Genomic DNA, 57,671 nt, shown 5'->3' with positions numbered 1-57,671 from the left:
CGATCCCGAAGGAGGCAAACAAAGTATCTGGATGATCGGCACTGATGGAGAAGGTGAGCCTCTAAAGATTTCCGGCGGCGCCAATCCGGTGCTTTCACCCGATGGTGAATCCCTGCTGTTCAACCGTGGATCGCTTCATCTCATTAGTCTTCCCGAAACTCCGTCTGATTCACTGGGGGAAGCAAAGCAGCTTATTGATATACGCGGCAGCAATGGTTCTGTCGCATGGTCACCGGATGGGACCAAAATCGCATTTTCCAGTAACCGGGGCGGACACAGCTTTATCGGCGTCTATTATATTGATGAAGAACGCATCCAATGGATAGCACCGGGCGTGGACAGAGACATGAACCCGGTATGGTCACCCGACGGCGAACGGCTGGCATACATTAGGGTCCCCGGTGCAAAAAAGGATGAACTCTATAATCTTACCGGCGGATGGGAGTTTTCCATTCGCGTAGCTGACGTAGAAAGCGGCAGTGCCGAAACGATCTGGAGCTCTCCCTCCGATGACGGAGGTTTTGCTCAGTACTACCCATCACATCCCCTGCGCTGGGCCGCCGACGACCGCATCCTTTTTTATTCTGAACATGAAGACTGGATGCATATATACAGTATAGAATCGGATGGGAACGGACTCGTTGATCTTACTCCGGGTGAGTCGGAAGCGGAGCATAGCGAACTCTCCAAGGACGGACAAACACTATACTTTAGCACGAACCGTAATGATATAGATCGGAGACATATTTGGAGCAACAGTGTTGACGGAAATAATCTCCGGCAGATTACTTCCGGGGAAAGCATAGAAACCTATCCCCATCCGGTCGGATCCGGCAACCATCTCTTTTTTCTTCATGCCGGTGCCCAAACACCACAAGGTGTAGCTTCTCTGGATCTCTCCGATGATAGCAATAGTGAAGTCACCAGACTAGCTCCCAATATGGAAAGTTCCTTTCCCAAAGATCAGCTGGTTACACCAGAGCAAGTAATATTTGAAGCTGCCGACGGAGTTACCGTTCACGGGCAGCTGTTCAGACCTGTCAATTTCCGCGGAGAGAATGAACATCCGGCGGTCATATTTATGCATGGCGGCCCCATACGACAGATGCTGCTTGGATGGCACTACAGCGGTTACTATGCTAACTCTTACGCCTTTAATCAATATCTTGCCAGTAAAGGCTATGTTGTACTTTCGGTCAACTTCCGCGCAGGCATCGGTTACGGCAGGGATTTTCGCCGGGCACCCAATCAGGGTCCGCGCGGTGACAGCGAATACCAAGATATTTTGGCCGGAGCTAAATTCCTGCAGCAACTGCCAGAAGTAGATCCACTGCGGCTCGGACTTTGGGGCGGCTCGTACGGAGGCTTACTTACAGCCATGGGACTTGCACGGGATTCCGACCTCTTTAAAGCCGGTGTGGATCTGCACGGTGTACACGACTGGGCCTACCGAGCTACCGACTTCACCGAAGGCGGAGGCTGGGGTATCACTGAAGAGGAACTCGATCTTGCCTACCAGTCATCTCCCGAAGCATATATCGATACCTGGAGCTCACCGGTTCTCTTTGTGCACGGCGATGATGATCGGAATGTACTGTTTTCCCAGACTACCGACCTCGTTCAAAGACTGCGCGAGCAATCCGTTCCTACAGAGGTATTGGTATTTCCCGATGAAGTACATGGCTTTTTACGACATGAAAACTGGTTGCGCACGTTCCGGGCTGCCGCTGACTTTTTTGATCGACATCTGAATGTGGAAGAGTGAGTTTCGACCAGCTTTGAAGTAAGCTGTCTGAACCGGGATTTGCAGGATTAATGGGATATTATCCATTTAACCTTTCACTAGTGTCATTCCGATGAATGACGTGGGTTTTCGGAATGAAGAGGAATCTCAAATAGCATTATCGGCCAACATGATACAGGGGCAGAATATCACGTGAGATCCTCAGCACTCTGCTGCGGAATGTAAACCTTGCCTTTCCTTCACCAGTGTGAGAAAGTTGTATTCCCGAACCAATCTTATATAGTAAGGCTAAGCTGTTACAAATCTGTTGGTACCCACCCTGTAGACCCTCCCTACGAAGGATGGAGGGTCATTTTAAAAGATCATTCTTTGCCTGCTTCTTGTTATCAAGTTTTTTTATCCGGCTTACAGATCTGTGGCCTAAAACAAAGATCTCTCACTGCGTTCGAGATGATAAAGAGAGGTGGTATCGGTATAAACTGGCTGGTTTTGTCACTCCTATTGTAAATAATCTCTGTGAGATTACAGGTTAGTTATCAGGTACAAAGGCTTTAAAAAGTTCTGTGTCATTTCGAACGATCCCAATTTATCGGGAGAAATGAGAAATCTGTGTTTTATCTCATTAATTTGAACCGGAATTTTTAGGATGGCCACGAGTTCCAGGATGTCAATAAAAGCCATTCTCAAAACCTGAACAAATAGCCTGCTTTTTCGTAACGTTTGAAGTAAATCCCAATAAACAAAAAAGTTATGAGTGGACAAGGATCAGCGGGTAATGTGATAGCAGCACTGGCAAGCTTTTTTATTCCCGGATTGGGACAACTGCTGCAGGGGAGATTCCTGAAAGCAGTTTTTCAATTTGTACTGGCCGGCGTATTGTGGATATTCTTACTGGGATGGATTATTCATCTCTGGTCGATACTTGATGCGGCCACATTTGAGGCCAATTAGTGCTCCTCTGTATTATATGCATCTAAAATCTGCCGGCGCAGATTTTCTTTGGTAGCATCATCTGTAAAAGCATGGTCAATCGCCTCTAAATTACAGTTCAGCAACTGCTCCTCCGACCAGTTAAACTGGTTTTTAAGCAAGCTGTACTCTTCGCTAAGCGTAACATCAGAGAGCGTTCTGCCATCCGTATTTACGCTGCAGGAGATTCCGGCATCATAGATATCAGTTATCGTATGATCAGCAATCGTTTCAAATACATGGGTCTGCACATTACTGGTGGGACAAATTTCCAGGTGAATCTCATTATCCCGGAGATATTGCATCAGTTCAGGATCTTCGACACTGCGAACACCGTGTCCGATACGCGTTGGTTTAAATTTTTTGAGGGTCTCCCATACACTTTCCGCCCCTCTCGCTTCGCCCGCATGAGCGGTGACATTCAAATCCCTTTTATTGGCATATTCAAATGCCGAAACATGGTTGTCGATCGGAAAACCCGCTTCGTCGGCAGCGATATCAAACCCTACGACACGTGTTCCGCTAAACTTATTTACCAGCTTTACCGTCTTCAGGCTCTGCTTTTCGGAATAGTGGCGAAGCGTGCAGAGAATAATTCCCGCTTCGATACCTGTCTCCCTGACCCGCTCCTCAACAGCTTCGTTAACTACTTCTACTACTTCATCGGCCGATAGATCCTCCTGCGTATGCTCCAGCGGAGCAAAGCGAAGTTCTGCATAAATAACGTTATCCTTTTGGAGCTGCTTAAACATATCTTCGGTAACCAGTTGCAGTCCTTTCTTCGTCTGCATCAGCGCAATTGCTTCCAGAGAATGCCTGATATACTGCGCCAGGTTTCTGCATTTGGGCGGGGCAATAAATCGCCGGCGGTAATCAGTCCGGCTGATATCCGGATTGAGCTGACTAACAACGTCATAGCTCAACGAACAATCCAGATGCAGATGCAGCTCAATTTTAGGCAGTGAAGACAAATTCATATATGAACCGTTATTTTTGATGGCTAAAAAACTATCTTTTGTCCTCCGAAGCAAGAAGATTTCTGGCAGACAGTTTCTAACTTGTCGGTCCGTTCCTTATTTTAAGAATCAATTGAATGAGGCGGTGGAATCGTTCCCCATTTCGCCCGAGATCATATCACCAGAAATCATACATGACCTATCTATCCACTGAAAACTTAACGAAAAGCTACGGCTCACGCGTACTGTTTGAGGATCTCTCTTTTGGGATATCCGAAGGAGACAAAACAGCACTGATCGCCGAAAACGGCACTGGTAAAACAACACTGCTACAAATTTTGGCCGGCAAAGAAACACCTGATTCCGGCAAGGTTATGATCCAAAATGGTGTTGATATCGGTTACCTGGAGCAAGAGCCGGAGCTGAATGATGATATGTCGATCCGATCGTTTATCGCCCAGAGCGATAACAAAATGGTGCGGCTGATACAAAACTACAAAGAAGCCGCCACCAAACAGGCCAAAGATTATAATGAGCAGACCAAAAAGGAATTTGAAAAGGCATCTTCTGCAATGGATGCCGCCGGGGCCTGGGATTATGAGCAGCGGATGGAGACTATTCTCGGCAAGCTGGATATTCACGATCTTGATCAATCTATTTCAACACTTTCCGGCGGACAGCAGAAGCGTGTGGCGCTGGCATTTGTGCTGCTGGATGATCCCGACCTGCTGATCCTCGACGAGCCAACCAACCACCTCGACCTCGATATGATCGAGTGGCTCGAAGATTACCTTAAATCCAGCACGATGACCCTGCTGATGGTCACACACGACCGCTATTTCCTGGATCGCATTTGCGACCATATCATCGAACTGGACGGCAATGATCTCTATCATCATGAAGGAAACTACCAGTACTTTTTGGAGAAGCGGGCCGAGCGACGCGAAATTGAGCGAAAAAAAGTCCACAAAGCAAAGCAGCTCTACAAGAAAGAGCTCGAATGGATGCGTCGTTCGCCCAAAGCCCGTACCACCAAGGCGAAGTCGCGCATTGACAGTTTTGAGGATGTTAAAGAGCGCGCCGATACGGGCGAAGATGATCCGGAACTGCGCCTGCAGATGGATATGCAGCGGATGGGCGGAAAAATTGTGGAGATGATCAACGTCTCAAAGAGCTATGATGATCTGACGATCCTGGACAGCTTTTATTATGATTTTGAGAAAGGAGAACGCATCGGCGTAATTGGTCCGAATGGCGTGGGTAAAAGCACGTTTTTGAAACTGCTGACAGGCGAAGAAGAACCCGACTCGGGCAAGATACGAGTCGGACAAACGATCGCTTTTGGTCACTACCGGCAAAATGGCATCGATTTTGACGAAGATCAGCGGGTGATTGACATTATCGAAGATGTAGCCAAAGTAATTGAGCTGGCCGACGGCAGCAAGATATCGGCATCACAATTTTTGAAGCATTTCATGTTTACCTCCGATATGCAGTATACGCCGGTGCGAAAGCTCAGCGGTGGCGAAAAGCGTAGGCTGGGACTAATGCTTGTACTCCTCGAAAACCCGAACTTCCTGATTCTCGACGAACCGACCAATGATCTTGACCTGCTGACGCTCAACAAGCTGGAAGAGTTTTTGCAGAATTTCGGCGGCTGTCTGGTTATCGTCTCTCACGACCGATTTTTTATGGACAAGCTGGTTGAGCATTATTTTGTTTTTGAAGGCGACGGCGAAATTCGGGATCACCACGGTACCTACGAAGAGTATCGTGAGCAGCGTAAAGAGCGGGAAGCTCGTGAAAGGGCAAAAGAGAAAGAAAAGAAAGCAACCAGTTCCGGCTCACCAGGAAGCAATGGCTCCTCTGCCCCATCCGGCGATAAATCATTGAGTTACAATGAGCGGCGGGAATACAACAAGCTGGAAGAAAAAATTGATAAGCTTGAAAAACAGAAAAAGGAGCTGGAAACTGAGCTAAGCAGCGGTGAGCTGGATCACGAAGAGCTGCGGGAAAAGTCGAGTGAATACGAAGCGCTCAAAGAGGAGATTGAAGCTCATACCGAACGCTGGTTCGAGCTGGCTGAACGGGCATAATCCGCCCCATTATTCGTCGCACGACTCCCAGCCGTCCGACGAGTGAGATAGCTAATTATTTCATATTATGGCAAATAAATTACCGATAGACGGACAATTGGACCTACATACCTTTCGTCCCGAGGATCTCGGGTCGCTGATCCCCGACTATATCGAGGCTTGTCTCGAGGAAGAGATTTATGAGATACGCATCATCCACGGCAAAGGGACCGGTAACCTGCGTCGGTCGGTGCATGCGCTCCTAGATCGAAATCCTCACGTAAAGAGCTATTCGCTGGCCGGAGATCGCAGCGGCTGGGGAGCGACTGTTGCTTCACTGAAGGAAGAGCAATGATTCTTTAAATGATGTGCTGGTAAAGTTTAACCCGGATATATCTATTTCTTGCCCATCTCCCTTTTTATGATTAGTCTTTCATTGATTGTAACACCTGCTGCTCAAACTATATGACAAAGATTCGGGAGAAGATGATGGATAATGCTACAGTTCGCATTACTCGCAACAGTGACTTTTTCGGAATTCTCCGAAAGCTAAACATCTACATCGACGACAAACACGTTGACAAAGTACGGTGGAACAGTTCTACAGATCTTTCGGTTTCACCGGGCAGGCATAAACTATATGTTAAAATGGATTGGTGCAGGAGTAAACCGTTAGAATTTAAAATCAATGACAATGAATTCATTGAATACGAAGTTATTCTAACTGCTAACCAAAGTGTTATTGGATTTATCAAAGTTTTCTCCGATTTGATATTTAACTACTCCGATTTCTATAAGCTGGAAGAAAAAGATTCAAAAAAATCACCAAGCGGTCTTCCGGTATCACAATAAACCAAGTGGAAACCTGTCAACAAGATATGTCCAACGCTGGAAAAAGACCGGAGCACCGAAATGACTGGCAAAACACTGTAATAGCAACTGCGGTTTGCGGACTCATCCTGGTTGTAGTGTTCCTTTGTCCCTGGCGTGTGGAATCAACCGGAGAGATCAAGTGGAGTCCCATTTATCAGCAGCCGATGTCGTATGTTCGATCCTATGATGCTGAACTCGGTAAGCAAGGCAGTTCCCGTATCACAACAGAAGAAGCCGATATTGCCTATGATATCCTGGCACTTGAAGTCCTTGCTCTCACAGTAGCCGGCGCGATCCTATACTTCTTCAGCTCCGATCCAGGGGAAGAGAACGTTCCGGATCTTTAAACTTGTGTTGAACCTTCTCCTCCTCTGTTCAGCAAAAAAGGATTGATAATAGTCTCACAAACTCAGTAGTGCTACAATTTTATTCTAGCAACAATTAATCACGCATGCCGAACACCAGCCGGTATAATCTGAGGCTCGGCAAGCTCTTCGTAATCTCGATAGTCCATTTTTACCAGCTCCTTGTGCGTACCAGCATTGAAGGCTATCTCTTCATCCTCGGTCAGCGGTTCGGCAACCAGGGTATCGATCTCGTACAGCTTTCCAAACGGCGGCATGGCTCCCAATTCACAATCCGGAAACAGGTTTTCAAATTCATCTTCGGATGCCAATTCTACTTCACCGGCACCTAACGCTTCTTTCACAGCATTGAAGTCAACGTCATAGTTAGAAGGCAGAACCATCATCTTCATATCTCCATCTATTTTGAGCATCACTGTTTTGCACATCTCTTTACCGGGTATATGAGCTGAAGCCGCTACCTCCTGTGCCGTATAGGCCGGGGCGTGTTTTACAACAACATATTTTTTGTCGTTATCATCCAGGTAATCAGTCAGTTTGCGTAAAGGCATAAGACCCTCCCTCTTTTGTTATTTGTCTACTTATTAAGTTAATGAATAGCCGACTGATTATCATTCTGATTATTGTAATCTTCATAGTAATTATTCAACAATTAAAAGGCCGCAATTTACTTATTGATCGGGCTGATTACAGCCTTGGCAAGATAACTTTCCAAACCTTTTTGGTGAAGCAATTTTACCCGCTTAACCTGATTTTTCAATTTAACTTACTAGAAGAAATTTGCTGACCATACCTCTTTCAATTGATGAATTCTCCTTTTAAGGTATAACCTCTCAGTTTGTCAATAAACCATAATAGATTCAAAAAGATTACCCGGTCAATATTCCTTTTTTGTTTTCTGATAACCAGATTAGTAAACTTAAATTGAATAAAAACTGGCCTGCGCCGCTGTTTTAAAGGTGCTAAAACTTACAAGATAGACAATACCTCAAGGCGTATTTTCCAACATCGTCTAATTATTTATTCTTACCCTCATTAATCGTAACACAGTTAATTTTGTACATGGGCAATTATCAAGAGCTAGCACCAGAAAAAAGACTGCAAAATATAGTTTCTTCTTACTGGATTTCTGATGCCCCTGATAAACTGACGCAATATATACAACCTGATGGATGTACGGATGTGATATAATTTGGGAAATGCTGTATCTGCTGAGGAAAAACAAGCTGGTTTGCCACGAGAAAGTATATCGGCGGTCGGTATGATGACAGAATACAAAAAAGTTAATATCGCACCCAAAACCAGACTTGTAGGTATTCGTTTTAAGACGGGAGCGATGAGTACTATCACCGACCTGCCCCTTCACGAATTTCAAGATATAAATATAGATGCCAAAGAAATATCGCCCTGCTTAAATCAAGCAACCTGGGAAAAGATAGGGAAAGTTAGATCTCTAAAGAAGTTGGCTTCAGAGTTAGACAACTTGATTTTTGAAATGAAAAGTAAGTCTGATATAGAGATTGATCCTGTTGCTATTGCATCTGTTAAATATATCAGACAGCGTACGGGGGATATTGCAATCGGGGATATAGCCAACCACTTTAACATCAGTCAGCGCCAACTTGAACGACGGTTCCGATCATCTATTGGGGTTACCATGAAGAGCTATACACGAATTGCCCGATTTCTCAATACTAAAACTTTACTAAGTCTGTACCCTGAGAAAAGTTTACTCAATATTGCTCTAGCAAACGGTTACTATGATCACGCTCACTTAACCAGAGAGTTTAAACTTATGGCAGGAATTACCCCTTCGAAAATGCGATAATGTCGTTTTTTTACAAAGCTTCACTGTTTTAAATCGATTAATTTGGTGGAAACTAATCGTAACCAATATATATTTCCTATGAAGCTAGAATCACTTACTCCTAATTTGATGGTTGAAGATGTAACCAAAAGAATAGAATTCTATACAGATGTGCTAGATTTTGAGGTAATCCAGACGGTTCCTGAAGAGGGCGATCTGGATTGGGGATTTGTCCGCAAAGATGAGGTATTCCTTATGTTTCAAAAGGAGAGCTCGATCAAAGATGAATATCCTGAACTCAAGGACCAAGAAAAAGGCGGAGCATTAACGCTATATATAAAAGTAGACGATCTTGAACATTTATTCCACAGCATCAAAGATGAGGTTAACATGATTAAAGAGAAGCACGAGACATTTTATGGAGTAAACGAATTTGCAATACAGGATCCCAATGGATTCATCATCACTTTCTCGGATATTTTAACATAATGAACACTTAATATCGTGATTTCATCCTGATAATGAATTTCAATTCAAGGATTAAGCTTTTGTTATTCGGTCAGTTTACCAGTAGTTGTACAGCCGTATATATCAAACAAAATGGGGTTATCTTTGCCCTGATATTTTTCTCTTGTCGTTACTAGACGAGCCATTAACATTAGGAGCTTCTGCAGACCACGGATTTGGCAGAAGAAAAAGATAATCTGGTGATATGTAGTGGGAAATGGCGTGTGGAAGGGGTTCCAAAATGATGGCTACTAATAATATTTTTCTTAATATGTATCTGATAGTAAACGACAATAAACTTCCGATAAAGCTGAGGATGCTTTATGAAATGTTATTTCTGGATTTTCTATTTGGCGATAAGCTTCTGCCTTACCACCATCACTTACGGGCAGGATATTCAGGTACTAACCAATCATCTCGGGTACGAAACCGACGCACCCAAACAAGCAATTATATCGGCAGACCAGTCAATAAACACTTTCTCTTTTGAACTTGTAAAGACCGAAGTTGACAGTGTTGTTTTTACGGGCAAAGCAGTTTTTGAAGGTCCGGTTGACGAGTGGAAGGACTGGAAGTTCTGGACACTCGATTTTTCTGATGTAACGGAAGAAGGAAAATATCATATACGGGCAATGGTCAAGGGAAACCCGGCTGTTTCTTATCCTTTTAAAATTCGAAAGAATCTGCTGGAACAGTTTACCCTCTCCGATGTGATCTATTACTTCAAAGCCAAACGAAGCTCGGGACAATACGACAAAGCCGACCGCGGCCTTCCTTTTGAAGGCGACCGTGAAGGGACAGTCGATGCCCATGGCGGGTGGTTTGACGCTTCCGGCGACTACGGAAAACATCTCTCTCACTTGTCGTTTTCGAACTATTTTAATCCTCAGCAAATACCACTGACAGTATGGAGCCTCTTCAAAAGCTACGACGAGCTCACTGCCAGGGACAATCCCCAGTTCAGGCAGTACAAACGTCGGTTGCTCGCAGAAGGTTTGTATGGCGCCGACTATCTCAAGCGTGTCAAAACTCCGGAGGGATCGTTTTACCGGTCTGTATCAGCTCCGGGACCGGAAAAGAAACCAGAAGATCGAAGAATCGGGTCTGAATCCAGGCGTTTTACAATCATGAGTGAGGATAAGAAAAAAGATCGGGAAGTAGACAACACGATGGAAGACAGGGCTGCCTACGAAGTGAGTTTTCGTTCCGGTGGCGGTCTGGCCATAGCTTCACTGGCTATTGCCAGCACGTACCATATCTCCGGTGATTATGAAAGTGCCGACTACTTGCAAGCAGCTGAGGAAGCTTTTGATTTTTTGGAAGAAAATAACAACAACCTGGTATTTGACGGCAAGGAAAATATTGTGGATGACTATTGCGCCCTGTTTGCCGCTGTTGAATTATACAAGGCGACCGACAAAGAACGATATAAAAAATCGGCTGTCCAGCGAGCCGAGAGCCTGATGAATCGCCTTTTATCAAACGAACAATTCGAACATTACTGGCGGGCCGACGATGGAGACCGTCCCTACTTCCATCCCTCCGATGCAGGAATGCCGGTTATCAGCCTTCTGGAGTACCTGGATATAGCAGATTCTTCAGAGGAGCAGCGCATTCTTGACACTATCGAAAAGTCGCTGCGATCTGAACTGGAAAGGACCAATGAAGTGACTAACCCGTTTGGATACAGCCGACAGCCGGTACAGGATACAACGGGAAAACGCAGAACGGCTTTTTTCTTTCCCCATAACACAGAAACCGCCCCTTGGTGGCAAGGGGAAAACGCGCGTCTGGGATCTGTGGCGGCCGCTGCTCGCAGGGCTGCACGACACTTTACACAGGATAAGACTTTTTATCATAACCTCCAGGAGTATGCCTGGAATCAACTGAACTGGATACTGGGATTGAATCCATACGATACCAGCATGCTGGAAGGCACCGGACGAAACAATCCCAGGTATCTGTTTTTTAACTCCTATGAGTATACGAATGCACCGGGAGGTATTGTAAACGGCATAACGTCGGGGCTTGATAATGAAAACGACATCGCCTTCAATATCGGCTATAACGTGACTGGTAAAGACTACGATTGGCGATGGACTGAACAGTGGCTGCCACACGCGTCGTGGTATCTTTATGCAATCTCAATTGATCGTTAACAAGTATTGCTTTCACTAAAATAGTATTTTTTACCAATTTGGAATTGTAGCTATAGAGAGCTAATGCCAGTACGCTGGCTTTTTGGTTCTCCGATTATTAAGCCCACCTTACATCCCTGATGCGGAAAGGATCCAATTATATACAAATGAAGCGTATTCATTTATTTGAATTTGAAGATTTTCCCTGGTTTCCTGACTGGTTGCGTAGATGCACGACGCGTTTGATTATGGTTATGCACGACTTACTTGGGACAGGGGAAAAAGTTGCTGATCTATTAAACAGAATTCTTGAGAAATCCCATTCATCAAGGATTGTAGATTTGTGTTCCGGAAGCGGTGGTCCTATGCCTGAGGTTCTTCAGATACTACATGAGAAGTATGGTTTTAAGACCATTGGTCTAACCTTAACCGATCTATATCCTGACCCTAAAGCAGCAGAAATTCTCAATCAAGAGGAAAATGATATCAACTATTTGACTTCCCCTGTAGATGCTACCAGACTGGATGACCAAATGAACGGGCTTAAGACAATGATTGGGAGTTTCCATCATATGAAACCGCAAGAAGCAAGGCAAATCCTGGTTTCGGTACAGGAAAACAAAGAACCGATCTGCATTTTTGAAATCAGTGATAACAGTATGCCCATCTGGCTTGGATGGATAGCCTTCCCCATAAATGTTCTCATGACTTTTTTTATTACACCGATGGTTAGACCAATGAGTTGGCAGCAACTCTTTTTCACATATATCATTCCTATAATACCAATCTGTTTTGGATGGGATGGGGCAGTTTCAAATCTCAGAACGTATACACTTAGTGATTTGGATGAATTGTTAAATGGTCTAACATCAGAAGATTATTCATGGGAGAAAGGAAAATTTAAAGGAAAGACAAAGCAATTTATTTATTAGGATATCCGAATTAAACTGTCCACTTAGTAAAATCATACTTTTTTTCTTCTATTTATCCTTCCGCTCAATATGAATCCCTCTCTCATATTCAGGCTCATAAAAATATATTGGTGTCTCCGGCAATAAGTTCAATTCCTTGTATACAATAGAACAGAACAATTATAATAATCGTAAAATGCACATCCACTTTCCCGGCATCTGAATGCATACAAAAAATCCTCCAGCACATGCTCGGAAATCGAATAAAGCACCCGCAAAGAGCGTTATACTGGTCCAACAAGTTGCGACCGATCGGAGAATATTCATCATGAAACAATACAAGAACTTGAGTGGAAATTCAGGAATAGTTGCGTATGAGGCATCAGATAAAGCAATCATCATTGAATTTCAAGATGGACGCAAATATCTGTACACCTATCAAAGTACTGGCCGGTCCAAAGTAGAACAAATGAAAACGCTTGCAGCTGACGGAAAGGGGTTGTGTACTTTTATCTCCAGACACGTGCGGGAGGCTTATGCAACCAGACTTAATTAATCACTAAAAGATTGAATATGCGATTTACATCGTTTCTTTTCATAATCATTTCACCTCTGATATTTTATTCAGTTGCTTATAGATTAGCCTTTGTCGAAAAGATATCCGTCATTTTCAGTAGCGAAAACATTATTAGCAGATAAACAGATGCTCCAACTAACCGATGAGCAGGAAAAGCTGGCTGCCCAATTACAAGCTGACGTACGTCATCTGTCTGAAAATATTGGGGAGCGGAATATGCACAACGGCAAAATGGAAGAAACCGCCGCCTGGATAGAGAAATGCTTACAGAAAGCAGGATATACTGCCTATCGACAGCCGTATCAACTACAGCATTGGACATTCCGGGGAAAGACGGCCGATAATATAATCGCTGAGTTAAGTGGCGAGGAAAACTCAGAGGAGATTATCATTATCGGAGCCCATTATGATTCTGTACTCCATTCTCCTGGTGCAAACGACAACGCCTCAGCTGTAGCAGTACTAATGGCCCTGGCCGAATGGTTTCGGGATCGATCTCACCATAAAACGATACGATTTGTTTTTTTCGCCAATGAAGAGCCTCCCTTTTTTAAGACAAAAGATATGGGCAGCTATGCCTGTGCCCAAAAAGCAGCTGAGAACAAGGAAGAGGTAAAAGCAATGATTGCTCTCGACGGACTGGGCTATTTCAGCAATGAAAAAGGAAGCCAATCATATCCTCTGCCCGGCCTGGGACTCTTTTATCCCAAGAAAGCTAATTTTATTGGTTTCGTTTCGCGGATCAGAGATAAAAGCTTAATGAATAATTGTCTGAAAACTTTTCGCAGTGCCACATCTTTAAATGCCGAGGGAGCGGCTCTTCCGGGCTTTATACCCGGAGCAAGCTGGTCGGACCACTGGTCGTTCTGGCAGTTTAATTATCCGGCCATTATGATTACGGATACCCTGCCCTTTCGGGATCCGGCCTATCACTCTGCTGGCGACACTGCCGAACGACTTGATTATCGACGAATGGCTCTTGTCGCAGAGGGATTGAAAAATGTTATTTCTCAATTGGCGGCCAAATAAGAACCGGTGAAATATCAAAATAGATCCTCAGGAAACTTTGAAAAACCACCCATGTCATGCTGAACCCTGTCCTGAACTTGATTCAGGATCTCTTCAGCATCTGTTGCTAACTTTCGTTTATCGGCTTTAAGTTTAGTTTCCCCTATAGATCCTGATCCGCCGGTTGGCGGACAGGATGACACCCATTTTTTCAAAGTCCTCTCTCACTTAAATTAACTGCCGAAGGTATAGGTATATTTGATCATAACGGTCCGGCTCTCAAGCCTCGGAAGAGCTGGTGAAACATGATGGATATCCGTATTGAGATTTTCATTATATACAATCCAGAGATCATTTCCCTCTCTAAAGTTGTAGCGGAATCTGAGGTTACTCAAAAAGTTACGGTTCAGGTTGTCGTACTGTACCAAGGCTTGAAGTGACAAATGCTGATTTAGCGAAATAAGGGAACGAAACCGGGCAACATAGGCTTCCATATCCTGATTTCGCTCCGGGAAATCCAGATAGCTCGCTTCGAGTTCTCCACCAATCTCAAAATGACGGGAGATATTCCAGGTAGGTTCTGCTGTCAATGAAATACGGCTCCCATCATAAAATGAATTATACCCTGCTGTAATATTACTTCGCAACAGACTGCTTTTTGGCATCCTGTATTGAAGCTGTCCTCCGTAAAAATGATAGCTGCCTGCCGGCACAAATACTCCATCGGTAAATTCCAACGTATTGCGGAGATCCTCATACCAGTATTGCCCACTTAAACTGATTTCCGCTCCACTGTCAAACTCAAAAGATAACGGCTGTTCAACATTTGCACTTTCGACAGAGCCATCCCCATTTCTCCAGGTAACGAAAGTTTGCAAACCGGGATTGATCCGGCGAAGTGAATGATCACCTTGCGGAAAATGGCCATAATCAAAGCGGGTGAATAAAAAACTGTAATCATCCCGCTGCTCAAAACCCATTTCGGGCTCGTAAAATTTGCCGGCCCTTTTATAAGTGACGGTATAGTTAAAACCTTCCGCTCTTTGCCGGCTCCACTGCAAGCGTACCATACCGTTATCAAAAAGATTCGTGGTATTTGAATTTAAGTTATCATCAAACGTTTGGGCGTAATTGTAGGTAAAATATTCGTCTCCTATTACCCTGATTTGTCCGTCCAATCCAACCCCAACGTTATAACTTCCGTCTCCCCCGAATCGGGATGTTACCATGCCACCAGCATACGAATATTGATTGAATACCGTGCGTCGCAGTCGAACAACGCCGAAATTTTCTGATGCCAAATTAAGATCACTTCGGCGCTCCGTTTGCATATTTAAAACTCCGACATCCCAGGATCCAATGCGCCCCGAGAGTCGTCCTCCTCCCAAAATACGGATGGGTTCATTGTCATAAAGACCAATGCGACGACTATAAAAAAGGCGATTAGGACCACCCGTATTAAACTCAAAAATATTAGCTCTTTCCTGAAAAAACTGCCGTTTTTCCGGCAAGAAGATATCATACCGCTCTAAATCGAGCTGTTGGTCATCAGCCTCAACCTGGGCAAAGTCGGTATTGAGGGTAAAATCTAATGTCAAGTTAGACGATAGCGGATAGCGAATATCCAGTCCGGGCTCATGAGTAAAATCAGTTTGTTGCTTGTATGAATTTCCATCATCCGACAACTTAGAAGTCTGATTGAAACCACCCAGAGCATATGGCGTTATGTATACAGGATTTTGATTGCCGATATCACTGAGGGTTACTTTACGTGCCTGAGAAGGTTTTGCAAATCCCCGTCTCCAATCGGGCGGTATGTCAGGAAATATCTGCCGCTCATTATCTCTGGATATAAGTCGATAAGAAATCAATCCCATTGTCACATTATCTTCATTCCGCTGAAAACCCAGTGAGGAAAAAGGGATACGCATGGCAGCCTCCCATCCTTCTCCATTCTCCTTTCCTTTGGCATCCCAAAAAGTATCCCAATCAAAATTTATGGAATTTCTGCCCTCGGCATCGTTGCTGACTTCCATATCAATACGTACGCCTGCAGGGTTTACGACAAACCACATAGCGGTTTCATTGTCATTAAAAGCATCTAAGACAACAGCAAAGAGATCATCCCCGCTTTCCCGATCTCGATATAACGAATTTACACGCACACCTTCCGGATCATCATACATCTTGCCATAGACATAAAGATAACGATCATCATGCGCCAGGCGGATATTTGTTTCCTGACTTAAAGGATCTCCATACGAAGGGGCATATTGGACCATTGGAACGGGCTCTACCCTATCCCAAACATCAGCATCGAAAATGTTTTCCCAGGAAATTGCTTCCTCTGATTTAGTAATTTCCAGGGGCTCACTGTAATCCGTTTGCGAATAAGAATCTGCGACACCAATTCCGACTAATATAAATCCTGATAATGTCAGTACAATAAAAGATCGATATACAGTAAACATCCGCAATCAAGCATTTAATCAATAATTAGTTGCATATCCCGAATACAGTAAGTTTAATAACTTTTATTGGGAAGAAGGAAATCAGCTAAAAGAATTTGCTATTTCCGGAAGGGTGAATATACTATAAACTAAGTTGATTCTTAGCGTTTCAGTCTTTAAAAGAAGTAAATATTCTTATCCTCTCTCCTGGTAATCCTCAATGATCTTCTTCCAATAATTGACCATCAGAAATTGAGAGAGTTATTACTTTTATATTCGGCGGGCAAAAACTTAACCACTTGGTGGAAAAAATATCAGTTATTTGGAGAATGTAAATTCCAATCTAAATTTACCAGCACCGGTGGACATTTTATAGTCTGCTTCAAGTTGCTGCAAAAATGTGTAGATCAGGCGCATACCCAGGGAGTTCTGCATAGCCTCTTCTAAAATAAAATCTGAAGAAAGTCCAGTGCCGTTATCTTGATATATCACCCGTGCATCACCATTTTCTGAAAAGATATTAAGTTCAATAACTCCTTCTTTTTGATTCACAAAAGCATGCTTGTAAGAATTGACAGCAAGTTCATTAATTATGAGTCCTAATGGAATTGCCTTGTTAATTGATAAAGTTACTTTATCAATTTCCACTTTGTACTTTATCGACTTCTCCTCGAATGTGAACATATCAGACAGTCGAGTTAATATTTTTCTGGCATACTGTTCAACAGAAAGGTCCGAAAAATTCTCTGTTTGATAGAAAATCTCATGAATATCAGCAATTGCGAAAATTCGATTCTGGGCTTCTTTTAATTGTTGTCTGGCTTTTTCACTCTCCAGATTTTCTTCATTCAGCATTAGCATACTGGATACAAAAGCCAGGTTATTTTTTACCCGATGGTGAATTTCCTCTAATAAAATCGTTCTTTCTTTTAGTTGATCTTCTATTTTTTGTTCTGCCTGTATCCGTTCCTCGATATCCTGTGCAATCCCATATACGCCCACAATTTCACCATCAATATAGATAGGTAAATTTGTTACCTGGATATGTATCTTTTCTTTCTCTGTACTTAGCCCAACCATCTCATACGATTGAGGTTCACCGGAAGCAGCTTTCTCAAAATATTTACGTACTCTTTCCCGCTCTGAGGGATGAACAAATTGATCAAAGGTTTCTCCATTGATCTGATCCAGTGAAGTATCAAGCAAATTTTCCAATGCCTTATTACCCTCGAGAAATTTTCCTTTGAGATCAAAAGAATATACAGCGTTGGGATTTTGGTCAAACAGGGATTGATACCTTTGAATATTCATTTCCAGTGTGTGCTCCCATTTGCGAATGCTTCTTAGTAGACGCCACGACATCAATCCTCCTACCAAAATCAGAATCATACCCGTAGCAACTGCCGCCCAAAAGTTAATTCTTTCCAGGCGTAGACTCCCTTGTTCCATGACCGAAGCCAATTCATACTGCAGATCAGTAAGGTCTTTATCAATTTGATCTATCTGCTCTACCCACTTCTCTCTATTTAAGTCGTTTTCTAATCTTGTATTATGATGACTTTGAATTTGCGCTGCCAATGAATCCAGTTTATCAACTTGTTGATCAGAAACTTTCCAAAGTTGAAAGGCCTCAATGATTTCGGGTAAATTACTAAACAGATTAGTTAATGTGACCATACCCTCGACCTCCTCATCTGTGAATCTGAAATGATCAAAATAAGCTATAACTTTTTGAGGATCGGTCTCTTCATTCACCAACTCAATACGCGCTTTTTCAACTTCTTGAAGGATATCGATATTATCGCGGTAATCCTTTAAATACTGCTGTGAACCAGTCCTGTTATATTCCCTTAATTTACTTATCGCTTCTTTTCGAATTTCGGTCCAATGAACTTGTGCCGTTGAATAGGATCGAAGAGCAGAGAGGATTTTACCTGTCAAGATTGTGGTTACAACCAATACAATCCCTAAAAAAGCAACTACAGACAAGATACCAACCAGTTTGGCATCTATTGAAAAACGGTTATGTTCTTCACCATTTGACACCTTCATTGTATTTGTCCCCTAGGCTGAATTTACAAAAACCCTATCAATTAATTTTCTTTAATATATATTAATTTAACCTAATATCTATATGGTAGCCGCTGTTAGAGCAAAGGGAACCTATACATAATTAGTTAGTATGCTTTTACAGAACAAAAAATAATTCTCTAAATAGTTAACAGGGTATGACAGATTCAAACAGAATATATCCCAGGTCTTTTTCTCACATTGGAATTACAGTACCAGACATTGATAAAGCTGTACAATTTTATTCAGAAGTCATGGGATGGTATATCATAATGCATCCCAACACCATTGAAGAGGAAAAGGAATCTGCAATAGGTAAAATGTGTATTGATGTCTTTGGGGAAGGATGGGGTAACTTTGAAATTGCGCATTTATCTACGTCTGACGGTGTAGGAATTGAATTGTTTTCTTTTCCCCAGGGAACAAAAGAAGCTCCTGAATTTAATCCCTTTGATACGGGGCTATTCCATTTCTGTGTCCAGGATCCTGATATAGAGGAGCTCGTTGACAAAATTGTCTCCCATGGTGGAAAACAGAGAATGCCGATAAAAAAATACTACCCAAACGAAAAGCCTTTTAAAATGTGCTATGTGGAAGATCCATTTGGGGTGGTGTTTGAAGTTTATACCCATAGTTATGAGTTAACGTATTCTTCCGGAGCTTACGAGAAATAAAGTTATGATATTGTCATAACTTCTCACTTTCAGTCATTAATTAATATTGCATCCGCCGGAAAAACCTTCAGCGGAAAAATCCGTTTCAAAGCTGCCGAACATATCTTCATAAATGGCACGCAGTTCAAGAGTATGCTGGCCGGTCCTCTTGGGAGAACAGTATTCAAGTACATAAAACGAATTCGATTCCGCTTCGAGCTGCTCGGCCACGGCAAGGAATGAATCATTTAGCTGCAGTGAATCCTCTGCCAGCTCAAAACCATCTTTCCCCAAGCTTTCGAGTACGTCCTGGTCAATTTCTCCACCAAGACCAATGCTAAATACCGCATGTTCGCGATTGGCATTTCGGACTGAATCGACGGCTTCGGAAGTGCTCACATACGCTGCCTGATCTGTTCCGTCGGTAAACAGAACCATAGATCCGGCCATCGATATATCCGAATCTGATCGAATCTCTTCTAGTCGAGAATTCATAATAGATAAGCCCTGTATAACTGCTCCATTGAGGTTTGTCGAAGCGTCGTCGCTGATATCTTTATCAATCGAATCGATACCAGAAATTAAACTGTCTTTTTCAGAAGTAAATTGTACAAGCGGGTGAATACTCTGCTCACCATCGAACCAGTACACAGCCATTTCACGGGTTCCGTAAAGTGTTTCTCCTTCAGCAGGCATAGTTTGATCAATAAAGGAAGTAGCTGCTTCTTTTAGATTTGGCAGATCCGAATTGTTCAAGATGCTTCCGCTCAAATCAAGCAGCAGAACGGAAGAGTACAAAAAATCACCGGGATCACGCTGAATCTGGGCCTGCGCTTCCAGTGTGGAGATTTGTGACCCATTTTCATAGATCTCAAAATCGGAAGGCTCCAACGTTGTAAACTTATGATCTTCTCCCAAATCTACCCTGAAAAACAATTTTATTTTGGAAGGCAGCTCTGTTTGTGATTCAATTAGCTCAACATCAATTTCCTGTCCGCTGTTATCATTACTGTTACAGCCGGATACGAGCAAGAATACGCTTAGAATAAAGGTGGCGAAAAAAGGGTATGTAAAATACTTCATGTCTGCCGATAGCTAGCTAACGTTTTGGGGATTTGTTTACTGCTTTAAAAAGCAGAATGCCATATTTGTTCCCATCTACTTGTAATAAAAATTAATAACGAAAGATGGGAAATTTTATTGGAAAGTAATCCTGCTAAAACAGAAAAGAAAGTTTAAAGCCTGGAATTATACTTTTTTCGTATTAAAAATAAAAAACCTGCCGGAGTAAGTATCCGACAGGTCTGGAAGGGAGTTATAATTACTAGAACTGAAATACTTTGTCAACTACATGCACTTTCCCATTTGATGCATCAACAGTACCCAGGATTTTAGCACCATTCACAAATACTTCCCCATCCTTCTCTTCGGATTGAACATACTGGCCGGTTGCTAAATACACGTTCATACCTTCAGCTAACTGCTCTTTACTTAAAGAAGCTGGTGATGCATGCGATGTTAAAATATTAGCCAGTTTTGACTTGTTTTCAGGTTTCATCAACTCATCTAAAGTGCCTTCAGGAAGATTTTCAAATGCTTCATTAACAGGAGCAAAAACAGTAAGCGGACCAGCATTCACCAATACATTTTCAATTTCGGCAGCCTTAACAGCTTTAGCTAAAATTGTATGATCGGGGGATTCGCTGGCGATACGCAGAATATGTGGCTTTGATTCGTTATCAACAACACTAGCTTGTCCGGCATTGACTTTTTTTGTTGATGAATTATTTGAATTCTTATCAGCATTACTGCAAGAAATAAGAGTAAACAGGACAATTACAGATGGCAAAGCGGTCAGAACTCGTTTTAGTTCATTCATGGCAATGGAGAAGTTAGTTTATATATAATGTTTTAAGATCTTTTACTCTTTTTTAAGATAGTGAAATCATCAACTTAGTTCAATAGATATATTTACAAATCTACTGATAAAGTATAGTGTTAAACTTACTTCATATCTTATTTGAAGTGTTCAGCTCATAGAGATCTTACACAAGAAATTTTGCAACATTGGATTTTTAGATAGCAATCAAAAAAGAGAACCTTTTTACCTGCATTTGTATACTTCTTTCTCTATCCTTTAGGCTCAGAATTATCGTATTGAAATAGCTTTTATGAGTAGTTATAAATATACCCGCAAATCCTTATGTCGGGCGCTGGAAAATCAAGTACGACGCCTACAGAATAAAATCAACGATCTCGATCAAATGAGCGGTCGTCTGTCAATGGCCCGGCTGGGTTCTTTCGTTGGCGGATTACTCTTTGTTTACCTGGCCGGAAGGTACGGCCCTGAATGGCTTTTCTGGATTATATTGGCTGGATTTATTGGCGGATTTTGGAAACTGGTCAACGTCCATAAAAGTATTGACCGCACAATAGAACGATTCAAGATCTGGAAATCTATAAGAGAAACACATCTCGGGCGTCTTAATTTGGATTGGCAGAAAATCCCCGAAATAGCTGCGTCGGTGGATTATTCAGACCATCCTTTTGCCCGTGACCTGCTTTTAATTGGCAAGCACTCACTGCTCCAACTTATCGATACTTCCAACTACCAGGGAAGCACGGATCAGCTGACAAATTATTTGTTGGAACTAGAACCGGATCCTGAAGAAACTGATAAAAGACAGGCTGTTGTCAAGGAGCTGGTTGACAAGCCACAATTCCGCGACCGATTGCATCTGCGTGCTGAACTTTTCAAAAAGCAGGAGTTGGAAAATGACTGGTCTCTGCAGGAGTTACAGCAGCATCTGAACCAATCCGGAGAAGTAAACTATACCACTGTCCTCTTGATCCTGGGAGGACTTTCTGCTCTCAACCTGATTTTGGCGGCAGGATATTTTGCAGGAAATATCGGCCCCTATGCTGTTTTCAGCCTGATCCTGTACTTGGTGATCTACAATTTCAACAGTGAAAAAATATCTGGACTCTATAATGAATCATATCAGATTGAAAAGCTGTTAAGCCGACTTCAAGCTGTGCTAAAATTTTTGGAGGAGCACGATTATAATCAACAACCGAAGTTGAAAAAGTTCTGTCGTCCCTTTTGGTCAGCTGATTATTCGCCATCCAAATATGTAAATCGTATTATACGAATTGCCGGAGCAGCTTCCTCTCAGCAGAGCGAGGTAGTCTGGGTCATCCTTAATTTTATTGTGCCATGGGATCTATATTTTTCGCAAAAGCTCAGTACCTATAAGAAAGAATTAGCGCCCAAGCTGTCGGAGTGGGTTGATCACATTTACAAGCTCGAAGCTTATTCGTCGATGGCCAACTTTGCTTGGCTGCATCCTCATTACAATTTTGCACTGCCAGACGCTGAATCCTCAAAACCTGTTGAAGCCACTGATCTGGGACATCCGCTGATCCCTGAACAACAGAAAGTGACCAATGATGTAGCTATTGAACAGAAGGGGGATATCTTTTTGATCACGGGATCCAATATGGCCGGCAAAAGTACGTTTTTGCGGACGATGGGGATCAATCTGGCCATGTGTTTTGCAGGCGCGCCGGTCAACGCTTCTTCGTTTTCAACAATACCTTTTCGGTTATTCAGCAGTATTAATGTTACAGATTCGCTGGACGACGGCCTTTCTCATTTTTATGCGGAGGTAAAACGCTTGCGATCTCTGCTTAATCTGTTGGAGGACGATCACGAGCTTCCGGTTTTCTTTATGGTGGATGAAATCTATCGGGGAACTAATAATCGTGAGCGACTTCGTGGAAGCGAAGCTTTTCTTAAAAATGTGGCCGGTAAAAACGGCGTCGGACTTGTATCAACACACGATCTGGAACTGGCACAACTCGAGGAAACTATTCCACAGCTCAGCAATTGGCATTTTGCCGAAACAATCGAAGATGGAAAGATGAGTTTTGAGTATAAGCTTAAGCCGGGCCCCTGCCCTACGACAAATGCTCTCAAGATTATGGAAATGGAAGGACTGCCAACGTAGATAAGTGATCAGAAGTCAGTTATCAGAATTTAGAATAGCTGCCCGGTAAGCATATAGTAACTTGCTGACCTCATCGAGTTGTTTACTCATTTTCGTTGTATTCCCATAGGATAAATCACCAGCTAGAATCAAATAGTAGCGACATTCCTCAAGGGAACCATGAGCAATATTCATAAATCGCGCTTTGTCTCTAGGTCCTTTCTTTTTAAATCCTTCCGCAATATTTGCTGCAATGGAAATAGCTGCCCGTCTGAACTGGGAAGTTAAACCGTATATTTCACTCTTTGGGAAATTATTGGTTAACTCGTAGACCGCCAATACAAACTGGTGCGCCTTCTGCCAGACAATTAATTCCTGAAATTTTTTTGCTGGTTTCATACTGTCTCCTGTATTCTTTCTTCTGAGTTCTGATTTATAAGTAAGACCCACAGAAAGCAAATCCCTTACAAATAATCTCCCATTCTTTAATTCAATCATCCAGTAATTCAGCCATTCAACAATCTGCCATTCATTTAATCTGTAACCTTTCCGTATTTCATCAGTGTACCATAGTGAAATAAGCAAAATAAAGACAAACCGGTGGTGGATTCGAATTCCGATAATGCATTGATGCTCAAAGTGAAAGAGGGCGACCTGGATAAGCTGGGTCTGCTTTTTGAACGATATAACCAGCGCCTCTATCGCTTTTTTTATCGATTAACGCATCGCCGGGATGTCAGTGAAGATCTGGTACAAGGCGTTTTTGAACGAATCCTGAAGTATCGCGACAGTTATACCAATGATGGCTCTTTTGCCACATGGATTTTTCAGATAGCTCGTAACCTTCAGATCAATCATTATAAAAATAGCCAGAAAAATGAAGAGCTTGGTGATTTTATTAACTGGGATCAGCTGAAAGGCGACAGCCTTGAACCCGAAGAAGAACAGCAGTCAAAAGCTGAATTAAAACTGCTACAGAAAGCCATAAATCAGCTCGATGACACAAAAAAACAAACATTGGTACTTAGTCGATTTGAAGGATTTAAATACAAAGAAATTGCTGAAATCATGAACTGCACCGAAAGTGCTGTTAAGGTTCGCGTCTTTCGGGCAATGAATGAGCTGGAAGTACATATGAAAGAACTCAAAAGAAACAGATTATGATTGATGAAAAATATATCGATCTGGTAACAACATACCTGGATGATTCAATATCTCCGGAAGAGCAGAGTCGGCTAAACAAGCTTATCGATGAAGGGGAGATTGATATTGCAGACATTAAAAAGATGGAAAACCTCTATCAAAAGTTGGGCAAGCTTCCTGCTTCGGAACCTTCGGGGCAGATGCGGGAATCTTTCTACCAGATGCTGGAAGCAGAAAAAGAAAGACATGCCAGCGATCAAAAACTATTGATAGCAGACTGGATAAAAAGTTTCTTTACACCCAAAAAAGTGCAGCGATTCGCCCTGGCTACAATCATCTTTTTAATCGGTGTGCTGGCCGGTAATCTTTTAACACCATTCCAGGATTACCGACAACAAATGGATCAGCTTTCAAGCGAAGTATCAGAAATGCGGGAAGTGATGATGCTAAGCCTGCTCGATGCCCAATCTCCTTCGGAGCGGCTCAAAGCCGTAAATATCAGTACCGATATCTCTTCAGCGGATGACCGCATCATTTCGGCGCTGTTAAAAACGCTCAATAGTGATCCCAACGTAAATGTCAGACTTGCCAGCATCGAAGCCCTGCTCCGCCACGCTGATAATCCTGCTGCCCGGCAAGGATTGGTTGAATCCATTTCAAAACAGCAGTCACCGCAAATTCAGGTGGCGCTGGCTGATGCCATGCTCGCTCTTCAGGAGACACAGTCTGTTGATGATTTAAAGCAGATACTGGAGCAAGAAGAATTAGATTCTAATGTCCGTGATAAATTAAAAAATACAATTGCAGCTTTGAGGAGTTAACCATGAAATTACTTAACCAATTAAATAGATTCGCCGAGTCCATCGATGGAAGTTTTAAGAAGAGCGTGCAAGGATTAGTATTCTTCACAGCTCTGATGATACTCTGTCCTTCTCTCCTGTCGGCCCAAGATTTTACACGTACAATCAGTAAGTCCGCAGAATTTGCCGACCATAGTAACGACGATAATAAATTTCGGATAATGAATATCAACGGCTCGGTTACTATTGAAGCTTATGATGGTGATGAAATCGAGATGACAGTTGATGAAAGCATTCAGGGTACTTCCTCAGAAATTGAACAGGGGAAAAGAGAGCTGGAATATAAGCTTGAACGCCGTGGCAATCTCATTCTCGCCTATCTTGATGCCCCTTTTATCACTCTCAGATATGAAGGGGATGAGATTCACTATCATGTTGATCGGGATGAAGACAGCTACCGGTTTGCACATGATGTGCAAATAAAAGTACCACGCGACATTCTGCTTGAGGCCTCTACTATCAACAAAGGAATGCTAAGTGTCACCGGCAGCTTCAAGAGCGTGGAAGCCAGCAACGTAAATGGTGCTCTGGAATTAAAGCAGATGACATCCGTGAGAAGCGCAAATACCGTTAACGGAGATATTACAGTCACCTATGAAAAGGCACCGGCGGAAGATTCGGAATATCAGACGGTTAATGGCACTATTGAAATTTATACTCCAGCCGACCTTTCCGCTGATGTGTATTTCAAAAGCCTGCACGGTGACCTGTACACCAATTTTGAAAATGTGCAACGGCTATCACCACAGGTTAAAAAAGCAACAAATTCTAATCGCTCTTCTGTCACATATCAAGTGGACAAATTCAGTCCGATCAGAATAGGTAGTGGCGGTCCCAATTTACGCTTCCAGGTGTTAAATGGAGACGTATATATCCGAAAACAATCATGAAAAAAATTAAAAGACATATTCCATGAAAATTAATAGGCAGTGTCACCCTGAGCGGAACGCAGTGGAAACGAAGGGGCTCCCTATAACTACTCGCGTAGAATCTGACAGGCACAATAAAAATATTTTCGATCTGCTTCAGGGAGATTCTTCGACTCCGTCCTGAAGCTTACGAAACTCCACTCAGAATGACATCAACTTTGTTATCAAGTCAACAAAAATACTCTAGCACTATGAAAATTCTCAAATATATATTGCCGCTTCTTTTAACATCCCTTATTCCGTTACAAATCCAGGCACAGGAACAAATTGCCGTTCCACTTTCAAATCCCGGTGAACCCGGTAAGCTCAATATTGGCATCGTTCGCGGTTCGATCACTGTAAATGGATATGACGGAGAGGAAGTCCTAATCTCTTATGGTGGAGATGGTAAAGAAGAAAGGGAACAACAAATCACCAAAAATGGACTACGTAAAATCTCCAATAATTCTGTGGGGTTCGAAGTCAGTGAAAATAACAACGAGGTAGATGTAAATGGGGCTTCGCCGATGCAAAATATAAATTTTGAAATATCGGTACCGCGTAATTTTTCACTAAAACTCTCTACCGTCAACGGCGGTGTAATCCGCGTCGAAAACGTAGAGGGAGAAATGGAGCTCAGCAATGTCAATGGTGATATAACACTCCGCAACGTTGGAGGATCTGCTTTGGTGAATACTGTTAACGGGGAGATTGAAGCTTCATTTCAAAGTGTAACACCGGATAAACCGATGGCTTTTAGTAATCTCAATGGAGATATCGAGGTTACACTTCCTAGCGATACCAGGATGGAAGCTAAAATGAAATCCGAATGGGGCGAAATTTTCACCGATTTTGAAATGGATATCCGCCGCGAGAATAAAGAAAATGTAAAATCCTCTTCTCAGGGCGACAACTTCAGAATATCCGTCAACAATTGGATTTACGGAAGTATTAACGGAGGCGGTCCTGAATATCTCTTTAAAAGTATGCGCGGAGATATTTACATCAGGAAACAATAAAAGTGTAATGGGAAGTGAGCTCGCTCGTCTATCGATATAAACAGGTTCACGAATATTTACAATTCTTTTGCAACCATCTGACAAAGTCAACGAATACCTTAAATAAATCTTAATACCATTTTTTCGATGTATTCTCATAAACAAATATATAGTATACCAATTTTGTTTTGTTTGCTGCTCACAGTTACCGGCAGCAGTATCGCTCAGGAATCATATACAGAAAACAAAGCGGCAAAAAATTCCGATTCTTCCCTTCGGTCGCTGGAAGCGATAAAATTAAATACTCAAAATGAGATAACCCTGGATGGCGAGCTTGAGGAAGCAATTTGGCAGCAAGTTCCTGTTGCTACCGATTTTGTACAGCGTACTCCTGATGAAGGAGATCCAGCCACAGAGAAAACAGAGGTTCGGGTTATCTATTCAGATAATGCCCTTTATGTTGGCATTCGTGCCTATGACAGTGCCATGGATTCTGTTGCAGCAACGCTATTTCGAAGAGATGGCTCTGCTTACAGCGATTGGGTGTATGTGAGTATCGACAGCTATAATGACAATCGGACCAGTTTCAGCTTTGCCGTGAACCCCCGGGGTGTACGAAAAGATATTCTTACATATAATGATGATAATGAGGATATCAAGTGGGATGCTGTCTGGGAAGTAGAAACCACCATTCAGCAAGATAGCTGGACTGCTGAAATGCGTATTCCCCTCTCCCAACTTCGCTTTGACTCCGATAAACAAAATCAGACCTGGGGAGTGAATTTCCAGCGCAGACTAGCGCGCAAGGAGGAGATTTCATTTTGGTCGCCTACCCCACAAAATGCTTCTGGTTTTGTTTCTCGTTATGGAAGCCTAAAAGGTATTGCAGATCTTCCAGATATAAAGCGACTTGAAGTCAGACCCTATGCATCCGGAAATCTAACCCGAAGTCCGGGCGAAGATGCTAATCCATTTTATAATGAAAATGCTTGGTCCGGCTCTGTTGGTGCTGATGTCAAATACGGCATCACTTCCGACTTCACGCTAACTGGTACTATCAATCCGGATTTTGGACAAGTTGAGGCGGATCCTGCAGTCATCAATCTGAGTGCATATGAAACTTTTTTCCCCGAACAACGCCCCTTCTTCCAGGAGGGTACTGATATTTTTGAATTCGGACGCACCCAAACCTATAACACTTTTGGAAATCCATTGGTGTTTTATTCTCGCAGAATTGGCCGACAACCACAGGGGAATATCTCCGATTCACGATTTGATGCCGAATTTACGGATACTCCTGAACAAAGCACCATTGCCAGTGCTGCTAAAATAAGTGGTAAGACAGATGGCGGATTTTCATTAGGTATTTTAGATGCATTTACACTTCGTGAAAATGCCCAATTCAGAACTACTGAAAATGAAGATGGTAGTATCAGCGTTGAGCCCCCGACCAATTATTTTGTAGGACGAGTGAAACAGGATATTAATGAAGGCCAAACGGTGATTGGTGCTTACGGAAGTGCTGTGAATAGAATGATAGACACCGAGTATTTAAAAAATTCTCTGCACAATTCTGCGTATATAGGCGGGATGGATTTTGAACACAGCTGGGACGAACGGAAATGGATTTTAAGCGGTACCATATCGGGGACACAGGTTAATGGAACGACCGAATCTATCTTGCAAACGCAACGCAGCAGTGCCCGTTATTATAATCGCGTGGATGCGGACTACCTCTCCGCTGATCCGAATAAAACAAATTTAAGCGGGTATGCGGGAGAATTTTCATTTGGAAAATTTGGCGGTGACCACTGGAAAGGTTCGCTTACCTATTCTGTTGCCAGTCCTGGATATGAAGTAAACGATATCGGATTTCAGAACCGGGCGGATTATCATGCTGCCTCGTATTTGGTACGATATCAGGAGACAAACCCTGCCCGTCCATTTCGGAATTATAATGCTGCCCTGTATGCCAATCATTCCTTCAATTTTGGCGGAGATATGATTAATAACGGCTATGGATTCTTCAGTAATTTTAGCTTCACGAATTTGTGGAGGTTAAATCTCAATGCTGGTTATAGTGGCAAAGAGTATGACGATCGCCTTCTCAGAGGTGGACCGTTAGCACAATCTCCCACGGGCAATTATTATTCGGCAGTTATATCCACTGATGAATCAAAGACAATCTCGTTCGCTCTCGGCCATTTTCGCGGTCAGAATGCAGCGAGCGAAATAGAACGCGACGTATTTCTGGACATGACCATACGTCCTACTTCTTACATACAGATCACGGTTGGTCCCAATTACAATTATCAAAAAGACACTGACCAGTACGTAGATACTATCGAAGATGATTTGGCAATCGATACATATGGTCATCGTTATATATTCGCGGATACAGAAAGAAAAGCGTTTTCGACTAGTTTTCGCTTAGATTGGACGTTTACTCCTGAAATGAGTCTTCAAACATATATTCGCCCATTTATTTCCAGCGGAGATTTCTACAATTACAAAGAGTTTACCACACCACGCGAATTTGAGTTTGATATCTACGGAGAAGATCGCGGTACCATCCAACTAAATGAAGACTCATACACAGTGGACCCTGACGGGAACGGACCGGCCCAATCGTTTTCTTTCGATGAGCAGGATTTTAACTTCAAAGCCATACAAACGAATGCCGTTTTTCGCTGGGAATATATGCCAGGTTCTACATTTTATCTCGTATGGCAGCAAGATCGGTCCGCTTCAACAATGCATAATGATTTCAGATTTCGTCGCGATGTGAATCGACTGTTCGATTCCCGACCTACGAATGTCTTCTTGATGAAACTCAGCTATTGGTTCGGCACATAAGCTCTTTTTGTTAGCTTCCTAAGCAGAGCTAACCTCATGAAGGGCCTCAATCCTCACCGGTTGAGGTCCTTTTTATAGCGATTGAAGGTAGAATAGCTGTTCCAATATCCTATCCTAGGAAAAAGCTTTTCCAGTAGCCAGCAGAGCTTGGGAGCAAAAGTAACAGGATATTCTTTAAACAGGAATTTTCAGAAAAAAATGCCATGAGGATTTTTCATCCATCGACTGGCAAGCCCAGCCAACTGATGGAGTTGTTAGATAGTATTTCTGCGCTATGTCCGTTGATTGGGGATTTGAAACACGGTCGGAGTGCGGGATGGGGACGAGGTATTTCCCTTCGACATCATTGCGGGCTTGACCCGCAATATCGCATAGCAATCGACGAGATCTGCCGACTAATCAGAACAGCGTTTCTGTAGCACGAGCAGATCTTACTTAGCTAAAGCTACATATGACAGGCGCTCGTGGTATGTTTTCCTGTCCTATGCCCGGCCTTAAAAGGACCGGGCTATGGAATAAAACAAAAGCTATCTGAAGACAGCTTATCTTTCACTGACTGCGAATAATATCGGAAATTCTTTGAGATTGCCATAATAGATTCTCAACTCTGTCCCCGGCTGGTGGACCCGCTCGAAATGACACCGAGGGCGGGATAGGGATTCTGTCCTTGGACGTCTTGGAGTTCCAAATACTTTCGGAACGGAACAGAGGGATCCATCATGGCTATAATAGACTAAATACCAAGATTGATTTCCCCGCTTCGTTCCTTGGAACATACAACGAATTCTACAGGGCAGGTCGAAATTACGTCGGGGCTTATGAATGACGAATAATTATCCGAATTGTTTTCCCTTTAAAAAACTTTATGTATCCTCAATACATGAAACTTTCACCTGAGATCATCTGCAAACATTTTTTAATAGTCATCCTTTGCTTTTCTTCTGTATTAGTTCTTTAGGTGCAGGAGGATTAGACCATTGATTTCAAAATTTATCTTACCAGTAGCTATCGAAATTACATTTGCTATGAAATTATTTGATGAAATTGTACAGGCGCAGAAACGTATTTCAGAAAATATCCTGCACACGCCTTTGCTCTACTCCAACTGGCTAAGTGATTGTTGTGATGGTGATGTGTATCTCAAGCTTGAAAATGAGCAGGTCACAGGTTCTTTCAAGGCACGCGGTAGTCTCAATAAACTGAAGTGGATTCAGGAACAACAGCTGGAGGCTTTGCCAGTCACAGCATCCACCGGGAATCACGGACTTGGATTCGCCCGGGCCTGCGATTTACTCGGCATTGAAGGCAAGGTTTTCTTGCCGAATAACGCTGTATCCTCAAAAGTTGAAGCAATTCGGGCTTACAATGTGGAGCTTGAATTCCATGGGGATGACCCATTTACTACTGAAACTTATGCCCGTCAGCAGGCCGAGGAACAGGGATGGATTTATGTCTCTCCCTACAATGACCCACAAATCATTGCAGGACAAGGTACTATAGGAATTGAAATTACAGAAAAAATCGCCCGACCTGATAACATTCTGGCCACCGTAGGCGGGGGCGGACTCATATCCGGCATTGCCACTTATGTAAAGGAAAAATCATCCCAAACGAACATCATCGGATGTCAGCCGGAAAATTCTCCGGAAATGAGTGTGAGCGTCAACGCCGGAGAATATCGTGAAGTTGAATCAAAACCTACTTTGTCGGATGGTTCAGCCGGCGGCTTTGAACCTGACGCCATCACCTTTGACATCTGTAAAAAGCAGATTAACGATTTTATTCTCATTTCCGAAAACGAAATCAGGGAGACTATACGTTCTATGATAAAATATCATAATAAAATAGTAGAAGGATCGGCGGCTGTTGCAGTCGCAAGTCTTCTGAAGTATCCGGAGAGATTCACTGATCAAACAACAGTTATCATCGTCTGCGGGGCAAATATTCCACTAGAAAAACTTCAAAAAATTATCTGTAGATGATATGCTAGAAACCCTAGGTTCCGGCCTGCAAGAGTTCGCCCGTAATGTGCGTATTGTTGATATCCTGGACATCGCACTCATTTCGTTTGTTTTTTACTTACTGATTAACTGGCTGATCCGCAGTATTTCCAGACGCACACTAATTGGATTTTCCCTGCTATTTGTTATTTATATCGTTGCCCGCCTTTCGGGTATGTACCTGACCGAATTGCTTATCCAGGGTCTTTTTATCGTAATCCTAATAGGATTGGTTGTCGTTTTTCAGTCCGATATCCGCCGTATCGTCGATCGCATTGGCAACTGGAGGTTTTTTTCCCGGGATAATAACACCTCCTATTCAAATTCAGCTACCGACACAATTACTGAAGCTGTATCCCGAATGGCTGAGGAAAAAGTTGGAGCCTTAGTTGTGATTCGGGGAGAAGAAAGCTGGGATCGACACATCGACGGGGGGATAAAAATGGAAGGTGAACTTTCCATTCCCCTTCTTCGGAGCATCTTTAATCCTACCGCTCCCGGCCATGACGGTGCAGTATTGATAGAAGGAGATACAATAGTACGTTTTGGGACACACCTTCCGTTGTCGAAAAATATGGGTGAAGACTTTGCCGGCGGTACACGTCATGCAGCGGCGCTCGGGCTATCCGAACGCAGCGATGCCCTTGTAATTGTAGTCTCGGAAGAACGGGGAACGGTAAGCATTGCCCAGCAGGGAGTGTTAAGAGAACTGGATTCTACCAGTCAGTTAAAAAACTCTCTCGATGACTTCTGGAATAACCATTATCAAAATAAAGAATCTACTTTTGCTAACGGATGGAAAGCAAAAAATATCCGTACTGCCATTGCTTCAGTAACCCTTGCTGCGGTACTTTGGTTTGCTTTCGCCTATCAGACAGGTACTGTTTATCGCTCATTTTCTGTGCCTATTGAATATCGAAATTTGCAAACTAATGAAGAGATTGTACAAGAATCACTTCCCATGCAAACACAGGTTACTCTAGCCGGACCTGAACAAGCTTTCCGTTCCCTTAATCCCCCAGACCTGGTCATTACGTTTAATCTGGAAGAGGAAAATGTGTCTTCCGGAGAGCTTATTATTACCGAAGATCATATTGAAATGCCAAATGATTTACAGTTGTATGATGTAAATCCACGGGCGCTGGAGATTGCAATAAAGGAGGTAGAACAGGTCACACTGCCGATTAAGATACCGACTGTTGGCAACTTGTCAGAACAACTGGAATTAACAGAATTAAGTATGGATCCGGATAGCATTACTATCAATGTCCAGCAAGGTACTGCTGTTCCTGATTCTTTGACCACAGAACCTGTTGATCTCTCAGAAATTGATGAATCAACAGAAATAGAACGTCCCCTTGTTCTACCATCCGGAATTAATTTACCCGAAGATACATCTCGCAATATTACGATTGGTATAAAGATTCAAGAAAAAACGGAGTAACGGGTCTTACAACAATTAAACTTAAATAAACTTACTACTATGCGGTTCATCATAATTTTGTTTATATCTATCTCATTTATCGCCGGAACAGTCCAGGCACAGGATTTAGAACAGAATGTAATTACTGTTCAGGCTTCTGCCGAAGAACTCGTGCCGGCAGATGAAATCTCATTTCGAATTATGCTCAATGCCGAAGCAAACACTCCACAGGAAGCTTATGAGACACATCAAAAACGGGAAAAGGTGTTGGTTGATCTTCTTAACAAACACCAAATCAGGGAAAGAAATATAGATTTTGATCCGATCTCAATTTCCAAACGGTATAACAATCACTCTGTTGACCGTGAACAAAAAAGGGTTATCACACGACAACAGGTGATACTGAAACTTGACGATTTTGACACCTATGAAACGATACAAATTGCCCTGATAGAAAATGGATTTGATGAATTCAGCGGGAATTTTACCTCAACTGAGTCTGATCAGGCAGAAGATGAGGCACTGCGAAAAGCGCTGCGAACGGCCCGTGAGAAAGCAGATATTATTGCCAGGGAAACAGGATTGCGGATCGAGGGGATCAAAAATATCAGCTATTCTTATAACGGAGGGCCTCCCCGCCCGATGATGGAGATGCGAACTGCCTCAGACTCCGGCGGATTAATGGAATTTGATCAGATGGTTAGTGTTTCTGCCAATGTAACAGTGAACTATCGCGTTGAGAACTAATGTTAACTGCTGGAGTGCATTCAAAAAACCATTTATTGTCATGTCGAACCCTGTCCTGAACCCCGACAACTGTCGGGACAGGCTTGATTCAGGATCTCACAGCATCCGTAAGCAATTGTACTTTAGAGCTTTTAAAAACAATTTTGCACCAGACCCTGAATTAAATTCATATAATAACTTCAGCACGAGTGACGCTCGCGCTCTTACATCCGACTTCATCAAGGGTTGCACACCAGAGGTACGCAACCGGGTTAAGGTTTTATCTCTCGTTCCGTATCTCCGGTGCGGAACGTAAACCTACCTACTCCCTGGCAAATTCGATATCCGGATTACGATAAATCGGCACTTCATTAACAGCGTCAAAATAGGTACGTGCTTTATCAACCTGCTTCTTTGTATTAATTGCATACGGCATATACAATTCAACCTCGCCACGACTCATCAGCAACTGCATTGTACCCTGTGACTTGTGCTCAGCAATCACCCAGTTGGCGATAATCTGATAATTCAGGCGATTATCATGACCAAATTTTTGGGTGCGGTCAAACCTCATATGCGATGCCTCCTCCATCACTTTTGAAACCGGATACCCTACAAGCTGTCTATAAGACGAGGCATTATTAGTTAAGCCTACGATATCAGTTGCCAAAACTACAGGTCGTTCTTCTTTATCTAGCTCCTGAACAGCTTCTAAGGCCAAAATAGCAGATGCTTTATGATGTCCGTGTGTTTCTTCACTTGGTGTCATTGTAAATACAAAATCGTACTGCTCATTTTTCAGGATTTCTATCAGCCGCTCCTTAATCCAATCCGTATTCCATTTTGAAAGAGCATTTTCTATATCCGTTGAGAATTCATCATCCACCTGATCGAAAAAGAAGTAGTTACGCAGTCCTACAATTTCACCGCCATTCATCAGCTCTCGCTTACGAATTCCCGGCAGATATTCACGGCCGACTTCTTCCCTATCAAGCTCACGATCATAAATAAAATTTCCCAGTGTAGAATATCGATATCCTCCTTCGCCATTTGTCATAATCGCCAGATCGACCACCCCATCCAGCAAGTGCGTAGTCTTAAACACAGTGGCCGAAAACAGAGCATCATCATCAGGGTGAGCTGTAACCAGCAGTATTTTTGGCTGATAATCGAGATCCTGGGCTGTAACCCCATCCGAAAAAAATAACGGAAGCAGTACAGCCAGTAATACTACAAAGTATTTTTTTAGCATAGCGTAATAATTTAGTTCGTGTGGTGTTGTTGCCTAATAGTCTCTAAAACAGGCTTCAGCGTATCCCAAACTGTTTCTGCTATAACTTTGTGTCCCTCGGCTGTGGGATGAATGTCATCCGACTGATTGAGCTCAGGATTTCCCCCCACCCCCTCCAACAGAAAAGGTACTAATTTAACATCATTTTTTTGAGCCAGATCAGGATACATCTCCTTAAACTGGTTGGTGTATTCCGGTCCCAAATTCGGAGGTACCTGCATACCGGCAATGATTATCTCTGCATCCGGATATTTTTCTTCCACCTTATTAATAATCTTTTGCAGGTTATCTTTAGTCACATCCAAATCTACGCCTCTTAAACCATCATTACCACCAAGTTCCAGCACAAATACCGACACCGGCTGATTCAGTATCCAGTCCACACGACGCAAGCCCCCGGACGAGGTTTCTCCGCTGAGTCCCGCGTTCACGGCATTAAAGTTCCAGCCGAGTGAATCAATTTTCTGCTGTATCAATGCAGGAAAAGCCTCTTTTTTTTCAATTCCATAACCTGCAGTAATACTATCCCCAAAAAAAAGAATACGTTTAGGGTTATCCTGTCCGTAAGTTACCCCGGCCAATAAAAACAGGATAACAAAAATTGTTAAAATCCGTCTCATTAATTTGTCTATTGTCCTATATCTTGTTAATTCCTGTACTCAATGGAAACGCTCTCTGTGAAGGAATGATTCACCTGCCAGCGTATGTTAAAACTATCAATTCATTAAATACTTTTTATGGCTTCAAATATAATGCTGGAAGTTACAAATCTAACACAACAATTTAGAAGTGGCGATCGCGAACTTACCGTACTCGATCACGTAGATTTTTCTGTTGAGGATAGTACCACCTGTGCCATTGTAGGACCATCCGGCAGCGGTAAAACTACACTGATCGGTCTTTGTGCTGGTCTGGATCGCCCCACTCATGGAGAGGTCGTGCTCAATGACATTAAATTAGGTCCGCTCAATGAAGATGAGCGTGCTGAAGTCCGAAATCAATATGTGGGATTTGTCTTTCAAACGTTTCAGCTTGTACCAACGCTGACAGCGTTGGAAAATGTGATGGTACCGCTGGAGCTGCGCGGAATTGATACGTCAGAAGTACAGCATGAAGCCGAAGAACTGCTTTCGGATGTGGGTTTGGCCGATCGAATGAGCCATTATCCGGCCCAGCTTTCCGGCGGTGAACAACAGCGGGTGGCTATTGCACGGGCATTCATCAATAAACCGAAAATACTTTTTGCCGATGAGCCTACCGGTAATTTGGATACAGAGACGGGCGAAATGGTTGAAGATCTTCTTTTTGATTTAAATAGAGATCGCGGGACAACACTTGTACTCGTTACGCACGATCTGTCGCTTGCTAAAAAATGTCAGCGCATCATCCGCTTGAAAAACGGAAAGATCTTTAAGGATGAATGGATTGGCAGTGCGAAAGTAGAAAAAGTAAAATAACTCCTCACCTGGTTTCATATGTCATCATTTTTTTCGAAATGGTCCTGGAAAATGGCCTGGCGGGATGCGCGCTCAAACAAAAAACGTCTTTTCGTGTATATCTCCGCTATCATTATCGGGGTGGCGGCACAGGTTGCTATTACATCATTCCGGGCCAGCTTAAATACTACGATCAATAACCAGTCAAAAGAGCTGCTCGGCGCCGACCTTGAAGTTGAAACCGAGGAAGTATTCCCCGACACACTTACCACTTATTTTGATTCGCTGGGGGGAGAACAATCTACGATCGTCGAATTCCCGTCAATGGTTTTGTTCCCCAAATCAAAAAATACGCGCCTGTCAAATATACGCGCCCTGAAAGGCAATTTTCCATTTTATGGCACTTTGGAAACTACTCCCTCCGAAGCTGCTCATAACTTTAAATCCGATACATCAGCGTTGGTGGATCAATCGCTGATGACCCAATTCGATGTTGAAATTGGCGACTCGATAAAAGTGGGAGAGGTCACATTTCGCATTGGTGGTGCTCTTACTAAAGTGCCCGGTGAGGCAGCGGCATCAGCTATGATCGGTCCGCGCGTCTTTATCCCGCATACAATGCTTGACTCAACAAATCTGGTCCAGCGCGGCAGCCGCATAGAGTACAAGCAGTATTTCATGTTTACTGATAATCGTGACATGGAGCCTATTGAGTCGCGACTGGATTCTCTAGAACAGAGCTTGGGTATCGATATCGACTATGAGACAGTTGAAGAGCGCCGGGAAGAAATTGGGGAAGCTGCTGGAAACTTGACCAAATTTTTGAATTTAGTTGGCTTCATTGCCCTGTTGCTGGGCGGCATCGGTGTAGCCAGCTCTATCCATGTGTATATAAATCAAAAAATTAGCACGGCCTCGGTATTACGCTGTTTTGGAGCTTCTTCGAATCAGACGCTAAGCATTTTTCTGATCCAGTCAGTTGTGCTCGGTTTTCTTGGTGCTCTGGCCGGAACGATCCTCGGATTGGGGATACAATTTCTGCTTCCCGGCCTGGTAAGTGATTTTCTTCCTGTGGATGTGGAGCTGACCATCTCTTGGCTGGCTATCGGTCTGGGACTATTTACAGGCACCGGTGTGGCCCTGGTATTTGCGCTTCTGCCCTTGCTGGCACTCCGAAGAGCTTCCCCTCTTTATGCATTGCGTACACTCGAGGAATCAATTACATCACTGCTTAGCAACAAAACAAAAGGGATTATTTATATTCTTATAGCTGCAACCGTCATGGCATATGCCACATTGCTCACAGAAGATTGGCAGATTGCCGGAATGTTTACTGTGGGAATGGTTGCAGCTTTTGGCCTTCTCCTGCTAGTCGCCAAAGCATTGATGAAGCTAGTACGACGATTCTTTCCATCCCGTTGGAGCTATATCTGGAGGCAAGGTCTGGCTAATCTTTATCGCCCGAATAATCAAACAGCAACATTGATGCTCTCACTGGGGCTCGGTATGCTACTGGTAAGTACACTCTATTTTAGCCAGGATATGCTGATGAAAGAGCTTGAGTTTGCCACGCGGGACGATGCTCCCAATCTCATTTTCTTTGATATCCAGCCCGATCAAAATGAAGGTGTCAACAAGATTTTGGATGAAAATGGTACGCCCATCTTGCAAAACGTGCCGATGGTAACGATGCGGCTGGATTCGCTTCGCGGGCGCAGTACTGAGGCGATTCAAGATGATACGACTGACAACGTGCGTGGGTGGGCCTTGCGTCGGGAATATCGTTCCACATATCGCGATTCACTCACCGATTCTGAAACAATCACAGAAGGTGAATGGATCGGCAACACACCGTCCGAAGGACCAGTACCTGTTTCAGCTGCCGAACAAATTGCAGAAGATTTAAATCTTTCTGTCGGCGATTCACTGACATTTGATGTGCAGGGAGTGCCGGTACAGGCTTACGTAGGCAGCATCAGGGAAGTAGATTTTCAGCGTGTGCAACCCAACTTTTTCATGCTTTTTCCCACTGGAGTACTGGAGTCAGCCCCGCAAATTTATGTGACCGTTACACGTGCAGCCAACGAAGAAGCATCTTCATCCATACAACAGGCGGTTGTTCAAGAATACCCGAATATTTCTGCTATCGATGTCAGTCATATTCTCGAAACCATTAATCAGTTTGTTGATAAAATATCATTTGCCATTCAGTTTATGGCACTGTTCAGTATCATTACGGGACTGATTGTGCTGGCCAGCTCTGTGGCAACCAGCCGGTTTCAGCGCATTAAAGAAAGCGTATTACTGAGAACGCTGGGTGCCAGTAAGAACCAAATCATCAAAATATTGTCAATCGAATACCTTTTTCTGGGAATTCTCTCTGCCCTCACGGGACTCATTCTGTCGGTTGGCGCTACCTGGCTGCTGGGATATTTTTACTTCGATATCACATTTACACCGAATATCTGGGTGATTATTTTGGGGACACTTGTTGTCACCGGATTAACCATTCTTATAGGAATGTTTAACAGCCGGACGGTCTATACAAAAACACCGCTGGAGGTGTTGCGTGCTGAGGCTACATGAGGTTATCCTACCTTATCCCGCTTTGCTATGGATGGAGATACAAACTCCCTGCGCGATAGTTCTTAACCAAACCCAGATATTAGAATCTTTTATTGTGTCATCCTGAACTTGTTTCAGGATCTGTTGCTGGGAATTCTGAAAAATTTTTCTTGAGGATACAATCCCTCATACAAAGAAAATCTGCATCTAGATAAGGTACTGTTCATTTTTTGTGACCAAAAAACGAACCAAAAAAGTCCCGGGGGAATCGTAGATATTGTACTGACTATAGCAGGAAATCAGGGATAGCTATTCTGCATTAGTTCTTACGCTTCCACAGTTTTCCACGATTCGCCCCCGGACCCCAGATTTAAAACCACCGTTTCCACCTAACCAAATGGGCTATTTTTCTAAGGCCGGAGAAAACCCGTTTTAATACAACCTCCCCTGACGCCCCTCCTTTTCTAAGGAGGGATTTTGTTGCTAAATTTCACGGTTTTAAATATCCGGCATTAGAAAAGTTGGTCGTCAAGATTGATCAGAATCGGAGCGTATAAAATCATTTCTGTTTGAGGACCGAAGGGATGAGTTAAATGATTTTAGCGGAGATGACGATCAATCAGACCAAGTTTTCGCAGCCGGCGACTTTTTTGGTTACTTTTTTCGTCGTTGAACAATAGTAACAGAAACGAAGAGGACATTTTCCAAATGTATTAAAAGGTAACTTTTTTCCCTTTTGACTTGAACCCCTCCGACTGGAGTCGAAACCAGCAGAGCTGGAATAAAGTTCAAGATTGACGAAAACTATCTCATCATGAATCCCAAGCAAAAAATATACTTAATTTCATTCATCATATTGATCCTCTGCCTGATTGCAGCAGCGGCGTTTTATTACTATACCGGAGACCTCATTATCGCACTACTAATTACTCCCCCTATCATCTATTGGATTCTGCAAAAACGACATAAGGAAAAATATAACTAGTACTTACTACCATTTGTTTTACATATGTAGCTTACCCATATTAAAGATGAATATTTAATCATGAAGGCAACGTATGGTTACCACTGAACAGCTCAAAAAAATGCTTCCAAGCATGCGGCTGAGAAAAACAAAACCGAAAAAAGAGCCTGGAGCAGCACCCGGAACCATTGAGCATATAGGAGAAAGACATCTCGATGAGGTTCAAATTACCGTTTATGATTATGATGAAGATCACTTTCAAGAGATTCCCGTCGACAAAATTCAGAAGGCACAGCCCTATTTGGATGCACCTTCTAAAACATGGGTAAATGTCCGAGGACTTCATGACACAGACAAGCTTCAGAACATCTGGAATTTCTTTAATCTGCATCCGTTAATAAGGGAAGATATCGTGCATACCGCACAACGCCCCAAAAGTGAAACCTATGACAATTGCATATTTTTTGTACTTCGGATGCTGTCATATTCAGAAGAAGAACGGGTGTTACAATCGGAACAGATATCTGTAATTTTGGGAAGTAATTATGTGCTTTCTTTTCAAGAAACGAATGAAGACTACTTCAAACCGATTTTTCATCGCTTGAATATAGAAGACTCACGCATCCGAAAACGCGGTACGGACTATCTCAGCTATGCATTGATCGATACCATTGTCGATTATTATTACCATATCATTGAACGAATCGCTGACGAAGTTGAAACTATTGAAAATGAATTACTCGAAGATTCGGACGATCATCTGCTGAATCACATTCACAAAATAAGAAGAGAAGTTATTTTCTTTCGCAAATCTGTCTGGCCCCTGCGAGATGCTATTAATACCGCTATTCGAGATGAAACAAAATTTATCAACAGCGATACCAAAATATTTCTGCGTGACGTTTATGATCACATGATTCAGATAATAGATAATATTGAAAACTATCGCGATATGGTACTGGGCCTGCACGATATGTATATGTCGCAGGTAAGCAATAGAATGAATGAAGTAATGAAAGTTCTAACTATTATTGCCACCATCTTTATCCCGCTTACATTCATCGCAGGTATTTACGGGATGAATTTTAATCCCGAAGTGAGTCCGCTCAATATGCCCGAGCTTAACTGGTACTGGGGATATCCCTTTTCCCTGATGATTATGGCACTAATAGCCCTGGCCATGGTTTATTATTTTAAAAGAAAAGGTTGGTTCTGAAAAGACTCAAAATTCTGTAGTTTTCTTAAATTTTAATCAAAGCTGTCATCATGGAAAATATTAAAATACTTGTGCCACAGGATTTTTCTGATCTGGGATCAAAAGCACTACACTCGGCAGAAAAGCTGGCCCGTTTATTTAATGGAACGATCACTCCTTTCCACTCCTATTTGCCATTAAACGAAGTAGATGGCGGTCCATATATGTTTGGTATGGGGTCTACAACAATTGAAGACTATGATGAAATTGAGGACGCCCTATATGATCGTCTTGCAGAGCTTGCTAAACAGGAGGTTGATCCATCACTGGTTACTGAGCCACGGATATCTATTGGAAATCCAGCCCAGTCAATCGTTGAAGAGGGAGAAGATTACGATATTATCGTGCTAAGCACGCATGGACGTACTGGCTTTTCCCGTTTCTTTTTAGGATCAGTTTCGGAGAAAGTATTACGTATGTCTCATGTTCCGGTACTTATCGTAAACCAGGAGCGCGAGCTCGATGATCTGAATAAGATCATGGTTACCACTGATTTTTCAGATAACTCCAAAGAAGCTTTTTCTATCGCCAAAGAGATCGCCAGCAAAGCTAATGCAACATTAGAGCTCGTCAATATTTTGCCGTATGATCCCGATCATTCCGAGGAACCTGAAGAATCAAAAATTGAGCTGCGAAAACAACGTTTGGAGGTGCTTGCCAAAGAAGCCTTACACGAAATGGGCGATCTGCTTAAGACCAAAGTTATTGTTTCTACCAATACACCGCACGAGGCAATTATAGAGTATAATACTAATAATCCGCATGATCTAATTGTGATGTCAACCGTAGGTCGTACGGGCATCGATTATTTGATGATGGGCAGTACAACAGCCAACGTTACTCGGTACGTTAATTGTCCCGTTTTAAGCGTCAATCCCAAAGCAGAAAAATCATAAACCTTGAAAAGGATATTCAGTAAAAAACTATTCTTTGCTCTCCTGTGTTCGCTGCTGTTGATATCATCTTGCGGAACGCCCTATCAACCTGAGGAAGATCCGGAAGAAGAAACTGCAGAAACAGATGAAGTGCCTCCTGATAAGACACTGGAAACTGTCACATGGAATCTGAATTGGTATGGATCGGGGTTCAGCGGTCCATCAAACTATGATCTGCAAACTCGAAATATTGTACAGGTAATTGATTCTCTTAATGCTGATCTCTATGCCTTTCAGGAAGTACACGAACAAGAAGATCTAAATAATATCGTCAATAAGATGGAAGGCTTTCGTGGATTTATTGCTGATCTGGGAGACGACCAGAGTCAAAAAATGGCTTTTGCTTATAATACAAACACTATTGATTCACTGGAGGCGGGGCTTATTGTCAATGCCCCCGATGGATATAATGAGGACTGGGAATATTACTGGGCAAACGGTCGTTTGCCTTTATTCTTCCACTTTACCTTTACCTATGAAAGCCACACCAAAGAGTTTTATTCTGTTGTCATACATGGAAAGGCTAATGTCGGTGATAATGCGCAGGAATATGCGGAAGCCTATGAGCGTCGGAAAGAAGCGGCTGAAGGATTGTATTACTATCTAAAGGAAAATAAACCCGATGCAAATATTATTCTATTAGGCGACTACAACGATGACGTTGATGAATCTATCTATTATGACAACGAGGGCGATTATGAGGAGACACCTTATTACCAGTTTGTCAAAGACAGTACAAATTTCAGGATTATTTCAAAGGAGCTTTCTGATGCGGGGGAATCTGCGTCAGTAAATTATGAAGATATCATCGATCACATCACGATTAGCAATGAGCTTTTTAATAATTATGTGCAAAACAGTACGGCTGTTTACAAGGCTCCGGAATCGTACATTGAAAATTATGGGGATACAACCTCCGACCATCTGCCGGTTTGGGCAAGATTCGATATTACTAAAACAAAGTCATTGGCAAACAGCCGGTGATAATTTGCTCTCTTAATTATCCTGTCGGGCAAATAAGGAACCACAGAGTTGCGCAGAGGATTACACAGAGAACTAGACAAATCTTTTTGATAACTCCCCATAAGCAGAGCTTATATATTGAACGTTCCAAAGCCTATCTTCGGAACAAGATACCCACAAGTAATACCCACAGATTAATCAGCGGGCTAATAAGAACACTTAAAGCTTCATTCTATTTTTTCTAAGGACTTAGCCTAAGATCGGCTAACATTGAGTGTCAGTCATCTACAGTGTCATTCTTAGTCCCGCCATCACGTGCAGCCGCGTCACCTCTTCGCGCACAACTTCTCGAACGTTTTGCGTAGAATACAATTCGTTCTGATCATCCCAGAAACTGTACTGCAACCCAAAGTCAAACATTAGTCCTTTTGTGATCTCTGCACTAAATCCACCATTTATAAACTGACGCTCGCTGGCAAATCCGTTGCGCTGGGGATTCGGGAAATAGGCATAACCTATTCGCGGAATAAACTGACCATCATTGATTTTGTACTGCAGTCCCCCACGCAGATTAATTACATCCTTAAAGTTAGAGCGTACAACTCGGTTAATGGCATTTTCATCGGGATTGAGTTCCAATTCATCAAATTCGATACGCGCATCCGAATAAAACACCGCCTCGGCCGTGGCGGTAAATTGTAACCTATCACTTTGGGCCGTAAATCCGCCTTTCAAACGTTGTGGTCGCACAACTTTATATGAAAAATGGCCCGGGGCTTCTTCGAGATCTGTTTGGGCTCCATTATCAAAAGTAGTACGAATCTCCGTATTGTAGTCTTCATCAATATGAAGATGGGAAGGAAAAGCATAACTAGCTCCTATTTTTAATTGCTCCAGGGGTTCGAAAACAAATCCCAGCCGAGCACTGAATGCTTGGATATCGGCATCAATATTATCGGTGCTGTGAATTCGATCGATATCCGTATCAAATTCTCCGTCACCGTCTGAGTCAATAAATGCGGCATCATAATTCCCGCGTCGATCCGATTCCAGAAATTGGCGATTGTAGTTATACGTCCCGCTCAAGTAACCTATAGAAGCACCGAAAGAAAAATTCTTTAGTACTTCAGTAGCCAAAAAAGCAGAATATTCACCCATCCTGCCCCTCTCTTTAAATTCTACATCCTGATTAATGCCGGGATAATCAGAAAAATCTGCGCCCAATCGAAAGATTGATACTGAGCTGTCTTCATTTACATCCTCAATGGCATAGGCGTTGAATGCCGCCTCATTAAGATCATCGTCCCGCGGTAAATCAGCATAGAAATCCGTAATTGACGACTCATCATTATATCCGCTTGCCGATATTGCTCGATTAAAATCTGTCGTTTGACTGTATCCCCCGCCAACAACTAAATTGCCTCTGACGGTAGGCACCTTATAGACAAATCCCAAATCGCCGATACTGGTTTGGTTATCAGAAAAACCGCTGCTATTACCCAGATAGTGTCCTGTTTCATCAATAAACCGGGTACTCACATCAAATGAGAAAAAGCTTTCATTCACCAGCGCCATCGACGCCGGATTATCCTGATAACCTCCGAAACCGGAAGCGTTACTGACAGCAGGCATCACCAGACTGACAGGATCGTATGAGGGATATTCAAGACTATAACGAAATACATCATCAGCACTTTGGGCCTGCACTGAAGTGGCAGATATTACTGTAAAAAAGAGCAGGGATATGAACCATTTTTTTGACATACTTCTGGTATCTGTAAGGTTAAATTTAGCTTGATGAGCCCTTAAAGCGGTTCAGAGACCGTTAATTGCCACCACGGCTGCGATCCGAAGAGCCTGAATCTCCCCCACTCCTACTACGCGATGAGGAAGAAGAGCCACCTCTCGAGCGTGAATTATTCGATGACGAGCTACTTCGACCCACCGAGGAACGGCTTGAACTACTACTTTTGGATCTGCTTACTGAAGATCTATTGGATGATGAGCTTGACCGCGAACGAAATATACTATTGTTTGATCGGTTAGTAATGATTCGACTTGAACTATGATTAAAGGCCGACTTAAGTCGGTTGAAAAACGTGCGTTTTTCTTGATCAGAGGTCTGTACTCTTTGAAAAGAATTAAAATCGACGGTCCGTGCTTTTCGCAAGCTGTTGGTATTACTATCACTGTTTCTTGACAATGATTCAGCCGCAGCACGAGTTCGGATAGCGTTATATCGTTCTCGGTCAATCAATACAGGAAGTTCATCGGTCCGGTCAATATAAACGCTTCTATTATCACTCTGGATATTATTATCGCGTGAACGTGTGCGTGTATTTCCGCTGCTTGTTCTTTCATTATCATTTTGCCCTCGTTTACGAATAACAGATCCTTTACTCCGACTTGTCGTACTTTGTGAACGCGCCGTTCCCACCGAACGCGTTCGAGTTGCAGAACTACTGTTTACTGTCGCGGATCTACTGCCATCATCACGTACGCGACTACCGCTATTTGCAACCCGGTTAGTACCTATGCTTCGGGGACCGTAACTGGAATCATTGCGGCGATTATCTCGTACTTTTTGTCCGCCGTAGTAATATCCATATCCGAAACTTCCGTAATACCTGTGGTAATTATAGGCAAATGGGCTATAACCGTAATGGTAGTAGAAAGGATCATGATAAAATCTGTGGTAATAGTATGGACTTCCCCAGCCCCAGGAAAAAGTGACAGCAAACCGGGGGGACCCGAAATAAGGTCGGTGGTGCCATTTTCCGTAATAAAAGGAATGATGCAGCGACAAATGTGATCCGTATGAAAAGTATGGGTGATAATCGTACCAGTCGTAAGGCGATCCGTAAAAATTATACACATTATAAGGGCTGCACTTGCAATCTCTGTACCTGTTGGCATATTCATAATCCTTATAATAAATCGGTACGTACTCCTCTTCGGTCACTTGATTGTCTCTATGCTCTTGCCCGTCTTCGTTTTTTTGCTCAACTTCTGTTGGCCTCTTGTCCGTAATCTTATTCATCTTTTGGGATGTCTGTAACTGCGTATAGCATCCCGTCAATAGAAGTGCAATCAGCGTAATCAGTAGAGTTTTAAGAATTTTCATAGCTACCACCACGTTTTTAAAGTCCGCTTAGTGATTTACCGGAGTTTCTGTTCCCATAATAATATCAGCAAGCATAATAAGAAATAACATATTCATGTTAGAAGCCTCACATCATATTTCCCCTTTCAGTGATTTAGCTATTACTTCTGCCTTAGAATTAACGTGCAGCTTGCTATATATATTACGGATATGAGCACGAACTGTATCAATTGAGATATCATAACGGTCGGCAATCATCTTATAGCTAAGACCGTCAACAAGCCCGTTCACAATGTCATGTTCGCGCGGCGTCAGATCAGAATCGGAATCTTTTTTCGGGGCATTTTCCTGGAAGTGATTAATCACTTTACGCGCTATCTGGGGTGACATAGGGGCTCCGCCTTCCAATAATTTGAGAATCGATTCTTTGATTTCAGGAAGTGATGTGTGTTTGAGCAGATAACCCGATGCCCCCGCACGCAAAGCATTAAATATTTTGTGCGAATCGTGATACACTGTAAGCATAATGATATCGATCTCATCATACTTCTCTTTGATCAACCCGATACCTTTAATGCCCGACATGCCCGGAAGCTGAATATCCATCAAAATAACATCCGGCTTGGGATGTTCTTCGAGATAGTCAATCATCTTTTCAACCGAATCAACAGCCACAGGGCAGGAAAGTTCATCCTGCATATCCAAATATCGCTGGATTAAATCCCTTATTTTCTTGTTGTCTTCGACAATTCCGACGACTGATGCCATAATATTTACCTCACTTATGTTTAGAGTCTACCAAAACAAAATAAACAGTAAAATAATCCCCAAAAGAGAATATTTTCTGCAACACTATTCTAATTAAGCCTTTTCAACCCGTACTTCAAAACCGCCATTTTGATTAAAGTTAATATCTGCATTAATACGTTTCGCTCGCATTTTCATGTTATGCAATCCCTGGCCCGTTTTTCGCTCATTGGTTGCAACAGTGCCATTATCCTTCACACTCATCAAAAAACCGTCTCCATTAGTTGAAAGCGTTACATCGATACGATCCGCATTTGAGTGTTTTGATACATTATTAATTGCTTCTTTAAAGATAAGATAGATATTTTCTTTCCAGGATACTTTAAGCTTTTCCTGCATATTCCCTTCAAAATGATAATTGATCTCTTTGTCAGGTAACACGTTATTTACATAATCCTGCATCCGGTCAGTCAAATCACCCACTGTGTCATTACGGGCATCGATCGACCAAACAATATCATCGAGACTTGAAACAATTTTTCGGCTCTGATTGCCAATCTGTCTCAGTGAATTTTCCAAATCAGCGGGCACTTCCATAGTCTGTAGAAAATCAGACTGTAATGCAATTTCCGTTAGTGCCGATCCCACATCATCGTGTAGATCACTGGCAATACGAACCCGCATCCGTTCTATTTCAACCATCTTTCTTATCCGATAATGATTGTATGCAAAAAGCAGAATTCCAATTAAAGTGATGATAAGAAGTGCTATAAACCACCATTGTAACCAAAAAGGTGCTAAAACAGAGAAGTGAACAGATGCAATATTCTCACTCCATTGTCCATCGCTATTTTGGGCCCGTACCTGGAATGTATATTCACCGGATGGTAAAGTTGAGTAGCGCACCGAACGTTGATCCGTATGCTGCCAGCCTTCTCCCGAATTTCTCAGACGATAGCGGTAATGAACCTGCTCCGGTGCTGTAAAACTGATTCCTATAAAATCAAACGTGATGTTTTGATTATCACTCTTTATTTCAAGATCGGATTTTATTGGTATTGTTTCTCCGGATACCTGCATACTTTCTATGTGAACAACCGGCGGAGAGTCATTCACTCTTTCTTCTCCGGGATCAAAAACAGTAACCCCACCTACAGAACCAAACCAGAGATGACCTCGGCTATCTTTGTGTGATGCACCGGCATTCATTTCATTAGCAACTAACCCCTGGTCTTGGGTGATCAGTTTAAACGCCTGCTCGCGCTCAGTTTCATCTTTATTTTGATAATTTTCATAATCGAACCGTACAACACCTTTGTTCGTACCAATCCAGTATATACCGCGATCATCCTGCTCAATAAAATAGCAAACTTCGTCAGGTAGCCCATCTCTACTGGTTATAACCTCAATGTTTCCCTCCTCAAAGCGTGCAATACCACCAAATGTAGCAAACCACAACTGTCCTGCATTATCCTTAAGGATATCCATCACTCCGTTATTGGGTAAACCATTCCTTACAGAATAGTTAGTAAAACCTGATTCGTTTAACTTGCTGATTCCTCCGTATGTAGCAATCCAAATTGCGCCGTCCTCTGTTTCTTCGAGCGACATTACTGTATTGTCAGCCAATCCATCTTCTTCTGTAATCTGTTTAAATTGTCCATCCTCAAATTGGATTATACCGTCACCGTATGTGCCTAATAAGATACCAGAGCTTTCCTGCGGTTTAATCAATGATCGTATTTTGCGTGCGGGCAAAACGGTTTCATCATAATTATGAAAACTGTTACCATCGTAAATACTTAATCCCCAGCGAGTTCCTATCAATAGATGATTTTGGTCATCGGGTCTAATCGTGTAAACTTTATTATCGACCAGCCCGTCGCTATCCCTGTAGTTTTCTATTTCTCCATCACTAATGTTAGAAATTCCCCCGCCATACGTACCTATCCAATATTGTCCTGTCTGGTTTTCTGTAATAGATGTAATGACGTTATTAGGAAGTCCCTGCTCCACTGTGTAATTCCGGAACTGGTTTCCCAAAAATGCACTGATTCCTCCACCAAAAGTTCCAAACCAGATCAGTCCTTCCCGGTCAAGATAAGTAACATGTATGATGTTATTATCCAGTCCTTCATCCATAGAGTAATTTTTGAACTCACCGTTAGAAAAATAGCTGGCTCCTTCCTCTGTTCCCAGCCATAAACTACCAGTATTATCACTCGAAATAGATTGGACACGGTTATTAACCAAGCCATTTTCTTCCGTATAACAATCGAACTCTTCATCTTCGAACTTGCAAAATCCACCTCGGCTGGCCACCCAAAGTGAACCATCATTATCGAGTTCAAGATCCCGAAGTCGATTATCCGGCAAACCATGTTTTACAGTATAAGTCCGGAAATTGCCACTCTCTAGCTTTGTAAGCCCCTCTCGCGTAGCAAACCATAAAATACCTTCCTCATCTTCTATAATATCCCTGACCCGGTCTCCCCCCAGTCCATGGATAGATCTATACTGTGATAAATTATCCTCACCATCAAAATTCCAGACCCCCTCACCGTCTGTAGCAAACCAAAATTCATCATATTGATCCTGATAAATAGCCAGGATAGTGCTCGATTCCAGCGGCCGCAGTTCAGGCAAGGTGTGAAGACTATCCGCCCTCATTACGTTGACCCCACTACTTGTGCCTATCCAGAGCTGACCGTTGTTATCCTTATATAATGCAGATATATCATTGTCCAGCAAGCCATCTTCACTGTAATAATTTTTGAAACTAATACCATCAAAACGATTTAATCCGTAACTGGTACCAATCCACATATATCCTTCCCGATCCTGTACCATGTCATTTACCACAGACTCGCTTAATCCATTTTCGATAGAGTACGTACGAAAAGGCAGGACTTGTGCTTCAAGAGAAGGAGCTATTCCCGCTAACAATAAGATAAATGCTATTACTCGTTTCATAGATATGCTAACGAACACGATCAGAAAATGTTTATGTCAACGGTATTCTATTAAAAGTTTAGGGAAATAAAAAAGCCCCGGTTAACCGGGGCTTTTAAGATTTTTAAATGTTTGCAAAAATTAGCCGAGATAAGCACGAAGTGCAGCGCTGCGGTTGTGATGGCGCAGTTTACGAAGTGCTTTCTCCTTAATCTGTCGGACACGTTCTCGTGTGAGATCAAAACGCTCACCAATTTCTTCGAGCGTTAAGGAGTGCTCGCGACCAATGCCGAAATACAGTCGAATAACTTCAGCTTCTCGATCGGTAAGCTTAGAAAGTGCCCGTTCAATCTCAACCTTGAGCGATTCGCCCATCAGATCCGTATCGGGATCGGGGGTTTCCTCATTTTCGAGGACATCCAGCAGACGATTATCTTCGCCCTGAGCGAATGGCGCATCAACAGAAAGGTGACGGCCGGAAATTTTAAGCGTATCAGCTACTTCCGAAACCGTCATATCCAAACTTTCAGCAAGCTCAGCTGCAGATGGTACACGTTCATACTCCTGCTCAAGCTTGGAAAGCTCTTTTCCAATTTTATTAAGTGCGCCGACACGGTTCAGTGGCAACCGTACAATTCGGCTCTGTTCGGCCAGTGCCTGTAAGATCGACTGTCGGATCCACCAAACGGCATACGAGATAAACTTGAAACCTCGTGTCTCATCGAAACGTTTTGCCGCTTTAATCAATCCGAGATTACCCTCATTGATGAGATCACCAAGAGAGAGCCCCTGGTTTTGATATTGCTTTGCTACAGAAACCACAAAGCGGAGGTTAGCTTTCGTGAGATCTTCAAGAGCCTTTTGGCTCCCTTTCTGAATCTCTTTGGCCAACCTTACCTCATCTTCTGGAGTAATGAGCTTTTCTTTGCCGATCTCTTGTAAGTAACGGTCGAGAGATTCTGATTCTCGAGTAGAAATACCTGAACTTCTAGCCACGGGATATGATGGATTAAATTAGCATTTATTATCTGGAGATGATCATTTTGATCGCTACTGGTAAATAAATCAAGGTGATCTTTTCACCATGGGAACTAATAACGTAACTCAACGCAAAAATGTTTCACCTATTCAATCTCTAAAATATAGGGCTTTTAAGATTCAATTTCGAATCATTAATTCCTTCTCTCTTAACGGTCCGAAAGCATTGATGTTCCGGCATATTCGGCAGAAATATCAAAAAAGTCAGCTGCTGTACAGGCTATATCGCTAAACGTTTCCCGAGTACCCAGATTAATCTCTGAAGCTTTTTCAGCTGGATACATAAGCACCGGCACAAATTCACGACTGTGATCGGTGCTTTCGGATGTGGGATCATTGCCGTGATCAGCTGTGATAATCAAAATATCGTCGTCCTGTAACTTGCCGACAATAGCCGGTATTGCCCGGTCAATCTCCTGCAGACATTCAGCATATCCTTCGGGATCCTGTCGGTGCCCGAATTTTTGATCGGTATCGATTAAATTTACGAAAACAAAGCTCTCGGATGCGGCCGACATTAAGCTCAGTAGCTGTGAAATACCCTCGGCATTGCTTTTGGTCCGGCGAAATTGGGTAAAAATGTCTTCAGGAAACAGATCAATAATTTTACCGATTGAATAGGTCTTGATCCCCTCCTCGTGCAGCCTGTTTATCAGATTATGCTCCGGGGGTTCCAGAGAGAAATCGTGGCGCCGATCAGACAAACGCTGGAAGTTGCCGGGTTCTCCGTGAAACGGACGAGCAATAACCCGGCCTACCCCATGCTCTCCCTGTAGAACTTCTTTTCGGGTATATTTACACCAGTCATAAAGGGTATCCACAGAAGTAACATCTACATGAGTGGCAATTTGAAAAACACTGTCAGCCGATGTATACACAATCGGTAATCCTGTTTCCAGATGTTCTTCTCCATAATCGGCGATCACTTCAGTACCGGAATATGGTTTATTTACCAGTACATCCTCAACGCCAATACCTTCACAAAACTGTTTGATAACCTCATCGGGGAAGCCTTCAGGATAAGTTGGAAATGGTCGGTTAAGATGAACGCCTGCAATTTCCCAGTGTCCCGTAGTAGAGTCCTTACCCGCTGACTGCTCACGCATTTTACCATAGGCACAAAGCGGCTCCGATTCTACGGGTACGGATGTAAGCGGAGTGATATTGCCCAATCCCATCCGCTGCAAATTAGGCAGCCTGCACCGCGTTTCTTCACACAGATGGCCGAGCGTGTTCTCATTCTCATCACCATAATCGGCGGCATCATCCTGAGCTCCTACTCCAAGTCCGTCAATAACTATTACATAGCAATTTCCCATAGCTAAATGGCCTCATTTTTATTGGATTTCAGTGCCTGTGAAAGTGCTTTTTTGGCATTCGACAACACCTGGTAGCAGTCATTATACTCTCCGTTAACTTTAACGAAACCGACTTTTATACCAGTATCTATATGAATCCCATTTTTCAATTCAAATGAGTTGGCAAACTTCTTCTTCAGTGATTTTGTCCAACGCTGAACAGCCTGTTCATTTTTGCTCTGGATAAAGAAGGAATACACATAGTCAGAATGATATCCCAGGATACCCGAATGTCCGAATTTGGAGGGATTAAATGCAGAAACAAGATCTCGCTGCATCTGATCAAGCTGCTCCATCCGCAACTTTGTCCGCAGTTCAGGAAGATTCGAAAGCGTCACTAAACCGAACCAGGAATGGAGATTACTATCCTCCCGGGACTGGCGCTTTAATTCGGCATTTACGGTTTTTTCCCATAAATCCGGTAAAAAAGCATTGTATTCATTGGCAAATGCCGATCCATCTACCTCAATATTAGGATTATTGGAAAGCATTTGCAGCCCAGACAAACGTACCAGATTAATCAGCTTGTGCTTTGTTGATTCTTTGAAGATGAGCGGATTTTTATCGTACACTAAAACAACACCATGGCGCCGCTCCTTGAGCAACAGCGGAATAGCCAGCGTAGCCCCTTCGGAATGTAATTCCCTGGGCGATAATCGCTTGGGATTATTATTAAAGTGGATCGCAAATTCGGTCTCTCCCTGATCTAAGGCCTCATATGCCATCGACCGCTCTTCCATCTTCATGCCAATGGGAGGAGCATATTTGGCTTCATCTGCATTCATTACATTGCACCAGCTATCCATCCCCTGTGCAACAAAAGAAACACCTCCGTCATGCAAAAAGGACTGAATCAAATTCAGCAGGCGTTTAACCATCTCCGACCGGTGTCCCCTGATCTGCAGCTGTGAAATACTTTCCTCATAGTCAACCCACTCATTCTGTTGTTCATACAGATCGCTGATCTCTAAATAGGTATTCAGGACATTTCGCAGTGCGCTTATATAGGAATAGATGACTTCGCTTTTATCTTCAGTAAAGATATGATCCTTTGATTCAAGAACCGTAAGAGCGACTGTTTCGCCGTTATTAACAAATGGCAATAAAGTTACATATTGCACCGGCACATCGTTATAATAGTGATTCAATACCGATGCGGGAATATCTTTACCAATTTCTACAGCTGTAGGTTCTTTCAGATCCTTATATTCATCTAGAAAATGATGCTCAAAGCTAATGCGATCTTTGAACATGACATTATCGAGCACCGTAGATTTTGTCTCCATTACTAACTGCTGGCGGGAACGGTTTATCCAATACATATACACCGTCTCCATCTCTGAGGCGCTTCGAAGTAAAAAAATTAGATCGTTGAGCACCTGCTTAAACTCTCTCAACGCTTTTTCCTGACGTTTCTGTCCCATAATTTCGGCGTTCGATTGTTCTTTCTTTTTTATTCTGGCGTAATTTTCCATCCCTGTTTAGTCTATCTGTTTAGCCAATTCTTCTGCCTGATTCACCATCTTTTCTATAGCTGTCAGTCCATTATCCCAAAAGTCGGGCTTTGTAATATCCAGTCCCAGTTTACCCACGATATTTTCGGGCCAGTCTGATCCGCCTGCCCGCAACATCTCGATATATTTTTCAGAAAAACCGTTCTTTAAACGGGTATATTCTTCATAGAGCGCCAATACAAGAAGCTCTCCAAATGCGTAAGCATACACATAACCCGGAGTGTGCAGGAAATGGGGAATATAACTCCACCAGAGATCATATTCCTCAGTAAGTGTCACTGAATCTCCATAAATATCCTCCTGCGTTTCTCGCCATAAACGTGAAAAATCTTCAGTGGTAAGTTCACCTTTTTCGCGACGATGAGTATGTATTGCATCTTCAAAACGATTCATCGAAACTTGGCGAAACACGGTAGCAATGGTGTCGTCAATTTTCCCGATCAGCAGCGCCAGTTTTTCTTTCGGATCATCAAGCCTTTTAATCAAACGCTGAAAAACGAGCATTTCTCCAAATACCGAAGCCGTTTCAGCCGTCGTAAGAGGCGTATCGGCTTGCAAGGCTCCCTGTTCGCGCGACAGATACTGGTGCACCCCATGTCCCAACTCATGAGCCAGTGTTTGCACATCTCTGATCTTGCCGTCATAATTCATGAACACATAGGGATGCACCGAAGGAACCGTACTGGCTGAATAGGCACCGCCGCGCTTGCCGGGCTTCATTGCGGCATCAATCCAGTTTTGATCAAAAAATTTACCCGCGATATCTCCCATTTCAGAATGAAAATCGGAATAGGAATCGAGTACCATTTCCTGGGCTTCTGTCCACGGAATCTGCTTCTGACTTTCAAGCAGTGGTGCATAGCGATCGTAATCAAAAAACTCATCATAGCCCAACAAGCTACGTTTTAGATCGTAAAAGCGGTGCACCAGGCTGTATTTATCGGTTACCGCATTGATAAGTATTTCTACCGTTTCATCATCAATTTCATTAGACAGATTCCGGGCGGATATCCAGCTGTCATAGTTCCGCAGCTTATCATCGGTATGCTTGTCGGCCAAAATTGTATTAAATATGAACGTTAACGTGCGGCTGTGTTCCTCAAATGTTTCTGTCAGTGACGCGTGTGCACGTTTTCTCAGATTCCGATCAGGTTCATGCAACTTGCTCAATACTTCTTGTTGGGTCAGCTCTTCACCATCCAGCTCAAAACGGGCGGCTCCCATTGTTTCGTCAAAATAGCGATTCCAGGCAGTACGTCCTGTCACCCTTTTAGCAGAAAGTATCTGCTCTTCTTTTTCACTCAGAATATGATCCTTGTACCTGCGTGATGTCTCCAGGTAATGCTTGTAATGAGAAAGCTCTTTGCTCTTAATAAGCTTATCGGCTTTCTCATCCTCTACATTAAGCCATTCCACATCAAAAAAGACCAGCTTTTGATGGATTTCAGAAGAAAGTTCGCTGGCCTCTTGTTTCAATTTTCCATACTCGGATTTATTCGTATTTGTTGACCAGATGAGATGAGCGAATGATCCAATTTTTCCTATTGTTTCCAGAATCTGCTCATAATCCTGCAGGGCCTGCTTCATTTCCTCTTCATCAAAATCGGCTACTTTCCCTTTATAATCTAAAGCAAAGTCTTTAGCCTGTTGAAGAATTTCCTCCTTGTCATTCTGTAGAGCAGGATCATCAATTGATTCATACAGATCAGAAAGATCCCACTCCACGTTTTCTGCGCCTGTTTTTTCTTTGCCTTTATTGCTCATAAATTTCTGTAATTCGCTGTTATACTCCGTTTTTCACCTTTTAAATTAGCCAACTGAAACAAAAATTATCTTGGTTAAAGAATCGTAATTTAATCTTACAATACTTAACTTTACGCCTGATTGTTTATGGTTTAAAGAAACCAAAAAAAACAATCAATTTTAACTTGTTCAGATGTTTTTTCGCAGTAATTAAAATCCACCCAATAAGATCACATTTTGAAGTCGCTCGAAGCAGTTTTCGGACCAAATTCCGCACTTGTTGAAGAACTTTTTAATCAATACAAAGAAGACCCCTCTTCTGTTCCCAATCACTGGCGGCAGTATTTCGATGAGATTGAAGGGGTAGAATCAGCTGAAGATTTAAAATCGGAGGCTAAAAAAGCCCGTGATGGAGCTCCTGCAACCCCATCTGCTCCACCGGCTCGTGAAAAAACCAAAGACAAAAAACCCACGGAAAAGAAGGAACGTGACGCTGATGTTTCCATTCCGTCGGGAGCGACGCTGGAAAAAATTAAAGGCGTCTCCAGCAAGATTGTCCAGAATATGGATGAAAGTCTGGAAGTGCCTACAGCTACTTCGGTGCGTTCGATGCCTGTTAAAATGCTGATCGAAGATCGGGATATTATTAACCGCCACCTCAAACAGCGGAATGAACCAAAGTCTTCTTTCACGCACTATATTGCATGGGCGATTATCAAGGCGCTCGAAGAATATCCTAACATGAATAATTCGTTCGTCTATAAAGATGGCGAACCGTACAAGGTGATTCCGGAACAGGTAAATCTCGGGTTGGCGATCGACGTGCAGAACAGGGATGGATCACGAAATCTTCTTGTCCCGAACATTAAGGGGGTAGATAAGATGAACTTTAAAGAGTTCCTCTACGCCTATTCCGACCTTATTGATAAAGCCCGAAACGGAAAGCTTGAAATCTCAGATTTCGAAGGTACTACTATTACGCTGACAAATCCGGGTATGATCGGTACGGTACAGTCGGTGCCGCGACTTATGAAATCGCAGGGTGCAATCATTGCAACCGGTGCCATTGATTACCCGGCTGAATATCAGTCGATGTCGCAAGATGTTATCAATAAGCTCGGCATCAGCAAAGTTATGAATGTGACTTCTACTTACGATCACCGTGTTATTCAAGGAGCAGAATCGGGTGCGTTTCTGAAAAAAATACATAGTCTGCTAAACGGAGAGGAGAATTTTTATGATGAAATTTTTGACGATCTGGAAATTCCATATGACCCGCTGCCTTTCGGTGCCGACAACTATGCTAGTCAGTTAGACGGTACTGAAGCTACGCTTGAGGAGAACAAGCGGGCCATTGCCGTCATGCGACTGATCAATATGTACCGTACTAACGGCCACTTGCTGGCCGATCTTGATCCCCTGAGTGACGAGACCGGACATAGCCCGGAATTAGATCTTAGCTATTATGATCTAACGCTATGGGATCTGGATCGCGAATTCTACTGTGCCGGCCTGGGTGGTAATGAAAAAGCTACACTGCGCGAAATAATCAACTTGCTGCGAGAAACCTACTGTGGCAAGATGGGTGCCGAATACATGCACCTGCTGGATCTTGAAGAGCGTGGTTGGCTGCGTGAGCGAATGGAGTCTACGACTAACACTCCCGACCTGTCTAAAGATCAAAAAGAGGATATCCTCCATAAGCTCAATCAGGCAATGGCATTTGAGCAGTTCCTCCACAAGAAATATATCGGCCATAAACGATTTTCACTTGAAGGAGCTGATACGCTGATTCCGATGA

General features: G+C 42.8%; 45 protein-coding genes (2 of these 45 cut by a window edge). 28 read left to right on the top strand and 17 right to left on the bottom strand.

The features are described from left to right. Positions 1–1,765, top strand: the 3' portion of a protein-coding gene (locus ACT3ID_RS04775) for a S9 family peptidase (protein ID WP_491540847.1). It extends 347 nt beyond the left edge of the window; the window shows 1,765 of its 2,112 coding nt (coding positions 348–2,112); the start codon falls outside the window, past its left edge; it ends in the stop codon at positions 1,763–1,765. A 729-nt stretch (positions 1,766–2,494) separates the two neighbouring features. Continuing rightward, positions 2,495–2,695, top strand: a complete 201-nt coding sequence (locus ACT3ID_RS04770) for a hypothetical protein (protein WP_491540846.1) — start codon at positions 2,495–2,497, stop codon at positions 2,693–2,695. On the opposite strand, the gene add is transcribed toward ACT3ID_RS04770, so the two are convergent. Further along, the gene (add, locus tag ACT3ID_RS04765) at positions 2,692–3,690 is read right to left on the bottom strand and encodes an adenosine deaminase (protein ID WP_491540845.1); all 999 of its coding nucleotides are present in this window, start codon (positions 3,688–3,690) and stop codon (positions 2,692–2,694) included. The two genes, ACT3ID_RS04770 and add, sit on opposite strands and share 4 nt — an antisense overlap. A gap of 173 nt (positions 3,691–3,863) precedes the next feature. Here add and ACT3ID_RS04760 point away from each other — a divergent pair, with 173 nt between their 5' ends. The 4 genes from ACT3ID_RS04760 to ACT3ID_RS04745 all read left to right on the top strand — a co-directional run bounded on the left by ACT3ID_RS04760 (position 3,864) and on the right by ACT3ID_RS04745 (position 6,964). Next, on the top strand, positions 3,864–5,765 hold the full coding sequence (locus ACT3ID_RS04760; RefSeq protein ID WP_491540844.1) for an ABC-F family ATP-binding cassette domain-containing protein: 1,902 nt from the start codon (positions 3,864–3,866) through the stop codon (positions 5,763–5,765). Positions 5,766–5,832: 67 nt separating this feature from the next. Continuing rightward, positions 5,833–6,099 (top strand): Smr/MutS family protein, encoded by a 267-nt coding sequence (locus ACT3ID_RS04755; protein ID WP_491540843.1) that lies wholly within the window; start codon positions 5,833–5,835, stop codon positions 6,097–6,099. Positions 6,100–6,209: 110 nt separating this feature from the next. Continuing rightward, on the top strand, positions 6,210–6,596 hold the full coding sequence (locus tag ACT3ID_RS04750; protein ID WP_491540842.1) for a hypothetical protein: 387 nt from the start codon (positions 6,210–6,212) through the stop codon (positions 6,594–6,596). Positions 6,597–6,622: 26 nt separating this feature from the next. Then, the gene (locus tag ACT3ID_RS04745) at positions 6,623–6,964 is read left to right on the top strand and encodes a hypothetical protein (RefSeq protein WP_491540841.1); all 342 of its coding nucleotides are present in this window, start codon (positions 6,623–6,625) and stop codon (positions 6,962–6,964) included. A 98-nt stretch (positions 6,965–7,062) separates the two neighbouring features. Here the strand turns inward: ACT3ID_RS04745 and ACT3ID_RS04740 are convergent, their stop codons facing one another. Next, on the bottom strand, positions 7,063–7,533 hold the full coding sequence (locus ACT3ID_RS04740) for an aminoacyl-tRNA deacylase (protein WP_491540840.1): 471 nt from the start codon (positions 7,531–7,533) through the stop codon (positions 7,063–7,065). 641 nt (positions 7,534–8,174) lie between these two features. Here ACT3ID_RS04740 and ACT3ID_RS04735 point away from each other — a divergent pair. The 6 genes from ACT3ID_RS04735 (at position 8,175) to ACT3ID_RS04710 (ending at position 13,951) form a co-directional block, all read left to right on the top strand. Further along, entirely contained in the window at positions 8,175–8,810 is a 636-nt protein-coding gene (locus tag ACT3ID_RS04735) for a helix-turn-helix domain-containing protein (protein ID WP_491540839.1), read from the top strand. A gap of 78 nt (positions 8,811–8,888) precedes the next feature. Beyond that, positions 8,889–9,278, top strand: coding sequence for a VOC family protein (locus tag ACT3ID_RS04730; protein ID WP_491540838.1), 390 nt, complete (start codon positions 8,889–8,891; stop codon positions 9,276–9,278). A gap of 341 nt (positions 9,279–9,619) precedes the next feature. Then, entirely contained in the window at positions 9,620–11,455 is a 1,836-nt protein-coding gene (locus ACT3ID_RS04725; RefSeq protein WP_491540837.1) for a glycoside hydrolase family 9 protein, read from the top strand. A 146-nt stretch (positions 11,456–11,601) separates the two neighbouring features. Then, on the top strand, positions 11,602–12,366 hold the full coding sequence (locus ACT3ID_RS04720) for a hypothetical protein (RefSeq protein ID WP_491540836.1): 765 nt from the start codon (positions 11,602–11,604) through the stop codon (positions 12,364–12,366). A 307-nt stretch (positions 12,367–12,673) separates the two neighbouring features. Next, positions 12,674–12,901, top strand: a complete 228-nt coding sequence (locus ACT3ID_RS04715; protein ID WP_491540835.1) for a hypothetical protein — start codon at positions 12,674–12,676, stop codon at positions 12,899–12,901. Positions 12,902–13,048: 147 nt separating this feature from the next. Next, complete coding sequence (locus tag ACT3ID_RS04710) at positions 13,049–13,951, top strand: M20/M25/M40 family metallo-hydrolase (RefSeq protein WP_491540834.1); 903 nt, start codon at positions 13,049–13,051, stop codon at positions 13,949–13,951. Between the two features lie 212 nt (positions 13,952–14,163). Here the strand turns inward: ACT3ID_RS04710 and ACT3ID_RS04705 are convergent, their stop codons facing one another. Further along, positions 14,164–16,401 (bottom strand): carbohydrate binding family 9 domain-containing protein, encoded by a 2,238-nt coding sequence (locus ACT3ID_RS04705; protein WP_491540833.1) that lies wholly within the window; start codon positions 16,399–16,401, stop codon positions 14,164–14,166. Between the two features lie 297 nt (positions 16,402–16,698). Further along, the gene (locus ACT3ID_RS04700; RefSeq protein WP_491540832.1) at positions 16,699–18,432 is read right to left on the bottom strand and encodes a sensor histidine kinase; all 1,734 of its coding nucleotides are present in this window, start codon (positions 18,430–18,432) and stop codon (positions 16,699–16,701) included. A gap of 176 nt (positions 18,433–18,608) precedes the next feature. Between ACT3ID_RS04700 and ACT3ID_RS04695 the strand changes: the two genes are divergently transcribed. Continuing rightward, positions 18,609–19,124, top strand: a complete 516-nt coding sequence (locus ACT3ID_RS04695) for a lactoylglutathione lyase family protein (RefSeq protein ID WP_491540831.1) — start codon at positions 18,609–18,611, stop codon at positions 19,122–19,124. A gap of 36 nt (positions 19,125–19,160) precedes the next feature. Here the strand turns inward: ACT3ID_RS04695 and ACT3ID_RS04690 are convergent, their stop codons facing one another. Both ACT3ID_RS04690 and ACT3ID_RS04685 read right to left on the bottom strand, forming a co-directional pair. Continuing rightward, positions 19,161–20,186 (bottom strand): vWA domain-containing protein, encoded by a 1,026-nt coding sequence (locus ACT3ID_RS04690; RefSeq protein ID WP_491540830.1) that lies wholly within the window; start codon positions 20,184–20,186, stop codon positions 19,161–19,163. Between the two features lie 241 nt (positions 20,187–20,427). Beyond that, positions 20,428–20,982: a fasciclin domain-containing protein gene (locus ACT3ID_RS04685; RefSeq protein ID WP_491540829.1), complete on the bottom strand. Its 555-nt coding sequence runs from the start codon at positions 20,980–20,982 to the stop codon at positions 20,428–20,430. Between the two features lie 292 nt (positions 20,983–21,274). Here ACT3ID_RS04685 and ACT3ID_RS04680 point away from each other — a divergent pair, with 292 nt between their 5' ends. Next, positions 21,275–23,113, top strand: coding sequence for a MutS family DNA mismatch repair protein (locus tag ACT3ID_RS04680; RefSeq protein WP_491540828.1), 1,839 nt, complete (start codon positions 21,275–21,277; stop codon positions 23,111–23,113). Positions 23,114–23,128: 15 nt separating this feature from the next. On the opposite strand, the gene ACT3ID_RS04675 is transcribed toward ACT3ID_RS04680, so the two are convergent. After that, a complete protein-coding gene (locus tag ACT3ID_RS04675; protein ID WP_491541106.1) occupies positions 23,129–23,491 on the bottom strand; it encodes a four helix bundle protein in 363 nt (120 codons plus the stop codon). A gap of 204 nt (positions 23,492–23,695) precedes the next feature. Here ACT3ID_RS04675 and ACT3ID_RS04670 point away from each other — a divergent pair, with 204 nt between their 5' ends. The 8 genes from ACT3ID_RS04670 (at position 23,696) to ACT3ID_RS04635 (ending at position 34,027) form a co-directional block, all read left to right on the top strand. After that, a complete protein-coding gene (locus ACT3ID_RS04670; protein ID WP_491540827.1) occupies positions 23,696–24,256 on the top strand; it encodes an RNA polymerase sigma factor in 561 nt (186 codons plus the stop codon). Further along, positions 24,253–25,056 carry a HEAT repeat domain-containing protein gene (locus ACT3ID_RS04665; protein ID WP_491540826.1) on the top strand — a complete coding sequence of 268 codons (804 nt, stop codon included), beginning with the start codon at positions 24,253–24,255 and terminating at the stop codon, positions 25,054–25,056. The genes ACT3ID_RS04670 and ACT3ID_RS04665 overlap by 4 nt, the downstream gene beginning before the upstream one ends. 2 nt (positions 25,057–25,058) lie before the next feature. Then, on the top strand, positions 25,059–25,985 hold the full coding sequence (locus ACT3ID_RS04660; protein ID WP_491540825.1) for a DUF4097 family beta strand repeat-containing protein: 927 nt from the start codon (positions 25,059–25,061) through the stop codon (positions 25,983–25,985). 230 nt (positions 25,986–26,215) lie between these two features. Next, entirely contained in the window at positions 26,216–27,022 is an 807-nt protein-coding gene (locus tag ACT3ID_RS04655) for a DUF4097 family beta strand repeat-containing protein (protein ID WP_491540824.1), read from the top strand. 171 nt (positions 27,023–27,193) lie between these two features. Continuing rightward, on the top strand, positions 27,194–29,857 hold the full coding sequence (locus ACT3ID_RS04650; protein ID WP_491540823.1) for a DUF5916 domain-containing protein: 2,664 nt from the start codon (positions 27,194–27,196) through the stop codon (positions 29,855–29,857). Between the two features lie 1,025 nt (positions 29,858–30,882). After that, the gene (locus ACT3ID_RS04645) at positions 30,883–31,839 is read left to right on the top strand and encodes a threonine/serine dehydratase (protein WP_491540822.1); all 957 of its coding nucleotides are present in this window, start codon (positions 30,883–30,885) and stop codon (positions 31,837–31,839) included. A 1-nt stretch (position 31,840) separates the two neighbouring features. Continuing rightward, positions 31,841–33,301, top strand: coding sequence for a diadenylate cyclase CdaA (gene cdaA / locus ACT3ID_RS04640; protein ID WP_491540821.1), 1,461 nt, complete (start codon positions 31,841–31,843; stop codon positions 33,299–33,301). A gap of 39 nt (positions 33,302–33,340) precedes the next feature. Beyond that, on the top strand, positions 33,341–34,027 hold the full coding sequence (locus tag ACT3ID_RS04635; protein WP_491540820.1) for an SIMPL domain-containing protein: 687 nt from the start codon (positions 33,341–33,343) through the stop codon (positions 34,025–34,027). Between the two features lie 301 nt (positions 34,028–34,328). Here ACT3ID_RS04635 and ACT3ID_RS04630 read toward each other — a convergent pair whose 3' ends face one another. Next, complete coding sequence (locus ACT3ID_RS04630; RefSeq protein ID WP_491540819.1) at positions 34,329–35,258, bottom strand: PIG-L family deacetylase; 930 nt, start codon at positions 35,256–35,258, stop codon at positions 34,329–34,331. Positions 35,259–35,269: 11 nt separating this feature from the next. Beyond that, a complete protein-coding gene (locus tag ACT3ID_RS04625) occupies positions 35,270–35,917 on the bottom strand; it encodes an arylesterase (protein ID WP_491540818.1) in 648 nt (215 codons plus the stop codon). 117 nt (positions 35,918–36,034) lie between these two features. On the opposite strand from ACT3ID_RS04625, the gene ACT3ID_RS04620 reads away from it, so the two are divergent. The 5 genes from ACT3ID_RS04620 to ACT3ID_RS04600 all read left to right on the top strand — a co-directional run bounded on the left by ACT3ID_RS04620 (position 36,035) and on the right by ACT3ID_RS04600 (position 43,436). Then, a complete protein-coding gene (locus tag ACT3ID_RS04620; protein ID WP_491540817.1) occupies positions 36,035–36,754 on the top strand; it encodes an ABC transporter ATP-binding protein in 720 nt (239 codons plus the stop codon). An 18-nt stretch (positions 36,755–36,772) separates the two neighbouring features. After that, complete coding sequence (locus ACT3ID_RS04615) at positions 36,773–39,319, top strand: ABC transporter permease (RefSeq protein ID WP_491540816.1); 2,547 nt, start codon at positions 36,773–36,775, stop codon at positions 39,317–39,319. A gap of 1,037 nt (positions 39,320–40,356) precedes the next feature. After that, complete coding sequence (corA, locus tag ACT3ID_RS04610; protein ID WP_491540815.1) at positions 40,357–41,478, top strand: magnesium/cobalt transporter CorA; 1,122 nt, start codon at positions 40,357–40,359, stop codon at positions 41,476–41,478. 50 nt (positions 41,479–41,528) lie between these two features. Next, positions 41,529–42,413 (top strand): universal stress protein, encoded by an 885-nt coding sequence (locus tag ACT3ID_RS04605; RefSeq protein ID WP_491540814.1) that lies wholly within the window; start codon positions 41,529–41,531, stop codon positions 42,411–42,413. A 3-nt stretch (positions 42,414–42,416) separates the two neighbouring features. Continuing rightward, positions 42,417–43,436: an endonuclease/exonuclease/phosphatase family protein gene (locus ACT3ID_RS04600; RefSeq protein ID WP_491540813.1), complete on the top strand. Its 1,020-nt coding sequence runs from the start codon at positions 42,417–42,419 to the stop codon at positions 43,434–43,436. 264 nt (positions 43,437–43,700) lie between these two features. Here the strand turns inward: ACT3ID_RS04600 and ACT3ID_RS04595 are convergent, their stop codons facing one another. From ACT3ID_RS04595 to ACT3ID_RS04560, 8 genes are all read right to left on the bottom strand, one after another. Further along, positions 43,701–45,179 (bottom strand): OmpP1/FadL family transporter, encoded by a 1,479-nt coding sequence (locus ACT3ID_RS04595; RefSeq protein ID WP_491540812.1) that lies wholly within the window; start codon positions 45,177–45,179, stop codon positions 43,701–43,703. A gap of 61 nt (positions 45,180–45,240) precedes the next feature. Continuing rightward, positions 45,241–46,539 carry a hypothetical protein gene (locus ACT3ID_RS04590; protein WP_491540811.1) on the bottom strand — a complete coding sequence of 433 codons (1,299 nt, stop codon included), beginning with the start codon at positions 46,537–46,539 and terminating at the stop codon, positions 45,241–45,243. A gap of 111 nt (positions 46,540–46,650) precedes the next feature. Next, positions 46,651–47,286 carry a response regulator gene (locus tag ACT3ID_RS04585; protein ID WP_491540810.1) on the bottom strand — a complete coding sequence of 212 codons (636 nt, stop codon included), beginning with the start codon at positions 47,284–47,286 and terminating at the stop codon, positions 46,651–46,653. Positions 47,287–47,379: 93 nt separating this feature from the next. Then, positions 47,380–50,238, bottom strand: a complete 2,859-nt coding sequence (locus ACT3ID_RS04580; RefSeq protein ID WP_491540809.1) for a ligand-binding sensor domain-containing protein — start codon at positions 50,236–50,238, stop codon at positions 47,380–47,382. Between the two features lie 120 nt (positions 50,239–50,358). Further along, a complete protein-coding gene (locus ACT3ID_RS04575) occupies positions 50,359–51,213 on the bottom strand; it encodes a sigma-70 family RNA polymerase sigma factor (protein ID WP_491540808.1) in 855 nt (284 codons plus the stop codon). Positions 51,214–51,404: 191 nt separating this feature from the next. Then, positions 51,405–52,574 carry a phosphopentomutase gene (locus ACT3ID_RS04570; protein WP_491540807.1) on the bottom strand — a complete coding sequence of 390 codons (1,170 nt, stop codon included), beginning with the start codon at positions 52,572–52,574 and terminating at the stop codon, positions 51,405–51,407. A 2-nt stretch (positions 52,575–52,576) separates the two neighbouring features. Further along, positions 52,577–54,088 (bottom strand): GAF domain-containing protein, encoded by a 1,512-nt coding sequence (locus ACT3ID_RS04565; RefSeq protein WP_491540806.1) that lies wholly within the window; start codon positions 54,086–54,088, stop codon positions 52,577–52,579. A 6-nt stretch (positions 54,089–54,094) separates the two neighbouring features. Next, positions 54,095–55,891, bottom strand: a complete 1,797-nt coding sequence (locus tag ACT3ID_RS04560; RefSeq protein ID WP_491540805.1) for a M3 family oligoendopeptidase — start codon at positions 55,889–55,891, stop codon at positions 54,095–54,097. Between the two features lie 216 nt (positions 55,892–56,107). Here ACT3ID_RS04560 and ACT3ID_RS04555 point away from each other — a divergent pair, with 216 nt between their 5' ends. Beyond that, a protein-coding gene (locus ACT3ID_RS04555; RefSeq protein ID WP_491540804.1) for a multifunctional oxoglutarate decarboxylase/oxoglutarate dehydrogenase thiamine pyrophosphate-binding subunit/dihydrolipoyllysine-residue succinyltransferase subunit crosses the window boundary here: on the top strand, positions 56,108–57,671 show its 5' portion. The gene runs 2,096 nt beyond the window's last position; 1,564 of the gene's 3,660 nt are visible here — the first part of the coding sequence; its start codon is at positions 56,108–56,110; the stop codon falls past the right edge of the window.

Source organism: Fodinibius sp. GM108 (assembly GCF_058386985.1).
Note: the sequence above shows the minus strand (reverse complement) of the source record. Positions and strands in the feature narration are given on the sequence as shown.

What these genes read in the sequence shown, in the direction of transcription:
- ACT3ID_RS04770 (WP_491540846.1), top strand. Translation starts at nt 2,495, where the DNA reads ATGAGTGGACAAGGATCAGCGGGTAATGTGATAGCAGCACTGGCAAGC.
- add (WP_491540845.1), bottom strand. Translation starts at nt 3,690, where the DNA reads ATGAATTTGTCTTCACTGCCTAAAATTGAGCTGCATCTGCATCTGGAT.
- ACT3ID_RS04760 (WP_491540844.1), top strand. Translation starts at nt 3,864, where the DNA reads ATGACCTATCTATCCACTGAAAACTTAACGAAAAGCTACGGCTCACGC.
- ACT3ID_RS04755 (WP_491540843.1), top strand. Translation starts at nt 5,833, where the DNA reads ATGGCAAATAAATTACCGATAGACGGACAATTGGACCTACATACCTTT.
- ACT3ID_RS04750 (WP_491540842.1), top strand. Translation starts at nt 6,210, where the DNA reads ATGACAAAGATTCGGGAGAAGATGATGGATAATGCTACAGTTCGCATT.
- ACT3ID_RS04745 (WP_491540841.1), top strand. Translation starts at nt 6,623, where the DNA reads ATGTCCAACGCTGGAAAAAGACCGGAGCACCGAAATGACTGGCAAAAC.
- ACT3ID_RS04740 (WP_491540840.1), bottom strand. Translation starts at nt 7,533, where the DNA reads ATGCCTTTACGCAAACTGACTGATTACCTGGATGATAACGACAAAAAA.
- ACT3ID_RS04730 (WP_491540838.1), top strand. Translation starts at nt 8,889, where the DNA reads ATGAAGCTAGAATCACTTACTCCTAATTTGATGGTTGAAGATGTAACC.
- ACT3ID_RS04725 (WP_491540837.1), top strand. Translation starts at nt 9,620, where the DNA reads ATGAAATGTTATTTCTGGATTTTCTATTTGGCGATAAGCTTCTGCCTT.
- ACT3ID_RS04720 (WP_491540836.1), top strand. Translation starts at nt 11,602, where the DNA reads ATGAAGCGTATTCATTTATTTGAATTTGAAGATTTTCCCTGGTTTCCT.
- ACT3ID_RS04715 (WP_491540835.1), top strand. Translation starts at nt 12,674, where the DNA reads ATGAAACAATACAAGAACTTGAGTGGAAATTCAGGAATAGTTGCGTAT.
- ACT3ID_RS04710 (WP_491540834.1), top strand. Translation starts at nt 13,049, where the DNA reads ATGCTCCAACTAACCGATGAGCAGGAAAAGCTGGCTGCCCAATTACAA.
- ACT3ID_RS04705 (WP_491540833.1), bottom strand. Translation starts at nt 16,401, where the DNA reads ATGTTTACTGTATATCGATCTTTTATTGTACTGACATTATCAGGATTT.
- ACT3ID_RS04700 (WP_491540832.1), bottom strand. Translation starts at nt 18,432, where the DNA reads ATGAAGGTGTCAAATGGTGAAGAACATAACCGTTTTTCAATAGATGCC.
- ACT3ID_RS04695 (WP_491540831.1), top strand. Translation starts at nt 18,609, where the DNA reads ATGACAGATTCAAACAGAATATATCCCAGGTCTTTTTCTCACATTGGA.
- ACT3ID_RS04690 (WP_491540830.1), bottom strand. Translation starts at nt 20,186, where the DNA reads ATGAAGTATTTTACATACCCTTTTTTCGCCACCTTTATTCTAAGCGTA.
- ACT3ID_RS04685 (WP_491540829.1), bottom strand. Translation starts at nt 20,982, where the DNA reads ATGAATGAACTAAAACGAGTTCTGACCGCTTTGCCATCTGTAATTGTC.
- ACT3ID_RS04680 (WP_491540828.1), top strand. Translation starts at nt 21,275, where the DNA reads ATGAGTAGTTATAAATATACCCGCAAATCCTTATGTCGGGCGCTGGAA.
- ACT3ID_RS04675 (WP_491541106.1), bottom strand. Translation starts at nt 23,491, where the DNA reads ATGAAACCAGCAAAAAAATTTCAGGAATTAATTGTCTGGCAGAAGGCG.
- ACT3ID_RS04665 (WP_491540826.1), top strand. Translation starts at nt 24,253, where the DNA reads ATGATTGATGAAAAATATATCGATCTGGTAACAACATACCTGGATGAT.
- ACT3ID_RS04660 (WP_491540825.1), top strand. Translation starts at nt 25,059, where the DNA reads ATGAAATTACTTAACCAATTAAATAGATTCGCCGAGTCCATCGATGGA.
- ACT3ID_RS04655 (WP_491540824.1), top strand. Translation starts at nt 26,216, where the DNA reads ATGAAAATTCTCAAATATATATTGCCGCTTCTTTTAACATCCCTTATT.
- ACT3ID_RS04645 (WP_491540822.1), top strand. Translation starts at nt 30,883, where the DNA reads ATGAAATTATTTGATGAAATTGTACAGGCGCAGAAACGTATTTCAGAA.
- cdaA (WP_491540821.1), top strand. Translation starts at nt 31,841, where the DNA reads ATGCTAGAAACCCTAGGTTCCGGCCTGCAAGAGTTCGCCCGTAATGTG.
- ACT3ID_RS04635 (WP_491540820.1), top strand. Translation starts at nt 33,341, where the DNA reads ATGCGGTTCATCATAATTTTGTTTATATCTATCTCATTTATCGCCGGA.
- ACT3ID_RS04630 (WP_491540819.1), bottom strand. Translation starts at nt 35,258, where the DNA reads ATGCTAAAAAAATACTTTGTAGTATTACTGGCTGTACTGCTTCCGTTA.
- ACT3ID_RS04625 (WP_491540818.1), bottom strand. Translation starts at nt 35,917, where the DNA reads ATGAGACGGATTTTAACAATTTTTGTTATCCTGTTTTTATTGGCCGGG.
- ACT3ID_RS04620 (WP_491540817.1), top strand. Translation starts at nt 36,035, where the DNA reads ATGGCTTCAAATATAATGCTGGAAGTTACAAATCTAACACAACAATTT.
- ACT3ID_RS04615 (WP_491540816.1), top strand. Translation starts at nt 36,773, where the DNA reads ATGTCATCATTTTTTTCGAAATGGTCCTGGAAAATGGCCTGGCGGGAT.
- corA (WP_491540815.1), top strand. Translation starts at nt 40,357, where the DNA reads ATGGTTACCACTGAACAGCTCAAAAAAATGCTTCCAAGCATGCGGCTG.
- ACT3ID_RS04605 (WP_491540814.1), top strand. Translation starts at nt 41,529, where the DNA reads ATGGAAAATATTAAAATACTTGTGCCACAGGATTTTTCTGATCTGGGA.
- ACT3ID_RS04595 (WP_491540812.1), bottom strand. Translation starts at nt 45,179, where the DNA reads ATGTCAAAAAAATGGTTCATATCCCTGCTCTTTTTTACAGTAATATCT.
- ACT3ID_RS04590 (WP_491540811.1), bottom strand. Translation starts at nt 46,539, where the DNA reads ATGAAAATTCTTAAAACTCTACTGATTACGCTGATTGCACTTCTATTG.
- ACT3ID_RS04585 (WP_491540810.1), bottom strand. Translation starts at nt 47,286, where the DNA reads ATGGCATCAGTCGTCGGAATTGTCGAAGACAACAAGAAAATAAGGGAT.
- ACT3ID_RS04580 (WP_491540809.1), bottom strand. Translation starts at nt 50,238, where the DNA reads ATGAAACGAGTAATAGCATTTATCTTATTGTTAGCGGGAATAGCTCCT.
- ACT3ID_RS04570 (WP_491540807.1), bottom strand. Translation starts at nt 52,574, where the DNA reads ATGGGAAATTGCTATGTAATAGTTATTGACGGACTTGGAGTAGGAGCT.
- ACT3ID_RS04565 (WP_491540806.1), bottom strand. Translation starts at nt 54,088, where the DNA reads ATGGAAAATTACGCCAGAATAAAAAAGAAAGAACAATCGAACGCCGAA.
- ACT3ID_RS04560 (WP_491540805.1), bottom strand. Translation starts at nt 55,891, where the DNA reads ATGAGCAATAAAGGCAAAGAAAAAACAGGCGCAGAAAACGTGGAGTGG.